At 65.4% G+C, this 56,785-nt stretch carries 51 protein-coding genes, 1 tRNA gene and 2 pseudogenes (2 of these 54 only partly in view); 29 read left to right on the top strand and 25 right to left on the bottom strand.

From position 1 onward, the window contains the following. Both ACTU6V_RS10285 and ACTU6V_RS10280 read right to left on the bottom strand, forming a co-directional pair. On the bottom strand, nucleotides 1-555 hold the 5' portion of the coding sequence (locus ACTU6V_RS10285; RefSeq protein ID WP_443475540.1) for a type IV toxin-antitoxin system AbiEi family antitoxin. The gene continues 387 nt to the left of window position 1, outside the view; the window shows 555 of its 942 coding nt (coding positions 1-555); its start codon is at nucleotides 553-555; its stop codon lies beyond the left edge, outside the window. Between the two features lie 163 nt (nucleotides 556-718). Next, a complete protein-coding gene (locus ACTU6V_RS10280) occupies nucleotides 719-1,468 on the bottom strand; it encodes a CPBP family intramembrane glutamic endopeptidase (RefSeq protein ID WP_443467174.1) in 750 nt (249 codons plus the stop codon). A 102-nt stretch (nucleotides 1,469-1,570) separates the two neighbouring features. Between ACTU6V_RS10280 and typA the strand changes: the two genes are divergently transcribed. The 7 genes from typA (at nucleotide 1,571) to ACTU6V_RS10245 (ending at nucleotide 8,050) form a co-directional block, all read left to right on the top strand. Beyond that, a complete protein-coding gene (gene typA / locus ACTU6V_RS10275) occupies nucleotides 1,571-3,484 on the top strand; it encodes a translational GTPase TypA (RefSeq protein ID WP_443467173.1) in 1,914 nt (637 codons plus the stop codon). 132 nt (nucleotides 3,485-3,616) lie between these two features. Then, a complete protein-coding gene (locus tag ACTU6V_RS10270; RefSeq protein ID WP_443475539.1) occupies nucleotides 3,617-4,354 on the top strand; it encodes an AzlC family ABC transporter permease in 738 nt (245 codons plus the stop codon). Continuing rightward, entirely contained in the window at nucleotides 4,351-4,665 is a 315-nt protein-coding gene (locus ACTU6V_RS10265) for an AzlD domain-containing protein (protein ID WP_443467171.1), read from the top strand. The genes ACTU6V_RS10270 and ACTU6V_RS10265 overlap by 4 nt, the downstream gene beginning before the upstream one ends. Before the next feature lie 38 nt (nucleotides 4,666-4,703). Next, entirely contained in the window at nucleotides 4,704-5,123 is a 420-nt protein-coding gene (locus tag ACTU6V_RS10260) for an MFS transporter (RefSeq protein ID WP_443467170.1), read from the top strand. A 9-nt stretch (nucleotides 5,124-5,132) separates the two neighbouring features. Continuing rightward, complete coding sequence (fdxA, locus tag ACTU6V_RS10255) at nucleotides 5,133-5,453, top strand: ferredoxin (protein ID WP_443467169.1); 321 nt, start codon at nucleotides 5,133-5,135, stop codon at nucleotides 5,451-5,453. Nucleotides 5,454-5,456: 3 nt separating this feature from the next. Beyond that, nucleotides 5,457-6,569, top strand: coding sequence for a succinyldiaminopimelate transaminase (gene dapC, locus ACTU6V_RS10250; RefSeq protein WP_443475538.1), 1,113 nt, complete (start codon nucleotides 5,457-5,459; stop codon nucleotides 6,567-6,569). Between the two features lie 185 nt (nucleotides 6,570-6,754). Continuing rightward, nucleotides 6,755-8,050: a citrate synthase gene (locus tag ACTU6V_RS10245; protein ID WP_417508250.1), complete on the top strand. Its 1,296-nt coding sequence runs from the start codon at nucleotides 6,755-6,757 to the stop codon at nucleotides 8,048-8,050. A gap of 91 nt (nucleotides 8,051-8,141) precedes the next feature. On the opposite strand, the gene ACTU6V_RS10240 is transcribed toward ACTU6V_RS10245, so the two are convergent. Together ACTU6V_RS10240 and dapD are read right to left on the bottom strand one after the other, a co-directional pair. Further along, on the bottom strand, nucleotides 8,142-9,599 hold the full coding sequence (locus tag ACTU6V_RS10240; RefSeq protein ID WP_443475537.1) for a DEAD/DEAH box helicase: 1,458 nt from the start codon (nucleotides 9,597-9,599) through the stop codon (nucleotides 8,142-8,144). Nucleotides 9,600-9,826: 227 nt separating this feature from the next. After that, nucleotides 9,827-10,768, bottom strand: a complete 942-nt coding sequence (dapD, locus tag ACTU6V_RS10235; RefSeq protein WP_443467166.1) for a 2,3,4,5-tetrahydropyridine-2,6-dicarboxylate N-succinyltransferase — start codon at nucleotides 10,766-10,768, stop codon at nucleotides 9,827-9,829. 51 nt (nucleotides 10,769-10,819) lie between these two features. Between dapD and dapE the strand changes: the two genes are divergently transcribed. From dapE to ACTU6V_RS10220, 3 genes are all read left to right on the top strand, one after another. Continuing rightward, entirely contained in the window at nucleotides 10,820-11,890 is a 1,071-nt protein-coding gene (gene dapE / locus ACTU6V_RS10230) for a succinyl-diaminopimelate desuccinylase (protein WP_443467165.1), read from the top strand. Nucleotides 11,891-11,931: 41 nt separating this feature from the next. Then, on the top strand, nucleotides 11,932-13,101 hold the full coding sequence (locus ACTU6V_RS10225; protein WP_443467883.1) for a hypothetical protein: 1,170 nt from the start codon (nucleotides 11,932-11,934) through the stop codon (nucleotides 13,099-13,101). A gap of 113 nt (nucleotides 13,102-13,214) precedes the next feature. Continuing rightward, a complete protein-coding gene (locus ACTU6V_RS10220; protein ID WP_084595462.1) occupies nucleotides 13,215-13,382 on the top strand; it encodes a DUF3117 domain-containing protein in 168 nt (55 codons plus the stop codon). A gap of 63 nt (nucleotides 13,383-13,445) precedes the next feature. Here the strand turns inward: ACTU6V_RS10220 and ACTU6V_RS10215 are convergent, their stop codons facing one another. Then, nucleotides 13,446-14,081, bottom strand: a complete 636-nt coding sequence (locus ACTU6V_RS10215) for an O-methyltransferase (protein ID WP_443467164.1) — start codon at nucleotides 14,079-14,081, stop codon at nucleotides 13,446-13,448. A gap of 80 nt (nucleotides 14,082-14,161) precedes the next feature. Here ACTU6V_RS10215 and ACTU6V_RS10210 point away from each other — a divergent pair, with 80 nt between their 5' ends. Next, nucleotides 14,162-14,569, top strand: a complete 408-nt coding sequence (locus ACTU6V_RS10210) for a twin-arginine translocase TatA/TatE family subunit (protein WP_443467163.1) — start codon at nucleotides 14,162-14,164, stop codon at nucleotides 14,567-14,569. 1 nt (nucleotide 14,570) lies between these two features. Here ACTU6V_RS10210 and ACTU6V_RS10205 read toward each other — a convergent pair whose 3' ends face one another. Genes ACTU6V_RS10205 through ACTU6V_RS10190 form a run of 4 tightly spaced genes read right to left on the bottom strand, consistent with a single transcriptional unit; the run spans nucleotide 14,571 to nucleotide 18,066 of the window. Continuing rightward, a complete protein-coding gene (locus ACTU6V_RS10205) occupies nucleotides 14,571-15,074 on the bottom strand; it encodes a YcxB family protein (protein WP_443467162.1) in 504 nt (167 codons plus the stop codon). 12 nt (nucleotides 15,075-15,086) lie between these two features. Further along, the gene (locus ACTU6V_RS10200; protein WP_443475536.1) at nucleotides 15,087-16,235 is read right to left on the bottom strand and encodes an Mrp/NBP35 family ATP-binding protein; all 1,149 of its coding nucleotides are present in this window, start codon (nucleotides 16,233-16,235) and stop codon (nucleotides 15,087-15,089) included. After that, a complete protein-coding gene (locus ACTU6V_RS10195; RefSeq protein ID WP_443467160.1) occupies nucleotides 16,235-16,795 on the bottom strand; it encodes a DUF1003 domain-containing protein in 561 nt (186 codons plus the stop codon). The genes ACTU6V_RS10200 and ACTU6V_RS10195 overlap by 1 nt, the downstream gene beginning before the upstream one ends. Continuing rightward, the gene (locus ACTU6V_RS10190; protein ID WP_443467159.1) at nucleotides 16,795-18,066 is read right to left on the bottom strand and encodes a magnesium transporter MgtE N-terminal domain-containing protein; all 1,272 of its coding nucleotides are present in this window, start codon (nucleotides 18,064-18,066) and stop codon (nucleotides 16,795-16,797) included. The genes ACTU6V_RS10195 and ACTU6V_RS10190 overlap by 1 nt, the downstream gene beginning before the upstream one ends. A gap of 67 nt (nucleotides 18,067-18,133) precedes the next feature. Here ACTU6V_RS10190 and ACTU6V_RS10185 point away from each other — a divergent pair, with 67 nt between their 5' ends. Continuing rightward, nucleotides 18,134-18,754 (top strand): YflT domain-containing protein, encoded by a 621-nt coding sequence (locus ACTU6V_RS10185; RefSeq protein ID WP_443467158.1) that lies wholly within the window; start codon nucleotides 18,134-18,136, stop codon nucleotides 18,752-18,754. Between the two features lie 2 nt (nucleotides 18,755-18,756). Then, nucleotides 18,757-19,404, top strand: a complete 648-nt coding sequence (locus ACTU6V_RS10180) for an alpha/beta hydrolase family protein (protein ID WP_443475535.1) — start codon at nucleotides 18,757-18,759, stop codon at nucleotides 19,402-19,404. On the opposite strand, the gene ACTU6V_RS10175 is transcribed toward ACTU6V_RS10180, so the two are convergent. Then, nucleotides 19,401-20,012 (bottom strand): YdcF family protein, encoded by a 612-nt coding sequence (locus ACTU6V_RS10175; protein WP_443467156.1) that lies wholly within the window; start codon nucleotides 20,010-20,012, stop codon nucleotides 19,401-19,403. The two genes, ACTU6V_RS10180 and ACTU6V_RS10175, sit on opposite strands and share 4 nt — an antisense overlap. Then, nucleotides 20,009-21,409 carry an aminopeptidase P family protein gene (locus tag ACTU6V_RS10170; protein ID WP_443475534.1) on the bottom strand — a complete coding sequence of 467 codons (1,401 nt, stop codon included), beginning with the start codon at nucleotides 21,407-21,409 and terminating at the stop codon, nucleotides 20,009-20,011. The genes ACTU6V_RS10175 and ACTU6V_RS10170 overlap by 4 nt, the downstream gene beginning before the upstream one ends. Nucleotides 21,410-21,444: 35 nt before the next feature. Between ACTU6V_RS10170 and ACTU6V_RS10165 the strand changes: the two genes are divergently transcribed. Beyond that, nucleotides 21,445-21,840, top strand: a complete 396-nt coding sequence (locus tag ACTU6V_RS10165) for a DUF3054 domain-containing protein (protein WP_443467154.1) — start codon at nucleotides 21,445-21,447, stop codon at nucleotides 21,838-21,840. Here the strand turns inward: ACTU6V_RS10165 and ACTU6V_RS10160 are convergent. After that, nucleotides 21,776-22,792 carry an endonuclease/exonuclease/phosphatase family protein gene (locus ACTU6V_RS10160; RefSeq protein WP_443467153.1) on the bottom strand — a complete coding sequence of 339 codons (1,017 nt, stop codon included), beginning with the start codon at nucleotides 22,790-22,792 and terminating at the stop codon, nucleotides 21,776-21,778. The genes ACTU6V_RS10165 and ACTU6V_RS10160 overlap by 65 nt on opposite strands. An 88-nt stretch (nucleotides 22,793-22,880) precedes the next feature. On the opposite strand from ACTU6V_RS10160, the gene ACTU6V_RS10155 reads away from it, so the two are divergent. Then, on the top strand, nucleotides 22,881-23,747 hold the full coding sequence (locus tag ACTU6V_RS10155) for a PHP domain-containing protein (protein ID WP_443467152.1): 867 nt from the start codon (nucleotides 22,881-22,883) through the stop codon (nucleotides 23,745-23,747). 109 nt (nucleotides 23,748-23,856) lie between these two features. Here ACTU6V_RS10155 and ACTU6V_RS10150 read toward each other — a convergent pair whose 3' ends face one another. Next, the gene (locus ACTU6V_RS10150) at nucleotides 23,857-25,377 is read right to left on the bottom strand and encodes a DEAD/DEAH box helicase (protein ID WP_443467151.1); all 1,521 of its coding nucleotides are present in this window, start codon (nucleotides 25,375-25,377) and stop codon (nucleotides 23,857-23,859) included. A gap of 172 nt (nucleotides 25,378-25,549) precedes the next feature. On the opposite strand from ACTU6V_RS10150, the gene ACTU6V_RS10145 reads away from it, so the two are divergent. Continuing rightward, entirely contained in the window at nucleotides 25,550-26,260 is a 711-nt protein-coding gene (locus tag ACTU6V_RS10145) for a ferritin-like fold-containing protein (protein ID WP_443467150.1), read from the top strand. Between the two features lie 28 nt (nucleotides 26,261-26,288). Here ACTU6V_RS10145 and ACTU6V_RS10140 read toward each other — a convergent pair whose 3' ends face one another. Beyond that, a complete protein-coding gene (locus ACTU6V_RS10140; protein WP_443475533.1) occupies nucleotides 26,289-26,576 on the bottom strand; it encodes a hypothetical protein in 288 nt (95 codons plus the stop codon). Between the two features lie 5 nt (nucleotides 26,577-26,581). Next, complete coding sequence (locus ACTU6V_RS10135; RefSeq protein WP_443467148.1) at nucleotides 26,582-26,806, bottom strand: DUF3107 domain-containing protein; 225 nt, start codon at nucleotides 26,804-26,806, stop codon at nucleotides 26,582-26,584. 91 nt (nucleotides 26,807-26,897) lie between these two features. Here ACTU6V_RS10135 and ACTU6V_RS10130 point away from each other — a divergent pair, with 91 nt between their 5' ends. Both ACTU6V_RS10130 and ACTU6V_RS10125 read left to right on the top strand, forming a co-directional pair. Continuing rightward, the gene (locus ACTU6V_RS10130) at nucleotides 26,898-30,131 is read left to right on the top strand and encodes an ATP-dependent helicase (RefSeq protein ID WP_443475532.1); all 3,234 of its coding nucleotides are present in this window, start codon (nucleotides 26,898-26,900) and stop codon (nucleotides 30,129-30,131) included. Continuing rightward, the gene (locus tag ACTU6V_RS10125) at nucleotides 30,128-33,556 is read left to right on the top strand and encodes an ATP-dependent helicase (protein WP_443475531.1); all 3,429 of its coding nucleotides are present in this window, start codon (nucleotides 30,128-30,130) and stop codon (nucleotides 33,554-33,556) included. Before ACTU6V_RS10130 ends, ACTU6V_RS10125 begins: the two co-directional genes overlap by 4 nt. Here ACTU6V_RS10125 and ACTU6V_RS10120 read toward each other — a convergent pair. Beyond that, nucleotides 33,502-34,761, bottom strand: coding sequence for a phosphotransferase (locus ACTU6V_RS10120; protein WP_443467145.1), 1,260 nt, complete (start codon nucleotides 34,759-34,761; stop codon nucleotides 33,502-33,504). The two genes, ACTU6V_RS10125 and ACTU6V_RS10120, sit on opposite strands and share 55 nt — an antisense overlap. Before the next feature lie 64 nt (nucleotides 34,762-34,825). Between ACTU6V_RS10120 and nudC the strand changes: the two genes are divergently transcribed. Both nudC and ACTU6V_RS10110 read left to right on the top strand, forming a co-directional pair. Then, on the top strand, nucleotides 34,826-35,743 hold the full coding sequence (gene nudC, locus ACTU6V_RS10115) for an NAD(+) diphosphatase (protein WP_443467144.1): 918 nt from the start codon (nucleotides 34,826-34,828) through the stop codon (nucleotides 35,741-35,743). Continuing rightward, the gene (locus tag ACTU6V_RS10110; RefSeq protein WP_443467143.1) at nucleotides 35,740-37,461 is read left to right on the top strand and encodes an ATP-dependent helicase; all 1,722 of its coding nucleotides are present in this window, start codon (nucleotides 35,740-35,742) and stop codon (nucleotides 37,459-37,461) included. Before nudC ends, ACTU6V_RS10110 begins: the two co-directional genes overlap by 4 nt. An 810-nt stretch (nucleotides 37,462-38,271) precedes the next feature. On the opposite strand, the gene ACTU6V_RS10105 is transcribed toward ACTU6V_RS10110, so the two are convergent. Beyond that, nucleotides 38,272-39,675 (bottom strand): zinc-dependent metalloprotease, encoded by a 1,404-nt coding sequence (locus ACTU6V_RS10105; protein ID WP_443467142.1) that lies wholly within the window; start codon nucleotides 39,673-39,675, stop codon nucleotides 38,272-38,274. A 117-nt stretch (nucleotides 39,676-39,792) separates the two neighbouring features. Here ACTU6V_RS10105 and ACTU6V_RS10100 point away from each other — a divergent pair, with 117 nt between their 5' ends. Next, nucleotides 39,793-40,884 (top strand): YlbL family protein, encoded by a 1,092-nt coding sequence (locus ACTU6V_RS10100; protein WP_443467141.1) that lies wholly within the window; start codon nucleotides 39,793-39,795, stop codon nucleotides 40,882-40,884. Between the two features lie 41 nt (nucleotides 40,885-40,925). Then, complete coding sequence (locus tag ACTU6V_RS10095; RefSeq protein ID WP_443467140.1) at nucleotides 40,926-43,859, top strand: UPF0182 family membrane protein; 2,934 nt, start codon at nucleotides 40,926-40,928, stop codon at nucleotides 43,857-43,859. 106 nt (nucleotides 43,860-43,965) lie between these two features. Here ACTU6V_RS10095 and ACTU6V_RS10090 read toward each other — a convergent pair whose 3' ends face one another. Next, nucleotides 43,966-44,253 (bottom strand): DUF2188 domain-containing protein, encoded by a 288-nt coding sequence (locus ACTU6V_RS10090; RefSeq protein ID WP_443467139.1) that lies wholly within the window; start codon nucleotides 44,251-44,253, stop codon nucleotides 43,966-43,968. Between the two features lie 1,055 nt (nucleotides 44,254-45,308). Here ACTU6V_RS10090 and ACTU6V_RS10085 point away from each other — a divergent pair. From ACTU6V_RS10085 to ACTU6V_RS10075, 3 genes and pseudogenes are all read left to right on the top strand, one after another. Continuing rightward, nucleotides 45,309-45,608, top strand: a complete 300-nt coding sequence (locus ACTU6V_RS10085; RefSeq protein ID WP_443475530.1) for a transposase — start codon at nucleotides 45,309-45,311, stop codon at nucleotides 45,606-45,608. Beyond that, nucleotides 45,587-46,468: an IS3 family transposase gene (locus ACTU6V_RS10080; protein ID WP_443475529.1), complete on the top strand. Its 882-nt coding sequence runs from the start codon at nucleotides 45,587-45,589 to the stop codon at nucleotides 46,466-46,468. The genes ACTU6V_RS10085 and ACTU6V_RS10080 overlap by 22 nt, the downstream gene beginning before the upstream one ends. A 29-nt stretch (nucleotides 46,469-46,497) precedes the next feature. Continuing rightward, nucleotides 46,498-46,887 (top strand): annotated as a pseudogene (locus tag ACTU6V_RS10075) (transposase); the annotation flags it as partial. Between the two features lie 383 nt (nucleotides 46,888-47,270). On the opposite strand, the gene ACTU6V_RS10070 reads toward ACTU6V_RS10075, so the two are convergent. The 5 genes and pseudogenes from ACTU6V_RS10070 to ACTU6V_RS10050 all read right to left on the bottom strand — a co-directional run bounded on the left by ACTU6V_RS10070 (nucleotide 47,271) and on the right by ACTU6V_RS10050 (nucleotide 50,037). Then, complete coding sequence (locus ACTU6V_RS10070; protein ID WP_443475528.1) at nucleotides 47,271-47,963, bottom strand: SMI1/KNR4 family protein; 693 nt, start codon at nucleotides 47,961-47,963, stop codon at nucleotides 47,271-47,273. A 59-nt stretch (nucleotides 47,964-48,022) separates the two neighbouring features. After that, nucleotides 48,023-48,157 (bottom strand): annotated as a pseudogene (locus ACTU6V_RS10065) (zinc finger domain-containing protein); the annotation flags it as partial. Between the two features lie 77 nt (nucleotides 48,158-48,234). Next, nucleotides 48,235-48,411 (bottom strand): hypothetical protein, encoded by a 177-nt coding sequence (locus ACTU6V_RS10060; RefSeq protein ID WP_443475527.1) that lies wholly within the window; start codon nucleotides 48,409-48,411, stop codon nucleotides 48,235-48,237. A 268-nt stretch (nucleotides 48,412-48,679) separates the two neighbouring features. Then, nucleotides 48,680-49,123 (bottom strand): ankyrin repeat domain-containing protein, encoded by a 444-nt coding sequence (locus tag ACTU6V_RS10055; protein WP_443475526.1) that lies wholly within the window; start codon nucleotides 49,121-49,123, stop codon nucleotides 48,680-48,682. 840 nt (nucleotides 49,124-49,963) lie between these two features. Next, nucleotides 49,964-50,037: transfer RNA gene (locus tag ACTU6V_RS10050), tRNA-Met, on the bottom strand. Between the two features lie 70 nt (nucleotides 50,038-50,107). Between ACTU6V_RS10050 and ACTU6V_RS10045 the strand changes: the two genes are divergently transcribed. Further along, nucleotides 50,108-50,902, top strand: a complete 795-nt coding sequence (locus ACTU6V_RS10045) for a carbon-nitrogen hydrolase family protein (protein WP_443475525.1) — start codon at nucleotides 50,108-50,110, stop codon at nucleotides 50,900-50,902. 105 nt (nucleotides 50,903-51,007) lie between these two features. Here the strand turns inward: ACTU6V_RS10045 and ACTU6V_RS10040 are convergent, their stop codons facing one another. Continuing rightward, entirely contained in the window at nucleotides 51,008-52,210 is a 1,203-nt protein-coding gene (locus tag ACTU6V_RS10040; RefSeq protein ID WP_443475524.1) for an aminotransferase class I/II-fold pyridoxal phosphate-dependent enzyme, read from the bottom strand. Nucleotides 52,211-52,307: 97 nt separating this feature from the next. Between ACTU6V_RS10040 and ACTU6V_RS10035 the strand changes: the two genes are divergently transcribed. Genes ACTU6V_RS10035 through ACTU6V_RS10025 form a run of 3 tightly spaced genes read left to right on the top strand, consistent with a single transcriptional unit; the run spans nucleotide 52,308 to nucleotide 56,514 of the window. Then, nucleotides 52,308-53,777, top strand: a complete 1,470-nt coding sequence (locus ACTU6V_RS10035) for a S1C family serine protease (protein WP_443475523.1) — start codon at nucleotides 52,308-52,310, stop codon at nucleotides 53,775-53,777. Between the two features lie 50 nt (nucleotides 53,778-53,827). Next, complete coding sequence (locus tag ACTU6V_RS10030; RefSeq protein WP_443467135.1) at nucleotides 53,828-55,081, top strand: CDP-glycerol glycerophosphotransferase family protein; 1,254 nt, start codon at nucleotides 53,828-53,830, stop codon at nucleotides 55,079-55,081. Then, entirely contained in the window at nucleotides 55,078-56,514 is a 1,437-nt protein-coding gene (locus tag ACTU6V_RS10025; protein ID WP_443467134.1) for a CDP-glycerol glycerophosphotransferase family protein, read from the top strand. The genes ACTU6V_RS10030 and ACTU6V_RS10025 overlap by 4 nt, the downstream gene beginning before the upstream one ends. A gap of 134 nt (nucleotides 56,515-56,648) precedes the next feature. Here ACTU6V_RS10025 and ACTU6V_RS10020 read toward each other — a convergent pair whose 3' ends face one another. Next, nucleotides 56,649-56,785 carry the 3' end of a glycosyltransferase family 2 protein gene (locus tag ACTU6V_RS10020; protein ID WP_511198795.1) on the bottom strand. The gene runs 937 nt beyond the window's last position, so the window shows 137 of its 1,074 coding nt (coding positions 938-1,074); its start codon lies beyond the right edge, outside the window; it ends in the stop codon at nucleotides 56,649-56,651.

The following is a 56,785-nucleotide window of genomic DNA, read 5'->3' as shown; positions in this document are numbered from 1 at the left end:
AGTCGCGTGCTCCAGTGCCCAACAAGCCTGGCGCCGTCCGCGCCCGGAGGCGAGTGCCTCGTTGAGGGCGCCGAGTGATTCGGGGATGGTCGTGGAATCGATGCGCAACAGTGCATCGGCATACGCCAGCGCCTCGGCGGGTGGACGGGTACGGGCAATGTCAACGGCCGTCGCGGAGGGCGATGTGAGACGGATGCCATCGATGCTGATGATTTCGCGCGCTTCGACGAATACGTGCGTGCGGACACCACGGTACTCCCGTGACGAACCTTCGCCAGCGAGCACATGCACGGGGCGGCTGGGGTAAGCGATCAATACACCCAGCAGCGCCGCCGCCGATTCGTGGCAGATCACTCGACGAGGGTCAACCGCGATTACCGAGTGAACCCGGACGAGATACTTCTCCCACGGAGGAAGCGCTCTCCACGGTTCAGTCTCGACATACACGCCGCGCGCGAGACGCGTCAGCGTGCCTGCGCGCCATCCGCGTTCCGTATGGCTGACGCCTTGGTCGCGAGAGAGGACGAGAGGCAGGGGGCTGGGCAGGATCTGCATCTGGCCAAGTTCTCACATAGGCCAGCCGCTTCTGTGCTGTCCACAGCTGCACAGGGTGTTCCTCACCTGTGCAGGACGAGTGGTGCCCGCACTGAACCTGCAAAACCACGCCGAGACGCGCGCGATCCGCCGCGGTCTCGGCGTGGTTCTGCAGGTTTGCGCGCTAGGGGAGAAGCGGCGCGACGAGCGGGTAGCCGACGAACGCCGCGGCGTCGATCAGGAAGTGCGCGACCAGGAACGGCAGCAGGCGCCCCGTCCGGGCGAACAGCCAGCCGAACAGCAGGCCCATCGCGAGGTTTCCGATGAAGGCGCCTGGCCCCTGATACAGGTGATAGCTCGCTCGCAGCACGCTGGTCGCGATGATGATCGGCCAGATGCTCCAGCCGAGCTGACGCAGCCGTAAGAACAGGTAGCCGAGAACGACGAACTCCTCCATGATCGAGGCGCGTGCGGCCGACAGGATCAGGATCGGAACGGTCCACCAGTGCTGGTCGAGCCCACCCGGATCGACGAGGACGAAGAGCCCCAGCATCCGGCCGGCGACATAGAGGGCGATGCCAGGGATGCCGATGGCGAGAACGAGCAGCGCACCGCGCCCGATGTCGTGCCCGACGCGCGTGCCGTCGAGTCCGAGACTCCCCAGGTGCGGTCGGGTGTTCTGCCACACCAGGAAGCAGACCAGCAGCACCGGCACGATCGAGAACCCGATCCCCAGCACCTGATAGATGAGGTCGAAGACCTCACGGTCGCTGCGGGAGGGGTTCAGCGTCGTCGTCTGATCGGCCAGAGGCGTCGCATCCGTCAGTCGATATGTAAGCTGCACGATCGCGTAGATCGCCGATTCGCCGAGCCCGAGCGCGAGCACGATGGCGATCTCCCACCAGGTGCGCACGCGCGAGGCTTCAGGGGTCACAACCCGATGTTACGGGAGCGGTCGGCGAGCGTTCAGCGAGCATGCGATATCCTGGACCGTCGGCATCCCGGCGCATCCCAAAACCCCTTTTAGGAAACTTGCATGGCGCACGCCCTTCGCTCTGACCTCCGCAATGTCGCTATCGTCGCGCACGTCGACCACGGCAAGACCACTCTCGTCGACGCGATGCTCCGTCAGACGGGCTCCTTCGGCGAGCACGCTCACGTCGATGAGCGCGCCATGGATTCGAACGACCTCGAGCGCGAAAAGGGCATCACGATCCTCGCGAAGAACACGGCGATCACCTACAAGGGTGAGCACGCCGGTGGCGAGGAGATCACGATCAACGTGATCGACACCCCCGGCCACGCCGACTTCGGCGGTGAGGTCGAGCGCGGCCTGTCCATGGTCGATGGTGTTGTTCTTCTCGTCGACTCCTCCGAGGGTCCGCTGCCGCAGACCCGCTTCGTGCTGCGCAAGGCACTCGAGGCCAAGCTGCCGGTCATCCTCCTCGTGAACAAGACCGACCGCGCCGACGCACGTATCGTCGAGGTCGAGGCCGAAGCGCAGGACCTGCTTCTGGGCCTGGCATCCGACCTCATGGAGGACGTGCCCGACCTCGACGTCGACGCACTGCTCGACGTCCCCGTCGTCTACGCGTCCGGCCGTGCAGGCGCTGCCAGCCTCAACCGTCCCGAGAACGGCACCCTGCCCGACAACGACGACCTCGAGCCGCTCTTCGGTGCGATCCTCGAGCACATCCCGGCTCCGTCCTACGACGACGAGGCGCCTCTGCAGGCCTGGGTCACCAACCTCGACTCCAGCCCGTTCCTCGGCCGCCTGGCGCTCCTGCGCGTCTTCAACGGCACGCTCCAGAAGGGCCAGACCGTGGCCTGGGTGCGTGCTGACGGCACTCACCAGAACGCGCGCATCACCGAGCTGCTCAAGACGCGTGCGCTCGAGCGTTACCCGGCAGAGTCCGCAGCCCCCGGCGACATCGTCGCTATCGCGGGCTTCGAAGACATCACCATCGGCGAGACGATCGCCGACCCCGAAGATGTCCGTCCGCTCCCGCAGATCGAGATCGATGATCCGGCGATCTCGATGACGATCGGTACCAACACCTCGCCGCTCATGGGCAAGGTCAAGGGGCACAAGCTCACCGCACGCATGGTCAAGGACCGCCTCGACCGCGAGCTCATCGGTAACGTCTCGCTGAAGGTCGTCGACATCGGACGCCCGGATGCCTGGGAAGTCCAGGGCCGTGGCGAGCTCGCGCTCTCGATTCTCGTCGAGAACATGCGCCGCGAAGGCTTCGAGCTCACCGTCGGTAAGCCGCAGGTGGTCACGAAGCAGGTCGACGGCAAGGTTCACGAGCCGTACGAGCACCTGACCATTGACACACCGGAAGAGCACCTCGGCGCGATCACGCAGCTCCTCGCGAACCGCAAGGGCCGCATGGACAACATGATCAACAACGGCACCGGCTGGGTGCGCATGGAGTTCATCGTTCCGGCGCGCGGTCTGATCGGCTTCCGCAGCGAGTTCATGACGACGACTCGCGGTACCGGTATCGCCAACGCGATCTCGCACGGCTACGACGCATGGGCAGGTCAGATCACGACGCGCCAGAACGGCTCGATCGTGGCTGACCGCATGGGTGTCGTCACCCCGTTCGCGATGATCGCTCTGCAGGAGCGCATGTCGTTCTTCGTGCAGCCGACGCAGGAAGTCTACGAAGGCATGGTCATCGGCGAGAACTCTCGTGCCGACGACATGGACGTCAACATCACGAAGGAGAAGAAGCTCACGAACATGCGTGCCGCGAGCTCGGACTCCTTCGAGTCGATGACGCCGCCGCGCCAGCTGACGCTGGAGGAGAGCCTTGAGTTCGCTCGCGACGACGAATGCGTCGAGGTGACCCCCGAGGCGATTCGCATTCGCAAGGTCATTCTCGACCAGACCGTTCGCGGTCGCGAGACTTCGCGCATGAAGCGTCAGGACGCCAACGCGTAACCTGCACTCGTCGAGGCCCCCACTTGTCGTCGACGCCCCCAGCAGCAGACGTTGCTAGGAGGGGGCGTGGATGCTAGGTGGGGGCCTCGACGCGTTACAGGAGATGCGCCGGGAGCGGGCAGAATGATCACCATGCGATCATCGAAGCGGCCTGCCGAAGCGGTACTGGGCCGTCGCGAGGTGTGGCGCGAAGGGCTGGGCGTTGCGATAGCGACGAGCGCCTATGGGGTCTCGTTCGGGGCTCTGGCGGTAGCATCCGGTCTCGATGTCTGGCAGACGTGCGTACTGAGCCTGCTGATGTTCACCGGGGGATCGCAGTTCGCCTTCATCGGCGTCTTCGGCGCAGGGGGCATCTCGGCGCTCCCGTCTGCGATCGCTTCGGCCGCACTGCTCGGAGTGCGCAACGTGGCCTACGGCATGCGGATGTCGCCGACCATCGGCCCCGGCTTCTTCCGGCGGATGGCGGCAGCGCAGGTCACGATCGATGAATCCACCGCTGTTGCGATCTCGCAGAACACCCCGCCGCTGCGACGGCTGGGCTTCTGGATCACCGGCGTCGGCGTCTTCATCGGCTGGAACATCACCACTCTCGTGGGCGCGCTGCTCGGCGATGTGCTCGGCGACCCGAAATCGTGGGGCCTGGATGCTGCGGCCGCCGCAGCGTTCCTCGCTCTGCTGTGGCCACGGCTCAAACAGCGCCAGGCGATCGCGGTCGGCGTCGCGGCGGCAGTGATCGCCGCTGCGCTCACACCTTTCCTGATGCCTGGGCTGCCGGTGCTGGTGGCCGCAGTCGTTGCCATCGTCGTCGGCTGGTTCAACTGGCTGGGCCGCGATGAGAAGCCGTCGGTCAGCGCGGAGGCGAGCGCATGAGTGTGTGGAGCGCGGTGCTGCTCGCCGCCTGCGTCTGTGCGGCGCTGAAGGCCTTCGGCTACCTGATCCCGGCGCATCTGCTGGAGGCGCCGCGCCCCGCGCGCATCTCTGACCTGCTGACGGTCGCGCTGCTGGCGGCTCTCGTCGCCGTGCAGACTCTCGGTGCAGGCCAGCACATCGTGGTGGATGCTCGGGTTCCCGCTGTGCTCGTCGCCGCGGGCCTGCTGTACCTGCGGCAGTCGTTTCTCGTCGTGGTCATCGCTGCGGCGGCCGTCGCGGCGGGGCTGCGGTTGATCGGCTGGGCAGTCTGAGCCACGGCGCACACGCGCGGGACGCGTAAGATCGGTGCGTGCCCAACTGGTTGTCTCGTACCCTCTCCTGGATCGCCGCCGCGCTCGTCGGCGCTGTCTACGGGACGGCAGGGACCATCGCGCACAGCCTGATGTGGGGTGTTGTGCCCGTCGGCCTCATCGTCGGCGGGATCGCGTGTGCGGCGCTCCTCGTCGCGGTGCGCACCCTCACGCATGATCGCGGAGCAGCAGTGGCGACAGCGATCGGAATGATCGGAATGCTGCTGATCATCTCGGGCCCGGGTCCTGGTGGGTCGGTCATCGTCCCGAACACTCCCGTCGGACTGATCTGGATCTTCCTCATCTGCGGCATCGCGCTGCTCGTGATCGCCTGGCCGAGCCTTGATCGGCTTCCTTCCCGAGTGCAGACCCCGGCAGCGGCGCCGACACTGACGCCCGCCGAGCGAAACGAGTCGTAGACTGAAGGGGTGACGTATGTGATCGCCCTTCCGTGCGTCGATGTCAAGGATCGCGCCTGCATCGACGAGTGCCCCGTTGACTGCATCTACGAGGGAGAGCGCTCGCTCTACATTCACCCCGACGAATGCGTCGACTGCGGTGCCTGCGAGCCGGTCTGCCCCGTCGAGGCGATCTATTACGAAGATGACCTGCCCGAAGAGTGGGCCGACTACTACAAGGCGAACGTCGAGTTCTTCGACGAGATCGGCTCCCCAGGCGGCGCCGCCAAGATCGGTGTCATCAAGTACGATCACCCGATCGTCGCAGCGCTTCCTCCCCAGGGCGAGTAGTCCGTGGGGGTCAAGGATCTCGCCGACTATCCCTGGGATGCGGTGGTCCCATTCCGGGAGCGTGCGGTGCGGCATCCCCAGGGCCTCGTCGACCTGTCCATCGGCTCGCCGATCGACCCGACCCCGGATGTGATCCGCGCAGCTCTCGCCGAAGCCACTGACGCGCACTCCTATCCGCAGAACATCGGCACTCCCGCTCTGCGAGAGGCGATCGCCGATTGGTACGCGCGGCGCAGGGGAGTGCCCGGTCTCACACCTGAGAACGTGTTGCCGACCGTGGGCTCGAAAGAGCTCGTCGCACTCCTGCCGACGCTCCTCGGGCTCGGCGCCGGCGACATCGTCGTCTTCCCCCGGGTGGCATATCCGACCTACGAGGTCGGTGCGCGCATCGTCGGTGCGACACCGGTCGCCGAGGACGATCCCGCTTTGTGGCCAGAGGGCACCAGACTCATCTGGATCAACACCCCGGGAAACCCGGATGGGCGCACGTGGACCGTCGATGAGCTCGCAGCCGCCGTCAGCCGCGCGCGCGAACTCGGAGCGGTGCTTGCCAGCGATGAGTGCTACGCCGAGCTCGGCTGGGACGGCCAGTGGGCGACTGAGCCGGTGCCATCTGTCCTTGACCCTCGGGTTACCGGTGGTTCGCGCCGCAACCTGCTGAGCGTCTACTCGCTGAGCAAGCAGTCGAATCTCGCCGGCTACCGTGCGGCTTTCGTCGCGGGGTGTGCGCGGGTGATCGCCGAGATCCTCACGCCGCGCAAGCACCTCGGCCTCATGATGCCGCTTCCCGTGCAGCACGCGATGATCGCGGCTCTGAGCGATGACGAGCATGTCGCCGTGCAGAAAGAGCTGTATCGCGAACGCCGTGACCTGTTGCGTCCTGCTCTCGAGGACGCGGGTTTCCGAATCGATGGCTCCGAGGCAGGCCTGTATCTCTGGGTCACCGAAGGACGAGACGCCTGGGAATCGATGGGCAGGCTCGCCGACCTCGGCATCCTCGCGGGGCCTGGGCCTTTCTACGGGGCGGATGCTTCGCAGCATGTGCGCTTGTCTCTCACTGCTCCGCTGGAGCGCATCGCCGAAGGCGCACGGCGCCTGCGGGGCGAAGCTCTGTAGGTTCCCACCGTGGATTGTAGGCATCCCTTGGTCGATGTCACAGTAGGCCGATCTGGCGACTAGGCTGTAAAGGCGATTCGGTCGGTCCCCGGCCAGGTGCTCGGCGCCGTGCATCGCCCTCGATCAAATGCGACCGACTGGAAGATTCAAGCCAGCGGTTCGCGGACACGTACAAGGAGGACCGCGTGAGTGCAGCGGGAGACCAGCAGGCCAAGGCGACTCTCACAATCGGTGAGACCAAGGCAGAATTCCCCCTCCTGCGCAGCACGGCGGGTGCAGACAGCATCGACTTCTCGACGCTGACCAAGCAGACCGGCTACACCGGACTCGACTACGGATTCGTCAACACCGCATCCACCAAGTCCGACATCACATTCATCGACGGTGACCAGGGCATCCTGCGCTACCGCGGCTACCCGATCGAGCAGATCGCTAAGAACTGCACGTACCTCGAGGTCGCCTGGCTGCTCATCTACGGTGAACTGCCCTCTGCCGATGAGCTGGCGAACTTCGACGACCGCATTCGTCGTCACACCCTTCTTCACGAAGATCTCAAGCACTTCTTCTCCGCGCTGCCGCACACGGCCCACCCCATGTCGGTGCTGTCGTCGGCCGTCGCTGCCCTCTCGACCTACTACGAGGGCCAGACCGACCCGAATAACCCCGAGCACGTCGAGCTGAACATGGTTCGCATGCTCGCCAAGCTTCCGGTGATCGCGGCGTACGCGCACAAGAAGAGCACCGGTCAGGCGTTCCTGTACCCCGACAACTCGCTGAGCTTCGTCGACAACTTCCTCAAGCTCAACTTCGGTGTGCACTCCGAGCCCTACGAGATCAACCCGGTCATGTCGAAGGCGCTCGAGCTGCTGCTGATCCTGCACGAAGACCACGAGCAGAACGCGTCGACCTCGACGGTGCGTCTGGTGGGCTCCACCGGTGCGAACCAGTTCGCATCGATCTCTGCGGGCATTCAGGCCCTTTCCGGCCCGCTGCACGGCGGTGCCAACGAAGCAGTGCTGAGCATGCTCGCCGAGATCCGCGACTCGGGTCAGGGCGTGGCGCGCTTCGTCGAGCGGGTCAAGAACAAAGAAGAGGGCGTCAAGCTCATGGGCTTCGGCCACCGGGTCTACAAGAACTACGACCCGCGCGCCAAGCTCGTCAAGGAAGCCGCCGACGAGGTGCTGCGCGAGCTCGGTGTCACCGACCCGCTGCTCGACCTGGCCAAGGAGCTCGAAGAGATCGCTCTCGCAGACGACTACTTCAAGGAGCGTCGCCTGTACCCGAACGTCGACTTCTACACCGGCGTGATCTACAAGGCCATGGGCTTCCCGACTCGCATGTTCACCGTGCTGTTCGCGATCGGACGCCTCCCTGGCTGGCTCGCGCAGTGGCGCGAGCTGAACCTCGACCCGCAGACCAAGATCGGTCGCCCGCAGCAGCTGTACACGGGATCCCCGGAGCGCCAGTTCCCGACCCGCTGATCACCGGTCGCCATCCACGGGATGCGCGGCGAATGACGAAAAGCCCCGGATCGCTTCCTGAAGGAAGAGATCCGGGGCTTTCGCGTGGGGCTCAGCGTCCCTGAGAACTGCCGCCCTGCGCGCGTCGCGGACGACGGTTGTCGACGCGCTGTCCGACCTGGATGCCGGGGCGCTGGCCGCCGGAGCGCTGGGATGCGCCTGCGCGCTGCCCCTGACCTGCAGGCTGCCCCTGGCCGCCCTGCCCCTGACCGCCCTGGCCCTGCGGGCGACGACGGCGTTGTGCGGGCGATCCGGATGCCGGAGCGCCACCCTGCTGAGGCTGGCGAGGCTTCTTCGGCTGCTGGCGCTGCTGCGGCTGCACCGGAGCGGGCTTGACGTGCGCTGCACGCTCGCCGACGAGCTCATCGACGATGGTGGAGTTTGCCTGCTCGAGCTCGGCTACGATCTGCGCCTTGCGCAGCAGATCCTTCACGTCGCGCCGCTGCTCGGGAAGAACAACGGTGACGACGGTGCCGGCAGCACCCGCGCGAGCCGTGCGGCCCGAGCGGTGCAGGTACGCCTTGTGCTCCATGGGCGGGTCGACGTGAACGACGAGGTCGACGTTGTCGACGTGCACGCCGCGGGCTGCGACGTCGGTCGCAACGAGCACGCGCACGCCGCCGTCTGCGGGATCAGCCGAGAACGCGCTGAGGTTGCGCTCACGGGCGTTCTGCGACAGGTTGCCGTGCAGGTCGACGGCGGGAATTCCCGCTGCGGTGAGCACCTTGGCGAGCTTCTTCGCCTGGTGCTTGGTGCGAGTGAACATGATTCGGCGGCCAGTGCCGGAGGCAAGCTCCCGCACGAGCACCGTCTTGTGCTCAGTGCTGGTGGTGACGAGCACGCGGTGGGTCATCTCGCCGACCGGAACACTGGACTCGTCGACCTCGTGGCTGATCGGGTTCGAGAGGAAGCGCTTGGCGAGCGAGTCGATGCCGCGATCCAGCGTTGCGCTGAAGAGCAGACGCTGTCCGCCGGAGGGCGTGGCGGTGAGAATGCGGGTGACGCCGGGCAGGAAGCCGAGGTCGGCCATGTGGTCGGCTTCATCCAGAATGGCAACCTCGACCGAGTCGAGCGAGACGACCTTCTGCTTCATGAGGTCTTCCAGGCGGCCGGGGCACGCCACGACGATGTCGACGCCGCTGCGCAGCGCCTGCTCCTGCGGGCGCTGGCTGACACCGCCGAACACGGTGGTCACGCGAAGACCGACGGCCTCGGCGAGAGGGGCGACGACTGCGGCGATCTGGGTGGCGAGCTCACGGGTCGGCGCGAGGATGAGGCCGCGCGGGTGGCCGGGGCGGCTCTTGCGACCCGAATCAGTCAGGCGTGCGACGAGGGGGATGGCGAATGCGATGGTCTTGCCACTGCCGGTGCGGCCGCGGCCGAGCAGGTCGCGACCTGCAAGGGAGTCGGGAAGCGTGTCGCGCTGAATCGCGAAGGCCTCAGTCTTGCCGTCGGCGGCGAGAACGTCTGCCAGGCGTGCGGGCACGCCGAGGTCGAGGAAAGTAGTCATAGGGATACTCCGTGAACGCGTGACAATTCACGCGTGAATAGTGGGGTGGGCGACCGCGCACAGGAAGTGCGCAGAGGTTCGCCGTTCGAAACGCCAACTGGTGGGGAGCAGTTCTGCTCGCTGTGGTCCGGGAGGACCCCGTGTCGACGACGCAGTCACCCGATGCCGGGCAACCGCACAAGCCTAGCAGAGTGAAGCTGAGAGCGGTTCGTGCGCCGGCAGAAGGGTCAGGCGTGCAGGGTCTCGTTCAACGTGACGCCCACTCCGCGGCGCTGCTTCGCCTCGATCGCACCGGTGAGGGAGTTGCGCCAGAACAGGAGGCCGTTGCGTCCGGAGAGCTCGGCGGCTTTCACGACGGTCTTGCCGCCATCGGCGGAGGCCGGACCGTCAGCGAGTACGACCTTCGAGCCGGCTGTGATGTAGACGCCCGCTTCGAGGATGCAGTCATCGCCGAGAGCGATGCCGAGACCTGCGTTCGCGCCGAGTAGGGTGCGCTGACCGATCGAGACCCGCACGGTGCCGCCTCCTGAAAGGGTGCCCATGATGGATGCTCCGCCGCCGATGTCGCTGCCTTCACCGACGACGACGCCCTGCGAGATGCGCCCCTCGACCATGGATGCGCCCAGCGTTCCGGCGTTGAAGTTCACGAAGCCTTCGTGCATCACTGTCGTGCCGGGGGAGAGGTGCGCGCCGAGGCGCACGCGCGAGGCATCCGCGATCCGCACGCCTGTCGGCAGCACGTAGTCGGTGAGCCGGGGGAACTTGTCGAGCCCCTGCACCTGGATGCCGTGACGGCGCAGCTGCGCCTGCAGGCGTGCTGCATCGTCCGGATGCATGGGGCCGGCGTTCGTCCAGGCCACGTTGGGGAGGTGTCCGAAGATGCCGTCGAGGTTCAGCTCGTTCGGGCGCACGAGAAGGTGCGAGAGCGCGTGCAGACGCAGATAGGCATCAGCCGTGGAAGAGGGAGACGCGTCGAGGTCGATCTGCAGCTGGACGACCTCAGTCCGCACGTTCCTGCGCTCATCGTGGCCTGCTTGTGCTTCGAGATCGGTGAGGTCGATCGTGGGGAGCTCGCCACTACCCACGTGCGGGTACCAGGCGTCGAGAACCGTGTCGTCACCGGCGATCGTGGTCAGGCCGATACCCCATGCAGTGCGCGCGTCGCTCATACGTCAACGCTACCGGTCACCGGTGGGGCGCCTGCGCCGTAGGGTGGAGGAATGCTGCTCGATCTGACTGCGTCCTCTGTCGATCTCACCCGTGCGATCTGCGACATCCCCAGTGTGTCAGGGGACGAAGTCGCGCTCGCCGACGCGATCGAAGCCGCCGTCACGCCACTGGACCATCTCGAGATCCTTCGTCACGGAAACACGGTCGTCGCGCGCACGAACCTCGGCCGCGCGCAGCGCGTCGTGATCGCCGGGCACATCGATACCGTGCCGATCAACGAGAACGTGCCCACGCGCGTCGTTGACGTCGATGGCGAACCGCACCTGTGGGGTCGCGGAACCGTCGACATGAAGGGTGGCGTTGCGGTGCAGCTGAAGCTGGCGGCAGAGCTCACCGCGCCCGTGGTCGACATCACCTGGATGTGGTACGACAACGAAGAGGTCGCCGCAGCCCTCAACGGACTGGGCCTGCTCTCGGCCGACCACCCAGATCTGTTCCAGGCGGACTTCGCCATTCTCGGCGAACCGTCGAACGGGCAGGTCGAAGGCGGATGCAACGGAACCCTGCGCGCGATCGTCCGCACGAAGGGCGTGCGTGCGCACAGCGCCAGAGCATGGATCGGCGAGAACGCGATCCATGCCGCAGCCCCGATCCTCGCGCGCCTGGCGGAGTACCGTGCGAAAGAGGTGCAGGTCGAGGGCCTCACCTACCGCGAGAGTCTGAGCGCCGTGCGCATCACCGGAGGCGTTGCCGGAAACGTCATCCCCGATCTCTGCGAGGTCGAGGTCAATTACCGTTTCGCCCCGAGCAAGAGCGCAGCAGATGCCGAGGCGCATCTGCGGGGCGTGCTCGAAGGCTTCGAAATCGAGATCACGGATACCGCAGACGGAGCCCGTCCAGGGCTCGATGCGCCGATCGCTCAGGAGTTCGTCGCCGCCGTCGGCGCGCAGCCCCGACCGAAATATGGCTGGACTGATGTGGCGCGGTTCAGTGCGATGGGCATCCCCGCGGTGAACTACGGTCCCGGCGACCCGCACCTGGCTCACCACGACGAGGAGCAGGTGCCGCTCGCCCAGATCGACGCTGTCGAGCGGGGCTTGCGGGCCTGGCTCACCGCATAGTGGCTCCTGCGGCGCTCGCTGTGGCGCGATGGTGGGCGAAGATGCCGATCATCGCTCGCATCGCGGTCATCTACGTGGCAGGGCGCCTCGTGACCTTCGGCTTCCTTGCGTTGGCGGCGTCGCTGTCAGGGCCCGCTTCACGCTTCGGCGCGGATGCGAGCATCGGCAGCTTCATCGTTGGCTGGGATGCCCAGTGGTACTGGCTGGTCGCTTGGGAGGGATATCCGCAGACACTGCCCCTCAACGAGGCAGGGCAGGTCGCTGAGAACGCCTGGGCCTTCATGCCCGTGTACGCCTACGCCGCACAGGTCATCGGCACACCGTTCGGGTCGTGGGGCGCCGGTGCGCTGCTGATCTCACTGGTCGCCGGCTTCTTCGCTTGCGTCATGCTGCACCGCCTGCTGCGAGGACGCATCGGTTCATCGGCTGCACTGTGGTCGGTGGCATTCTTCGCCTGGGGGCCGCTCGCGGCGCTGTTCCAGGTCGGCTACGCCGAGACGCTGTTCGTCCTGCTGCTGCTGATCTGTCTTGACCTCGTGGCGAGGCGTCGCTTCGGCTGGCTCTACCTTGTGATCCCCGTGATGGCCTTCACCCGCCCGGGGATACTCGCATTCTCGCTGTACTTGGCGCTCTACGGCATCCTGCGCTGGGTGAACCGGCGACGTGACCCGCTTCCCACCCGCGAGATCGTGCACATTGTCGCGCTCGGCCTGCTCGCCGCCGCCACCGGATTCTTGTGGCAGGTCATCGCCGGCGTCGTCACCGGCGACCCTGGGGCGTACCTGGCCACCGAACTTTCCTGGCGACGCAACTGGGGGATCGGCGAGAGCGCCTTCATCCCATTCGACGGGTGGGTGCAGGCGGCGCAATTCTGGTTCTCGCAGTGGGGTATGCCGGGGTGGCTCGGAATCGTCGCCCTCGTGCTGATCGTCGTGGCGATGGTGCTCGCGCTGTTCACTGCGCAGGTGCGGCGACTCGGCGCCGATCTGCGTCTGTGGAGTGCGAGCTACCTTCTGTACCTGCTAGCCGTCTTCTTCCCGCAATCGAGCACGTTCCGGCTGCTGCTGCCGCTCACGCCTCTCGTGGGAGCGCTCGCTGTACCGCGATCACGGCTGTACCGACTGGCGGTTCTCGCGGCGTGTCTGCTGGGGCAGTGGGTGTGGATATTCCACATGTACGCCCTGGGGAATACGTACTGGCAGGTTCCCTAGAGCCGGCGGACGTCGACGATACGCATCGTTCATGACGCTTTCTTCCCGTGCGAATGCCGAGGCGGGAGTCTACCGATAAACTTGATGCATACCAGCGAGGAAAGGAAGCCACGATGGCAGCGATGAAGCCGAGAACCGGTGACGGACCAATGGAGGCCGTGAAGGAGGGACGACTGATCATCGTGCGAGTACCCCTCGAGGGCGGCGGCCGACTGGTCGTCTCCGTGAACGATGCCGAGGCGAAGGAGCTGCATGACGTCCTCGCGGGCGTCGTGAGCTGAGCGCCTGAGCAACAAAGGGGTGGTGGATCGATGATCCACCACCCCTTTTGTGTTCGCGCGACGCTACGCGGTGCGGATGCTGACCAGTTGCAGCAGTCCTTCGCCGACTGTGGAGATGGCCGCGAGCACGGCGGGTGACTCCTGCGTCTCCTGCACCAGAGAGCGGTAAGCGCTGGTGACGGCGTCGCGCTGCACAGGATCGGCAGCCTTTCCGCCGGCGAGCACACGGGGCACGACGACGATGCCGCCGACGCGCGCGAGCCGCAGCCCGTGCTCGACGTACTCGATGACGTTCTCGGGGTCGGCGTCGACAAGCACGATGTCGTAGGAGGCCTCGTTCATACGGGGAAGCACATCGGCTGCGCGTCCGGTGATGAAGCGTGCCTTGGTCGAGGGGACCTTCGCCTCGGTGAAGCTGCGTCGGGCGGCCGCGAGGTGCTCTGGCTCGTTGTCGATCGACGTGAGCACAGCCTGGGGCGCTCCGCGCAGCATCCACAGCCCGGAAACTCCGGCTCCGGTGCCGATCTCGACGATCGATCGAGCGTTCGTCGCAGCGGCGAGCACGGCGAGCTGGGCGCCGACGGCCGCGCTGATCGACGCGACACCGAGTTCTCGTGCGTGCGTGCGTGCTCGCGCGATGTGCGCGGGTTCGACTATCGCCTCGCGGATGTAGCGTGCGTTGGCGTCGTTCTCGCTCATGGGTTTCTCCTCGGGTGCTACTTCCAGGGTATTCGCCCGTGGTGTTCATCGCCCGCAGGCGCGGCGGGTAGCCTGTGTACATGGAATTCGGGCTCACGTTCGAGAAGATTCTTCTCATCGGGGTGATCGCTGCCGTCATCATCGGTCCTGAGCGACTCCCGAAGGCCGCTGAGGCGTTCGCGAAGTTCGTCCGCAAGGCCGGTGAGTACCTGCGAGACACGAAGTCGCGGATGCGCGACGAGCTCGGTCCTGAGATCGACGAAGTCGACTGGCGCAAGCTCGATCCGCGTCAGTACGATCCGCGCCGCATCATCCGCGATGCGCTTCTCGAGGAGAGCCCGGCACCGGCGGCAGCCGTATCAGTCGCCACTGCGCCAGCCGTGCAGGCCGATGCGCCGGCCACGAGTGCAGTCGCCTCTCGAGCGCCGCGGGTCAGACCGGACTTCACTCGCGATTCGCCGCCGCCGTTCGACGCTGAAGCGACCTGAGTCAGATCTTCGACTTGAGCTGCGCGACACCCGTCTCGCTCAGCAGAACGCGCGGCACTGCGGTGACGACGGACGTTCCGCGCAGGAGCAGCAGTACGGCGTGACGTCCGACCCGCACCGTGCGGAACGTCGTGAACGGCATGTCCGAGACGCCCCGTTTCGATGCCACCACGATCGACTCCTCGCGGACTTCGGCGCGCACGGACGAGCCAGAGGGCATCGCCGTGCTGATCGCTCGACGGTTCGATGCTCTCGTGAAGATGATCGACGCCACGATCAGCGCGGCGATCGCCACCAGCGTCAGCGTCAGGCTCGTGCGCTGCTCTTCGTCTGCGGGACTGATCATTCCCAGCACGGCGGCATTCACGATGAACGCGGCGATCAGCGCGGTGTAGGCGATGATCGCGAGAGGCCGGGTGAGCGTGAAGATCGTGGCATCCCTGGTCATGCCGCGCAGCAGCTCCGCATCGATGACAACGGAGCGAGAGGTGGAATCGGCAGTCACCTCACGAGTCTTTCACGACTCGGATGCGGCGGTTCGCGAGAGCGAGATCGGCAGGGACCGCCCTGAGAGCCCCCGGGTGCGGTGCGAGAGACGATCTGCCAGCTGAATGATCGACTGCGCCGCGGCATCCTCAGGGTCGCTCAGGACGATCGGGACTCCCGCGTCTCCTCCGACGCGCAGCGCGGCACTCAGCGGTACAGACGCAAGCAGGGGGACCTCATCGCCCTCGTCTGGCTGCGACAGGGCTGCGGCGACTTCTGCGCCGCCGCCCGACCCGAAGAGATCGACCACGGTGCCGTCGGGGAGCGTGAAGGCGGCCATGTTCTCGACGACGCCGATCACGTGCTGACCGGTCTGCCGCGCAACGAGCCCGCTGCGGATCGCGACATCGGATGCCGCCCCTTGCGGAGTGGTCACCACGATGACCTCGGCGTGCGGCAGGATCTGACCGACCGAGATCGCGATATCGCCGGTGCCGGGCGGCATATCGATGAGGAGCAGGTCCAGATCGCCGAAGAAGACGTCAGTGAGGAACTGCTGCACAGTGCGGTGCAGCATCGGGCCGCGCCAGGCCACAACGGCCTCGCCGTCGCGGAGGAACATGCCGATCGAGATCGTCTTCACGCCGTGCGCGACGGGCGGCAGCATGAGGTCGTCGATGCGGGTCGGCTGGGTGCCGGTCGGAATACCGAGGAGCCCTGGAATGGAGAAGCCGTGCACATCGGCGTCGATGAGACCGACGGCAAGGCCCTTGGCGGCGAGAGCGGCGGCGAGGTTCGCGGTGATCGTGGACTTGCCGACCCCGCCCTTGCCGCTCGAGACCAGGATGACTCTCGTGAGCGAGTCAGCGCCGAACGGCATCTGGCGCGGTGGGCGTCCGTCACGCAGCTTCTCGGTGAGCGCTTTGCGCTCGGCCGGAGTCATGACCCCGACCTCGACCGTGACGTCGGTGATCTCTGGGACGGATGCCGCGGCGCGACGGACATCGGATTCGATGTGCGCAGCCGCGGGGCATCCGACGATCGTCAGCACGATTCCGACGTGGGCATGACCATCGCCGACGCTGATGTCGCGCACCATGTCGAGGTCGCCGATCGGCCTGCGAAGCTCGGGGTCCGTCACCGCGGCTACCGCCTGGCGCACACGATCTGAGAGGCTCATCAGCGTGCCCGATGGTTTCTGGTCGAGAGGGGACCGGTGCGCGGGCTGGTGTCGTCAGCGCCATGCTCTTCATCGAGGTCTGCAAGAAGCGCACGCAGCTCCTGACGCAGTACGTCGCGCGTCACCGCCTGCGAATTGCGCTCCTCGAGCGACATGCGCAGCGCCACGATCTCGCGAGCGAGGTACTCGGTGTCGGCGAGGTTGCGCTCGGAGCGCTGCCGATCCTGCTCGATCTGCACGCGGTCGCGGTCGTCCTGGCGATTCTGCGCGAGCAGGATCAGCGGTGCGGCATAGGACGCCTGCAGCGAAAGGATCAGCGTCAGAGCGGTGAACCCAAGGGCCGCCGAATCGAAGCGCCACCAGCCGTTCGCCTCCGCAGTCACCGTGTAGACCATCCACAGGAGGCAGAACAGCGTCAGCAGAAGGAGGAAGGTCGGCGTGCCCATGGCGCGTGCCACCCACTCCGTGAACCGTCCGAAGCGGTCGCGGTCGGTGGTCTTCTGCCGGGCCGTGCCGCGTCCGAGGGGAGCATCGAGGCCGGAACGGTCGCTCTTGGCCATCATCGCGAACCTTCCGTCGTCACAGCGCCCGTATCGCCGGCATCGTGCGTGCGCCAGTCATCGGGCAGAAGGTAATCGAGCACGTCGTCGATGCTGACCACGCCGACGAGCCGACTGGCGGCATCCACGACGGGCAGCGACACCAGGTCGTAACTGGCGAGCAGGCGTGCCGTTTCGGCAGCGGATGCCGTCACCGAGATCGGTTCCATCGTCTCGTCGACGATCGCGCCGAGACGCTCGTGGGGCGGGTAGCGCAGCATCCGCTGGAAGTGCACGACGCCGAGCAGGCGCCCCGTCGGCGTCTCGAACGGAGGCAGGGTCACGAATACCGCCGCTGCCAGGGCCGGGTGCAGTTCGTGGCGGCGGATCAGCGCGAGGGCCTCGGCGACGGTGGCGTCGGCGGAGAGGATGATCGGCTCGGTCGTCATGAGGCCACCGGCGGTGTCTGGACCATAGCTGAGCAGGGTGCGGACGTCCTCCGCCTCTTCGGGCTCCATCAGGTCGAGAAGCTGTTCGAGGCGCTTCTTGGGAAGCTGCGCGAGCAGGTCCGCCGCGTCGTCCGGCTCCATGTGATCGAGGATGTCGGCGGCCCGTTCGTCGCCGAGCCCGTCGAGGATGTGCACCTGCTCGTCCTCTGGCATCTCCTCAAGCGCGTCGGCAAGCCGGTCATCGGGGAGCTCTTCGGCGACTTCGATCATGCGTCGCTGCGGCAGATCGAGGAGTGTCGTCGCGAGGTCAGCGGCGTGCAGCTCGGAGTACGAGGCGACCAGCTGTTCGGCGGACTGCGACTCCCCGGGTGCGCGCTTCTCTGCGACCTCGTTCCACGCAGCGAACGTCGTCGGGCCCTTCGCGAACGGAGAAGCGCTCGTCTTGGGCTTGCGCAGGAAGAGCTGGCTGACGCTCCACTCGCCCAGGCGGTTGGGTTCGATCGCGGCATCTTCGATCACGGCGCTGCCGCTGCCGTCGGTGAGCTCGACTCGGCGTCCGAGCAGTTCGGCGAGCACGCGCACCTCACCGGGGCGCGGCTGGAACCGGCGCACATTGATGAGGCCGGTGGTGAGCACCTGCCCCGCGCGGATCGACGTCACCCTGCCGATCGACATGAAGACGTGGCGGCGACCGGGAATCTCGATGACCAGGCCGATCACTCGCGGGGCGACGGTACTTCGATACACGATGACGACATCTCGGACCTTGCCGAGCCGGTCGCCCACGGGGTCGAAGACGGCGCAGCCTGCCAGGCGCGCGACGAAAACCCGTTGTGTGCTCACGCGTCCAGCGTAGTCCGCGCACCGCTGAACTCGGGCTGGTCGGGGCCTCTCATGGAACAATGGGGGCATGAGCATGTTGAACCGTCCGGCGAGCAGTACGACCGTCGGCGAGCCCGTGACTTCGGTCCGCGAGTACGAAGCCGCGCAGAAGGCGGTGTCGACGTTGATCGCGGGTGAGGTTCCTGCGCGCGATATCGCGATCGTCGGTCAGGGGGTGCGCACGATCGAGCGCGTCACCGGCAAGCTCGGCTACGCGACCGCGGCCCGCTCCGGTGCCGTCAACGGCGTGCTCATCGGCCTGCTGCTCTCAGCGATTCTCGTGATCGGCAACCCGGATGCTCCGATCCAGCTGTTCGTCGGCTTCGTGTTCATCGGGGTGGCCATCGGCATGATCATGAGCCTCGTCACCTTCGCGATCGTGCGACGTCGTCGTGATTTCGCGAGCGTCACACAGATGGCGGCAGACCACTACGAGGTGACCGTTCTCCCGGACTCGCTCGCCAAAGCGCGTGAGGTGCTGGGCACGGGAACGCGCACGCAGGTCGTCCGGCCTCCGGTGGATCTGGACGAACCTCCTCGCTACGGTGAGCGGATCGCACCCGGAGAGCAGACCTCTGAGCCCACGGAGGCAGCACCGCAGCCTGCGGCCGAGGAACCTGCGAAGAAGAGCGACGACAGCGAGAGCTGAAGATGTCCTTCGACGTCGAGTTCCCGAAGGGTGCGGTGTCGATCTCGACAGAGTGGGCTGAAGGTGCCGGTCGCGGCACGGTGCTCGTGGCACACGGCGCAGGCGCAGGGATGGAGCATCCGTTCCTCGTCGGATTCACCGACGCCCTGAACGACCTCGGGTTCTCCACCCTCCGATTCAACTTTCCCTACCGTGAGCAGGGCAGGCGGATGCCGGGGCCCGCAGCTCACGCGATCGCGACCTGGCTCGCTGCCGTGGAGTGTGCGCGCGCACTTGCGCCGGAGCATCCGATCTGGGCAGCCGGGAAGTCCTATGGCGGACGGATGGCCTCGATGGCGGCGGCCGAGGGGCTTGAGGTCGACGGGCTGATCTATCTCGGGTACCCGTTGCATCCGCCAGGGCGCCCCGATAAGCCGCGCGTGGAGCATCTTCCGGTGATCGCTGCGCCGCAGCTGTTCATCGAAGGGACGAACGATCCCTTCGTTCAGCCAGTTGTACAGCTCGAGGACGCTGTGGCGGCGTGCCAGAACGCCCGCATCGCATGGATCGATGGGGGAGGGCACTCCTTCGAAGTGAAGGGGCACAAGCGCTCAGCGCACGAGATCGGTGCCTCGCTCGCCCCGCTCGTCGAGGAGTTCGCCGCGAGCTAGCGGTGCTGCCAGCGGAAGAGCAGCAAACGCAAGGAAGCGCCGATCTTCATCGGCACGATCTCTCCGAAGCGGTGCTCGTCCGCGCGGACGAGCCGCTCAGCGAGATCTGGCCGCTGCTGCCAGAGGTATTCGCGGGCGACTTCTGCGTGTGGAGAGTTCGAGACGATCTTGATCGCATCCGCCTGCTCGATCATCGGAATCACGTTCTCAATGTTCTCCCACGTCGAACGGCTCTCCGTTTCGAGCAGGATGCGTCCGGTGTACCCGAGTTCCTCGCGGGCGAATCTCTCCATCACGACGGCCTCAGGGGTGTCGCCCTCGACCGTCCCGCCGGAGAAGATGAGTGTGCTGTCGGCAGTGCGGTTCAGCGAGCGGATGCCGGCACGCACGCGGTAGCGATTGATGAAGTTCGCACGCTCTTCATGATTGCCGTAGCCGAGCACGACGACAGCCTCGGTGCCTGCGGCGAGACTCCTATCGAGAGCATGCGGCCCCAGCATCAGATAGCTCGAACGCCAGTGCACGAGCTCTGCCCAGGTGGCGAACGCCGCGTACGCCGCGAAACCCGCCCAGAACAACCGGCGGGTGACGCGACGGGAACCGCTCAAACCGTACGGCCCTTGGCGATCCAGGCCTCGACATCCTCTGCGGTGCGAGGGATGTCGGCCGAGAGGTTCACCGGACCCTCTTCGGTCATCAGGATGTCGTCCTCGATGCGCACGCCGATTCCGCGGAGCTCTTCGGGAACGGTGAGATCGTCGATCTGGAAGTACAGACCAGGCTCGATCGTGAAGACCATGCCTGCCTCCAGGATGCCGTCGTAGTACATCTCGCGACGAGCCTGCGCACAGTCGTGCACATCGATGCCGAGGTGGTGCGAGGTTCCGTGCACCATGTACCGGCGGTGCTGGCCACCGGCGCCCTCGTCCAGAGCCTCTTCAGCGGTGACCGGAAGCACACCCCATTGGGCGGTCCGCTTCGCGATGACGGCCATCGCCGCCTCGTGCACTTCGCGGAAGCGCACACCGGGGCGGGCCGCGGCGAACGCGGCATCCGCGGCCTCGAGAACCGTGTTGTACACGCGACGCTGTACGTCGGAGAACGTTCCGTTCACCGGGAGCGTGCGGGTGATGTCGGCGGTGTACAGGCTGTCGGCCTCGACGCCGGCATCGACGAGGATGAGGTCGCCGGGGACCACCGAGCCGTCATTGCGCGTCCAGTGCAGGTAGCAGGCGTGCGGGCCGGAGGCCGCGATCGTGTCGTAGCCCTCACCGTTGCCGTCCTCACGGGCGCGGCGGTGGAAGACGCCCTCGACGACGCGCTCGCCGCGCGAGTGCTGGGCGGCATCCGGCAGAGCCTGGATGATGTCGTCGAAGCCGCGTGCGGTGACCTCGACGGCCCTGCGCATCTCGGCGATCTCATACTCGTCCTTGATCAGGCGGAGCTCTGAGACGAAGCGCTCGAGTTCGGTGTCGGCCAGCGTCACGTCCTCATCGGTCGCAGCGAATACCGCGAGATGGTCGGCGGCGATCGCGAGATCTGCGGCGACGCCGGCGATTGACGGACGCGGTCCGATCCAGAACTCGCCCACTGTGGCATCCGCGTAGAACTCGGTCGTGGTGCGGTCGGCGCGCTCGCGGAAGTAGAGGGTGACGTCGTGACCGGCATCAGTCGGCTCGAACACGAGCACGGAATCCGGCTCGGAGTCCGCAGCCCAGCCCGTCAGGTGGGCGAATGCCGAGTGCGCGCGGAAGGGATAGTCGGTGTCATTGCTGCGCTGCTTGAGAGAGCCGGCCTCGATGACGAGGCGCTTGCCGGGAAATGCCTCGGAGACCTTTGCGCGACGGGCCGCCGCGAACGCCGCCTGTGCGCGTGCGGCAGGGAGGGACTCGGGGCGCTCAGCCCACCCGGTCGAGATCGTGTCGAGGAAGCCACGAGGGAACGGCTGCTTGCGGTTCGTCGTCACGGGCGCCTCTTCGATCGTTTCGTTCTCTGCAGTGCTCATACCCCCAGTCTCTCACTCCTGCGTAGGCTGGGCATGTGGCGATTCTCATAGATCTCGTGCTTGTCGTGGTGTTCTGCGTGATCGGGCGTCTCTCTCACGCCGAAGGGATCTTCAGCGACCTGCCGGGATTCCTGAACACGACCTGGCCGTTCGTGCTGGCACTGGTGCTCGCACACGGTGTGCTGCTGCTGCGCAAGGCGCAACCCGACCGGATGCTGCCCGGCGTCATGGTCTGGTTCTTGACCGTGGTCATCGGCCTGCTGCTGCGATCGTTCAGCGGACAGGGGACGGCCGTGCCGTTCATCATCGTCGCGACGCTCACCCTCGCGCTCTTCCTGCTCGGCTGGCGTGCGATCTGGGCGGGGATCAGCCCGCGGGCTCGAGCTGAACGACGAGCGCGCGGTGGTCCGACCCCGCCGCGTCGAGGATGAGCGAGCCGGTCGGATTCCAGTTCTGACTGGCCATGACATGGTCGATCGGTGCGCCGACGAGCTCGGGGTACTTCGCAGGCCAAGTTCCGGTTGCTCCGGTGCCGGTGCGTGAGGCGGCATCGCGGCAGTAGCCCATGTCGCCGCCGCCCGTGCCCAGGGCCGCCATGTGGTCGATCGTCGCATTGAAGTCTCCGGCGAGGATGAAGTCACCCTCAGGGCACTGATCTGCGATCCAGTCGAGGTCGGACTGCCAGCCGGCCATGTCTTCGATGCGCGGTGCGACCGCGTGTACGGCGACGATCGTGGGGCCTACGCCGCTGACGGGCATCACGACCGCGCTCGGGACAGAACCGGTGTTGCTGCTGCCATCTTCCGAGGACGCGATCACGGAGTAGTCGCCGAGCGCGGGGGAGATGAGAATCGTGGTCTCCCACGCTTGAGGGCCGTTGTCGACGTTGCCGAACTGCACGTGATGGACCCACATCGGATGCCCCTGCTCGCGGAGCATGACCGCGATGCGCTCGCCGACCGATTCCGCGGTCTCGGGCAGGGTCACGACGTCGACCTGCTGGGTCAGGATCGCATCGGCGATCGTCTCGGCGGAGACCGCTTCACCCGCAGTGTTCCAGGTCAGAACGCGCACGCTCTCGGCGGTCTTCTCTGGCAGCGCGCCCGTGCCGAAACCGCGCACTGCGCCGATCGCACCGGTTGCGGCAGCTCCGAGCAGCGCGACGATGAGGATGGATGCCGCGAACCCGCGCAGCGGGCGGGCGAACAGCAGAAGCAGCGATACGACGGACACTGCGAGCAGACCGACCAGGACGAGCCCCCGGACGGCAACGAGCTGTGCGAACGGGAACGTCTGCTCGAGGTGGAAGAACTGCGGCCACACCACGATCGCCGTCGCGATCGCAAACAGCACGGTGACGAGGATCCCCAACAGACGAAACATCATCACGAGCGTAGAGGGAGACGCTGTGAATCACCTGCCGCGGCACGGTCTCAGTCGAGGTCCTTGAGACAGCAGTAATGTCAGGGATATGACCGATGTGCAGATTTTCGCGGGACCGAGCGATCTGCACCTGCACTCGAACCACTCCGACGGCACGGAAAGCCCAGAAGACGTGGTGCGGCAGGCACGCGGGTATGGACTGCGCACGCTGGCGCTCACCGACCATGACCGCACGACCGGGTGGGGCGAAGCGGCGGAGGCCGCGGCATCCCTCGGCATGACGTTCATCCCCGGCATGGAGCTGTCTGCGAAGCAGCAGTGGCGCAGCGTGCACGTCCTGGCCTACCTGTTCGACCCGGCCGATCCGGCGCTGCGCGCCGAGACGGATCGCATCCGCGATGACCGGCTGGGTCGGGCAGAGCGCATCGTCGGGAACATCAGCCGCGACTACGACCTCACCTGGAACGACGTGCTCGAACGCACGACGGCGGATGCCACGGTGGGCCGGCCGCACATCGCCGATGCGCTCATCGCGCGCGGCATTGTCCGTGACCGGACAGAGGCGTTCGAGGGGATCCTCCATCCGCGTGAGGGGTATTACGAGCCGCACTACGCGCCGGATCCGATCACCGCCGTGCGCCTGATCACGGATGCTGGGGGAGTGGCGATCATCGCCCACCCCGCCACGTCAGGACGCGAACAGATGCCGCTGCCGTACATCGAGCAGCTGATCGACGCAGGCCTCGGCGGCTTCGAGATCGATCACCGCGAGAATACCGAGCCGGGCAAGCGCATGCTGCGCGAGCTCGCTGTGAAGCATGATCTCATCGCGACGGGGTCGAGCGACTACCACGGCACGGGCAAGCCGAACCGGCCAGGCGAGAACACCACCGCCGACGCGATGGTCGAGCGGATCATCGCGCAGGCGAGTGGATCAACTCCCCGCTACCCCTGACGTTCGCGCGGCTGTTCTCTGAGTCGCGCGACTCATTCCGGTTCGCGCTGCAGAAATAACAGCAGCGCCAACAGGAAACGGCCGCGCGAGACGGGTCGCGCTGCGAATCTCAGGCGCCGGTGGGCGCTGCGCCTCCGGAGCGGCGACGACGGCGACGGCGCTGCGGTGCGGACTTTCCATCGCGGTGCTCGTTCGTCGCATCGCCATCGTGTGTTCCGGCGCCCTCAGCGTCGCGATCTGCGGCGGGTGCGGGAGCGGAGCCTGCCGACGAGGCGGGTGCAGCGTCCTCAGTGAAGGTCGAACCGACCTGCTCGGCGCTCGAACCGCGGCGGCGGCGGCGACGGCGACGCGTCGTGCCTTCGTCCGTGCCCTCAGCGGCAGCATCTGCGGCCTTCTGCGGCGGGCGCTGGCGACGCTCTGATGCCGGCTTCTCGGCCTTCGGCGCTGTAGTCAGTCTTCCCTTGGTGCCGGCGGGGATGTTGAGCTCTTCGAACAGGTGCGGGCTCGACGAGTAGGTCTCGACGGGATCGGGCTGGCCGAACTCGAGGGCGCGGTTGATGAGGGCCCACTTGTGCAGGTCCTCCCAGTCGACGAAGGTCACTGCGATCCCGGTCTTGCCAGCACGGCCGGTGCGGCCGGCGCGGTGCAGGTACGTCTTGTCCTCGTCGGGGATCGTGTGGTTGATGACGTGAGTGACGTCATCCACGTCGATGCCGCGGGCGGCGACATCGGTCGCGACAAGCACGTCGCGCTTGCCGGCCTTGAACGCGGCCATCGACCGCTCTCGCTGCTCCTGGCCCATGTCGCCGTGCACACCGCCGACGTTGAAGCCGCGGTCGCCGAGCTCGTCCACGAGCTTCTGAGCCGCACGCTTGGTGCGGGTGAAGATCACGGTCTTGCCGCGGCCCTCGGCCTGCAGGATGCGGGCAATGATCTCGTCCTTGTCCATCGAGTGAGCACGGTAGACGAGGTGCTTGATGTTCGCCTGCGTCAGTCCCTCATCGGGGTCGTTCGCGCGGATGTGGATCGGGTTCGACATGAAGCGGCGTGCAAGGGCCACGATCGGGCCGGGCATCGTCGCCGAGAACAGCTGGGTGTGGCGCACCGCCGGCACCTTCTGGAAGATCTTCTCGATGTCGGCGAGGAAGCCGAGGTCGAGCATCTTGTCGGCCTCGTCGAGGACGACCTCGACCGCACCCGAGAGGTCGAGCAGACGCTGGCCGGCGAGGTCGATCAGGCGACCGGGGGTTCCGACGACGATCTGCGCGCCAGCCTTGAGCTGGTCGATCTGTCCTTCGTACGCCTTGCCGCCGTAGATGGCGACGACGCTGGTGGAGCGGTTGCTGGTGAGCAGATCGATGTCTTCATAGACCTGCACCGCGAGCTCGCGGGTCGGCACGACGATGAGGGCCTTGACGCCGGGCTCGGGGTTCAGACCCAGGCGCTGCACCACAGGGATGCCGAAGCCGAAGGTCTTGCCGGTACCGGTCTTGGCCTGGCCGATGATGTCCTGACCGGGAAGACCGAGCGGGATGGTCTGCTCCTGAATGGGGAACGCGTCGATGATGCCTTTGGCAGTGAGTGCCTCGACGATGTCCTGATCGATGCCGAGATCAGTGAAAGTAGTCAATTTTTTGTGTGCCTGTCCGGCGGAGTTCTTGAAGAAGAGGCCGCCACGTAACGGATCCACGCCGTCTCTTGTGCCACAGGCGCGGCGCCCTGCTCCTACGGCAGGACTCGTCCAGCCTACCCCGAGGGGCGTCTAGCGCCGAGGAATGGGCCTGCGCGGGTAGTCTGATTGCGTGGTGAAGTGGTTCTGGCAGCGAGACAAGCCCCGACGTGCTCTTGCCCTGCGCGGTCGTGGGGAGCACAGCGGTACGACGCGTGTCGACTTCGCCGAGCTCGCTCCCGAGCTCGATCGCTTCCTCGGCCAAGCCGCCTATCTGCAGCTCGGATACTTCGAGACGCTCACACGTCTCATCCGCGCGACGCCCGAGCTCGATGAGAAGGCCGCGCTGACGCGCGCCGCAGGCGCAGCGCTCAGCAAGCACCGCGGAATCGTCGAGGTCATCACCGCTCAGGGCGAGGACCCAACTGAGATCATGCTGCCGTTCCAGGAGCCGCTCGACGCGTTCCGCCGGAAGACGATCGGCGTCCGCCCGCGGGAGACGCTGCTCGCGGTCTACATCACGGCAGCGATGCTGGACGACTTCTACCTCGCGCTTGCCTCCAGCTACGGCGAGACCGGCGCACGGGTCGCCGAGATCCTCAGCGAGGACGATGACACCGGAGAGGTCGTCTCGATCCTCAAGAAGACGATCGAGAGCGATGGCGAGTGGCGCTCGCTCCTGTCGATGTGGGCGCGCCGACTCGTCGGCGACACCCTTCTCGTTGCACGTCAGGCCCTGCGCAGCGAGCGTCTCGCGGTAGAAGAAGAGCGCGTCGAACCGGTCTACACCGAGCTCATGGGCGCGCACGCACGCCGCATGGACGCGATGGGACTCGCCGCGTAGCTGTTCCTGCGTCGCTCAGACGCGTCGCTCAGATTCCGAGCGCGGCCTTCTTGGCAGCATCCGATGTGCGCCGGTTCTGCGTCAGCAGCGCGCCGGCGACAGCGGCGATCAGGAGTGCGCCGACGATGCTCGCCAGCCACAGCCATCCGTTGCCGTCGCTGATGCCGGCCCACTGCATGACCGTGTAGATCACTGCGGAGGACGCCGTCGCGATCGCCGGCACGAGCGCAACACCGCGCAGCGAGCGGTGCGGCAACAGGTAGTGAACACCGATGCCGCACGCGCACGCTGCGATGAGCGCGAGAAGGATGTACATCCGGGTCAGGCGACGAAGCCGACGCGACGGGACTCTTCGGTGCCGAGCTCGACGAAGGCGAGGTTCGCCGTGGGGATGATGTAGGAGTTGCCCTTGACATCGATGAAGCTCACGTGAGCGGCGTTCTGCTCGAGAGCGGAGGCCACCTGGGTGCGGACCTCGTCCGCAGAGGTGGAGGTCTCGAAGTTCAGTTCGCGGCCGGTGTTGATGATGCCGATGCGGATTTCCACGCGTGCTCCTTGAAGATTCGGGGACTGAGACGACTCTACCCCGCGGGCAGGTGTCGCGGCGCTGTCTGCGGCTGCCGATAGCGTGGATGACATGACAGAGGATGCCGGACAGCGCGTGGTCGTGAACGCCCCCGTCGAGGCATCCGCTGTGATCATCGGTGCACCGGGCACGGGCAAGACGCAGACGCTGATCGAGCGTGTCGTGCACCTGCTCGAAGAGCGGGCACTCGCCCCCGAAGAGGTTCTTGCGCTGACAGCGAATCGACAGGCGGCGACCGTGCTGCGCGACCGGATCGGTGTGCGAGTCGGGCAGGCGACCCCCGGTCCTCTCGCGAGGTCTTTGGGGTCGCTGGCCTTCCAAATCGTGCGGGGGGCGATGGTTCGCGCCGGTGAAGATCCTCCGGCACTCCTGACCGGCGCAGATCAGGATCGCATCATCGCCGACCTGCTCGCGGGGGACGCAGAAGACGAGGCAGCGGGAGAAGCGAGCAGGTGGCCGGAGACGTTGAGCCCCGCCGTTCGCGCGTCCAAGAGCTTCCGTTCCGAACTGCGCGCCTTTCTCGCGGAATGTACCGAGCTCCGAGTGACTCCTGCAGAGCTGCAGTCCTCAGATCGCGCGGTGTGGCGCGTCGCGGGTGATTTCCTCGACGAGTACCGAGCAGTGCTCGCGCGCATGCGCACCTCATATCGCGATGCCGCCGATCTGATCAGCGAAGCCTCCGCGATTCTCTTCGAGGCGGATGCTGCGACCCTGGGTCCTCTCGCGCCGCTGCGCGTCGTGCTGATCGATGATGCGCAGGAGATCACACGTGGCGGCATCACGCTCGTGCAGGCATTGCGCTCGCGGGGGATCGCCGTGCTGGCATTCGGTGATCCCGATATCTCCTCGGGGGCGTTCCGCGGTGCGAGCCCGCAGCTGTTCCACGACCTGGCCGGAATGCTCGGCCAGGTGTTCGTGCTCGATATGCCGCACAGGCAAGTGCCGGCCCTGATCGATCTGACGCGCACCGTGACTCAGGCGATCGGTGTGGCCGGACGAGTGGAGCATCGCCGGCCGCCAGGGCCCGCGCCGGAGCATCCGGACCCGGCGGTGCAGACGTTCCTCGCCTCCTCTCCGTACGAAGAGATCGATCGGATCGCGGGAACGCTGCGCGAGTGGCATCTCACCGAGGGCATCGCGTGGAGCGACATGGCGGTCATCGCGCACGACACCCGTCAGGTGACGGCCCTCGAGACCGAGCTCGCAGCCCGCGAAGTTCCCACCCGGGCCGCGGGCGTGCAGCGGCCGCTCGGCAGCGAGAGCGTCGTGCGCGACATCGTCGGCATCGTGCGACTCGCGCTGACGCCGCTCGAGCAGCGAGAGACCGAGGCGCTCATCGAGGCACTGCGCTCGCCGTTCGGTGGGATGGATGCCGTCGGTCTCCGGCGCCTGCGCGCGCGAATGCGCCACAACGAGCTCGCCGATGGCGGCTCGACCCCCGCGGGAGAGCTGCTGCGCGAGGCGATGAGCCATCCGGCGGCGTTCACCTTCATCGATGCTCCCGAGGCTCGCGTCGCTGCCCGCTTCGCCAAGACGCTTGCTGAGATGACGGCGGCGGCCGAGGCCGGAGAGACGATCCACGAACTGCTCTGGCGCATCTGGGATAATGCGCGCGCGCTGGACGGCTCTAAGCTGCAGAAGTCCTGGCGCGAGAGTGCCGAGCAGCACGGCGGTGGCGAGATCGCTCGTGCGCTGGATGCGCTGGTTGCGCTTTTCGATGCGGCCAAGCGCTTCGTGGAGCGGACACCCGAAGAGCAGCCGGATACCTTCGTGCGCGACATCCTCGACAGCGAGGTGCCCGAAGACACCCTCTCGACGCCGGATCGCCCAGGCCTGGTGACGCTGCTCACGCCCGCGACGGCATTGGGCACGCAGTTCGATGCGGTGATCGTCTCCGGTGTGCAGGACGGCGTCTGGCCCAACACGCGTCTCCGCGGCGGCCTGCTCGAGACATGGCGCCTGGCGGATGCCGTAGTCGCAGCGCGCACTGGCGCACAACAGGCGCCGCAGGGGGTCCTTGATCGCCGTCGCGACGCACTGCACGATGAACTGCGCTTGTTCGTGCGCGCTGTATCCCGGGCGCGCACGCGCATTCTGGTCACCGCGGTCGATGACGACACCACCGGTCCCAGCGCCTTCTTCTCGTTCCTTCCTGCACCCCCGCCGTCTTCGCAGCATCCTGCCGCCGAGCATCCGCTCACTCTGCGCGGACTGGTTGCGAAGCACCGGCGCACGCTCACCAGTACGACGAATCCTGCGGAGCGCGTGGCTGCTGCCCAGCAGTTGCGTCTGCTCGCTGAAGCCGAGGTGTCAGGCGCTGCCCCCGCCGAGTGGTACGGCATTGCCGAGCCTTCGACGACGGCGCCCCTGCACGATCTCCAGGTCGAGGCCGCACGCGTCTCTCCGTCGAAGATGGAGGCGTTCGAAGAGTGCGAGCTCAACTGGGTGATCGCATCCCTCGGAGGCGACACCGTGCTGCCGCCGTCGGCGGGGATCGGAACGATCATCCACTCGGCGATGGAGACGGTCCCCGATGGCGAGCTCGAGAAGATGCGTGAGGTCGTCGCCGCCCTCTGGCCGGAACTGGAGTTCGAGACCGAATGGATCGGCCGGAAGGAACGGCGCCGAGCAGAGCTCTACATCGACCGTCTGCACTCGTACCTCGGGAACGTCGTCACCGAGCGCGGGCGCGTTCTGGCCAGCGAGGTCGAGTTCCGCTTCGCCGTCGAGGTGGGCGACGAGGTGGCAGAAAACGCACCTGAGGTCTACGTCGGCGACGAGGTCTACGGGCCCCACCGCGCTCTCGTGCACGGGTTCATCGACCGTGTCGAGGCCTATCCGCGCGGCGGAGGCGAGCACGCGGCGGCTCGGGGCAAGAACTTCGCAGCCATGGGAACGAACATCGAGGGGGAGCGCGTCGTGGTGGTCGATCTCAAGACCGGCAAGTACGAGTCGGAGTCCGATGCCAAGGTCATAGACCATGCACAGCTCGCCGCGTATCAGATCGCAGTTGAGCAGGGGCTCGTCACCGATGCCGACGCGCAGGCGCTCGCCGGTGCCAGATTGGTGCTGGTGGCGAAGACACTGTCTGGCAGTGACTATCGGGTCGCGCATCAGCACACTCTTGTCGGCGAGGACCGCACGCGTTTTCTGGGCCGACTTGCGGATGCCGCCAAGGGAATGTCGGCGAACACGTTCACTGCGCACGTCGAAGCACACTGCGCTGATGTGCAGTGGCGGGTGCAGCCGTGCCGCATCCACACCGTTCCCGCGGTGAGTGCATGAGCGCGTGGGGTGATGGCCTGGGGCTGTCGGCACTCGATGTCGCGGCGGCGCTGGGTCAGTTCCCTCCCACCGAGGCGCAACAGCGCGTGATCGAGGCACCGCCGACCCCCGCTCTGGTGGTCGCGGGCGCGGGCAGCGGCAAGACCGAGACGATGTCGGGGCGAGTGGTCTGGCTGGTCGCCAACGGACACGTGCGCCGCGACGAGATCCTCGGCCTTACCTTCACCCGCAAGGCAGCCGGCGAGCTGGCGGAGCGCATCGGGGCCCGGCTCGCGGTCATCGACGAGTTCGGCAGGCGCGGGCTGCTTGCGCATGTGCCTGAAATCGTGGCATCCGGTGCTCTTGCGCGCGTGAACGCAGCCACGACGTCGGCGCAGAAGGCTCTCGTGCGCAACCATGTCCTCGATGAGCTCGCAGTGAACTACGGCACCGGCTGGAATCCTGCGGCGGCACGCACTGCGGACGATCTGCTGGTGCAGCCGCGAGTGTCGACCTACAACGCCTTCGCCGATTCGATCGTCAGGGAGCACGCCGCGCGGATCGGCCGAGATTCGGATGCCGCGATGCTCACTCAAGCGGCCTCGTGGATGCTCGCCCGTGAGGTGGTGCTTCGCGCTGACCTGCCACAGCTCGAAGACATCGAGCTGTCGGTCGCGACCATCGTCGACGCCGTGCAGCGTCTTGCCGGCGATGCGCTCGATCATCGGGCCGACCTCGGCCGGGCTGAGCGCATCGCAGTAGAGCAGGCGCGGGCGTTCGAGCCTTATCGCAGCAGTGACCCGATCGCGAAGATCGCCGACAACCTGCTCTCGCTGCCCACGCTGACCGCACTCGTCCGCGAGTACAACACCGAGAAGCAGCGTCGTGGCGTCCTTGATTTCGCCGACCAGGTCAGCGGCGCGTTCGACATCGTCGAGACCGCTCCTGACGTGCGCGAAGATCTGCGGGAACAGCATCGGGTCGTGCTCCTTGATGAATATCAGGACACGTCGGTCATCCAGACCCGGTTCCTGGCGGCGCTCTTCCGGGATCAGGCGGTGATGGCGGTCGGCGACCCCCATCAGTCGATCTACGGCTGGCGCGGTGCCAGTGCAGACAATCTCTACGCGTTCGCCGCCACTTTCGCCGCCGAACAGCCCGCGCACAGCTACAGCCTGATGACGAGCTGGCGCAATGACAGCACGATCCTCGATATCGCCAACGAGGTCTTGAAGCCGCTGCGACGGGCAGAGCTCGACGTGCCGCCGCTCGAAGCGCGCCCCGGCGCCGGCGCGGGAACCGTCGGCGTGCGCTTTCCGCTCACTGTGCACGATGAGGCCGCACAGGTTGCGGAATGGTTCGCCGAGCGCCGGGCAGCTCACAGTGACAGCGCGAATCCGCACACCGGTGCGATCCTGTTCCGCTCCAAGCGGCATATGCAGACCTTCGCTGAAGCACTTGCCGTACGCGGCATTCCGCATCGAATCCTGGGGCTGGGCGGATTGCTGGCCACTCCCGAGGTCGTCGATGTGCTCTCGGCCCTCCGCGTCATCCACGATCCGAACGCCGGCTCGCCGCTGATCCGCCTGCTGGTCGGCCCGCGCTTCGGCGTCGGGGTCGCTGATATGGGGGCGCTGTACGCGCTGGCCGGGGAGCTGTCCCGGCGCGACAGCGGTCTGCTGCCGCTGCCGGAAGAGCTGCGATCACGCATCAGGGCCTCGCGCGGTGCCGATGAAGCGGTCTCCATCGTGGACGCGGTCGATGTCGTGCGAGGGCTGCGCGATGACTACCGTCTGCTGGAGGGAATCTCGTCGGAGGGCAGAGCGCGCATCCGCGCAGCGGGGGAGATGTTCGAGCGACTGCGCCGCGCATCGGGTCAGCCAATCCCCGAGCTCATCAGGCTCATCGAGCTCGAGCTGCGCCTCGATATCGAACTGGCGGCGAACGAGTCGCGCGGACCTGCGCGGGTCGCCGCCACGCAGCTTCGTACGTTCGCGGATGAGGTGCGTGCGTTTCTCGCCGCTGACGATCGAGGGACGATCGGCAGCCTGCTGGCCTGGCTCGATAAGGCCGAGAGCACCGATGAACTCATGCCGCGTCCCGAACCGCCAGAGCCCGGAGTCGTGCAGCTGTTGACCATCCACGGCTCCAAGGGCCTCGAGTGGGATGCGGTCGCGGTGGTTCGCATGGTCGACGGCGAGCTGCCATCGCGCCCGAGCGACACCTCGGGCTGGTTCGGGTTCGGCGTGCTGCCCTTCGCACTGCGCGGCGACCGTGCGGCCCTCCCGACGTTCAACTGGCTGCCCCCGACCGAGGAAGAACTCGACCCCGCCAAACGGCTCAAAGCGGGAATCGCGTCGCTGACCAGCGCGAGCAAGTCGACTCCCGGCGCGATCACGGTATTCAAAGACGCCTATCGCGACTACCAGCAGCAGGAGGAGCGCCGGCTGGGCTACGTCGCCGTCACCCGTGCGCGCACAGACCTCCTGCTCAGCGGCTCGCACTGGGCAGGACAGAAGAAGCCGCGAAAGCCAGGGCCCTACCTGCTCGAGGCCTTCGACGTCATCGGCATCGATCCGGTGACCGAGATCGACGAGGACGAGAACCCTTACGAGGGTGAGGGCAAGACCAGCATCTGGCCCCTCGACCCGCTCGGAACCAGACGCGCAAGGGTCGAGGAGGCAGCGGACGCCGTGCGTGACGAGTTCCAGAACGATGCAGCCGCGCCGAGCGACATGCTCCGCAGGCTCCTCGCCGAGCGCGCAGAACGCCAGCGCGGCGTCACTGCCGAGGCGCCGACTCGAGTGCCGGCCTCACGGTTCAAGGACTACATCACCGATTACGCAGGCACCGTCCACAGCCTCACCAGACCCATGCCAGAGCGCCCCTATCGGCAGACCAGGCTCGGAACCCTGTTCCACGCGTGGGTCGAGCATCGTTCGGGACTCGTCGGCACGGCGCCGAGCCCGCAGAGTGCACTGTGGGAGATCGACGACGAGGCGCCCGAAGCGTGGAACGCCTCAGCGACCGATATCGAAGACTTGGAGCAGCTGCGCGCGATCTTCGAACGCAGCGAGTGGGCCGAGCTACGCCCGATCGCGGTGGAGATCGAGATCGACTTCGTCCTCGCGGCAGATGAAACAGGTCACGGGCACATCGTCATCTGCAAGCTCGACGCCGTCTATCGCCGCGCGGATCGCGGTGGACGCATCGAGATCGTCGACTGGAAGACAGGCAAGGCACCCCGAACGGCGGCGGAGAAGGACGAGCGGATGCTGCAGCTCGCGCTGTATCGACTCGCCTACCACCGTCGGTTCGGCGTTCCGCTCGATGAGATCGATGTCGCCCTCTACTACGTGGCCGATGACCTCGTGATCAGAGGCGAACGGGTCTATTCGGAGGAAGAATTGGTCCAGCGGTGGAGCGCCGCGCGCGCTGCGCGCTGAGCCTCATCGGCGGGTTCGGCCTGCGACAGGGGCTCATCTGAGGGGATGAGTCCGGACTCAGCGACGTCTGAGAGGTCTTCTGTCGCGTCAGCATCCTTCACACGGGCGACCGCGACATCGCCGGTGCCTGTGGAGAGCGACTCCTCCGGAAGGAGATCACCGGGGCTGTAGGCATCGGTCTGCATCGAGGTGTTGATGCCGGTCGATGCCGTCGCGGGGACATGATCAAGAGCGTCCAGCGCGGAATCGACGCCCTCGCCGCGGGCAGCGATCACCGTCAGATCGTTCTCGCGCAGACCCTCGGCGAGCGCATCCAGCAGCGCAGCCGCATCATCGACGATGTCTTCGCGATGCATCGCATCGCCGTGCACCAGCCAGCGGGCGAACTCGAGTTCGGCCAGCATCCGTGCGCGTACGGCGAGTGCGGCATCGGGTGCACGATTGGAGGATTCTGCATAGGTCGCGTGCACGTCGCCGGCAGCATCCGGTGCAGAGGAGAGCCACGCGAGGTCGACCGCAGGATCGCCGAGCGACAGACCATGCCAGTCGAGGAGCCCTGTGACCTCTGGCCCGCGCTCTGGGTCGTCTTCGAACAGGAAGGAGGTCGCCTTCACACCGCCGAGCGTCACGGCTGATTCGAAACGCCACAGGTCATCGTCTTGGACGGCTTCGCGCCAGCGCACGGTGAGCCTGGCAGGGACCCGGCCGGTTGCGGCCGCGCCGTCGACCAGCCGGCCGATCTCGGCGCGTACCTCCTCAGCGCTGCGCGCGCTGAGGCCGGCGCTGCGCACGACCGAGGCAGGGAGGGCATGCACGGCAGCGATCGCGGCGCCCATGGATGCCGCAGCACCCCGCCCACTCGGCACGTGAGTCGCTTCGATCTGGAACCCGGGCAGCAGCTCGGTCACCAGCGCACGTCCGTCTGCGAGTCGGGTTTCACCCAGGTACTCGGGCACGCGGAAGGGCAGGATCGCACGGGCTCCCGTCGTCAGCGCTCGCAGCGCGATCGACTCGGAAGCGAGCTCTCGTGAGGTCTCGTCGTCGTCACCGACGCGGATCGCGAGCTCTCGTCCATCGGCGAGGGTGACGACGGCGGAGTCGAATCGTCCATCGCCGTCGGCCGTGAGAGATCGTGCTCCCACGACCTCCGCCCCGGGCAGAGCGGCGGTGACCGCCGCCGCTAGAGTAAAGGGAGACCGTGCCATGACCCCAAGGTTAGGTGTGCTCGGGTGCGGTTCCGCCTACGCCACGCCTGCGAAAGAGGAGTCGATGAACGTTTCACGCGCCGTGTTCGACCGCGCTGGCTTCCTTCGCGATGAACCGGGCATCCTCGATGCGCTGCGTTCATCGGCGGATGCTCTGGTGATCGTCGTCCGCGAAGGGCGTGCGCGCGTTGCGGATGATGCTCTTGTGACTGTCTCGCCGTCGGAGGTCGGCGAGGGTGCGGAGTGGGGCTTGCTCGGCCGTGACGGCCAGGGCCGCACGATCCTGATCGCCGCGGTGGAGCCCGAACACGACTCGATCGACGCCGCGCCCGCCGAGACCTGGCTGGGGGTGCGTGACACCGGTGGGATGCTCGACGCGGAGAACACCGAGACGCTCGTCGCCGCCGTCACTGTCGCCTCCTGGTTGCGCGATGCGCGATTCTGTCAGAAGTGCGGCGCCGAGACCGTGCTGCGTCAGGGCGGTTGGTCCCGGCGCTGCGAGACCTGTGAGGTCGACATCTTCCCCCGCACTGATCCGGCGGTGATCGTCGCCGTCGAGAGCGCGGACGGAGAGCGGCTGCTGCTCGGGGCGAACGCGAACTGGCGAGGACGGATGTACTCGTGCTTCGCCGGGTTCGTCGAGGCGGGCGAATCGCTCGAGACCACGGTGCATCGTGAGATCGAAGAGGAGGCCAGCGTCCACCTCGACGATATCCGCTACATCTCTTCGCAGCCGTGGCCGTACCCGCGCTCGCTCATGATCGGCTTCCGGGCGACGGCATCGGACGCACGGGAGGCACGGCCCGACGGTGAAGAGATCATCGACGTGCGCTGGTGCACGCGCGAGGAGATCGGTTCCGCGCTGAACGGCGACGGCCCGATCGGGCTTCCTGGCCCCGCATCCATCGCCCGCGCGCTCATCATCGACTGGTACGAAGACCGGAATCCTACTGCCCGGATCACGGACGCTGGGCCCCAGTGAGCGCACTCGACGCGCTCGATGAACGGCAGAGGGAAGCAGCAACGGTACTGCGCGGACCCGTCGCAGTTCTCGCTGGAGCCGGTACGGGAAAAACTCGCGTCATCACGCACCGGATCGCGCACGGCGTCGACACCGGTGCCTACTCGCCGAGCCGAGTGATGGCTGTCACCTTCACCTCGAAGGCCGCGGGGGAGCTTCGCGGTCGACTGCGCGCGCTCGGTATCGAGGGCGTCTCAGCGCGCACCTTCCACGCGGCAGCCCTCGCGCAGTTGAACTTCTTCTGGCCGACACTGGCTGGTTCTCCCGCCCCGAAGATCGTCGACAACAAGGTGCGTGTTCTCGGCCAGGCCGCAGAGCAGCTGCGTCTGCGGCTCGATACCGCCACGCTGCGTGACGTTGCGAGTGAGATCGAATGGCGCAAGGTCTCGATGCTGACGATCGATCAGCATGCGGCACTCGGCAAATCGGTCGGTCGGGTGAACACCGACCAGCTCGCCGAACTGCAGCGCGGGTACGAAGTGCTCAAAGATGATCGTCATCAGCTCGACTTCGAGGACGTGCTGTTGGCATGTGCGGGAATGCTGGAGGCCGAAACCCGTGTCGCCGCATCGGTGCACGAGCAGTACCGGCATTTCACGGTCGATGAGTTTCAGGACGTCTCACCACTGCAGAACCGTCTGCTGGAGCTGTGGCTCGGTGAACGCCGCGACATCTGCGTGGTCGGTGACGCGAGCCAGACGATCTATTCCTTCGCGGGTGCCGACCAGCGCTACCTGCTGGAGTTCGGCCGCACGTACCCTGATGCCACGGTCGTGCGTCTCGAGACGAACTATCGTTCGCAGCCCCCGATTCTCGACGCAGCCAATGCGCTGATGAAGGGGCGCCCCGGCGCGCTTGAGCTCGTCGCAGCCCGCGAAGCGCCGACGGCTGATGCGCCGACCGTAACCGCATACGACAGTGACGCGGAGGAAGCTGCTGGCATCGCCACTGGCATCGTCGCGCGGATCAAGGCTGGTGCCCAACCGTCCGAGATCGCCATCCTCTACCGGGCGCACGCGCAATCCGCCCCGATCCAGCAGGCGCTCGCCGAAGCAGGGATCCCCTCGACGGTGCTCGGCGGCAAGCGATTCTTCGACATGCCAGAGGTTCGTCAAGCGGTGCTCGCTCTTCGTGGAGCATCCGTCGCGCCGACAGAGCGCGGGTTCCTGCCGAATGTGCGCAGGGTGCTGCGCGAAATGGGTCTCACCGACGAGCCGCCGGCCGCGGGCGGCGCACAGCGCGATGGGTGGGAGGCCCGGCGTGCCATCCTGCGCCTCGCGGAGGAGGCGAGCGATGACACGACGCTGCGTTCATTCAGTGAGACTCTCATGGCCCGGGCGAAGGACCAGCACGAGCCGACGATGCAGACGGTGACGATGTCGACTCTGCACGCAGCCAAAGGCTTGGAATGGCCGCACGTGTTCCTGGCCGGCTGCGCTGAGGGTGCGTTGCCGATCTCGTACGCGACAGGCTTCGACGCCATCGATGAGGAACGGCGCCTTGCCTACGTCGGCATCACGCGCGCCGCACGAACGCTGGCGCTGTCGTGGTCGCGTTCGTCTGGGCGAGGGGATCGGCGCCCTTCGCGGTTCCTTGAGGAGATCGGGACGTCTGCTCGCGGCACAGGCAATCTGCGTGAAATTTCGCCTCGCTCCACAGGCGCCGCCCGTCGCCGCTGATCCGGACGGACTGGGTGAGTTTCGCGTCGTCGATCTCGCCGAGCATGCGCGCGACAAGGGCAGCCGCTTCGATCGTGCGCACGGAAGCGATGTCGACCGACGTCGCACCGACGAGCTGGGCGTGCATGCTGGGCCACGCGGGATCCCGGTCGCGCTCGTGGGCGTCGCGGCACGACAGGCACGGAGTGTGGCCAGGCACGATCATCGGACCGATGGTCGTGCCGCCGGGTTCGAACGCCACCGGAAGATGGGGGAGATCGTCGCGGAGGTAACCTGCCAGCTGATGCGCGGATGCGGCGCCGTGCACGAGCACGATGCCGACAGCATCATGCGCGCCACGATCGACCGTCGCGAAGCCCTCGTCGACGAGCGCGTGCTCGACCCGCGCCTGAATGCGTGAGTCACTGAGGTTGACACTCTCGACCCAGATCTGCGGCAGTGGCCGGCGATCGGGACGCAGCACAGGTTCGAGCGCTCGCAGCAGCTCACGGGCTGGGCCTCGCGGCGCGCCGAGCCCGTGCGCGATCACGTCGAACGATGCGCGCCGGAAGCCGTTGCGCATGGCCTGGAGGAGCGGCTCGACCCACGGAGCCGAAAGCGGTACGACAACCTCGGCCTCCAGCCCGAACTGCACCGTGTCGACGTCACGCCAGAGCAGGGGAAAGGCCGGGTCGATTCTGGTCAGCGTCGTCGGAGAAAGGGGAGGCATTCCCCGAGTCTGACCAGCGATTACGCCCCGAAGGGCGCAATTCGATGATCAGTGGACAACTTCCCCGAATTCGGCGAAGTGCAGAGCGAGTGGTGCTCCGATCACACCGGCTTCTCGCCGTCAGCAGGCCCGCTGTCAGCGTCATTGTCGGCATCGCTGTCGGCGTCAGTGTCAGCCGAGAAGTCGTCGCCATCCAGCAGGCGGGCGAGAGCTTCGTCGAACTCATCGGCGACTGGTTCCTCGCCGCGCGCGCGGGCCTGGAGCCGTTCGATGAGCGCCGTCGGGTCGTCGATATCCGCTGCCGAAGGCAGCAGATCCGGGTAGTCCCAGAGCGAGTCGCGCGCGCTGATGCCGACAGCATCCGTCACCTTGCGCCACATCGCGGATGCTTCGCGCATGCGTCGTGGGCGCAACTTCAGACCGACCAATGCACCCAGGGCGTCCTCTGCAGGACCACCGACCGCACGGCGGCGGCGGGCCGCTTCAGCCAGTCGTGCGCCATCGGGAAGGCGGGAGGTGGCCTCGCTGGTGACGACATCCACCCAGCCATCGATCATCGCGATGATGTTCTCGAGTCGTGCGAGAGCCTCGCGCTGTGCCTCGGTCTGCGTCGGCAGCAGTGCTCCGCCTTCGATCGCCGCGCGGAGCTCTTCGGGGTTCGAAGGATCCAGGCGGCTGGCGACATCTTCGAGCGCATCGACATCGACAGTCACACCGCGAGCGAAGTCGGTGATCTGCGACATGACCTGTAGGTGCAGCCACTTCGCGTGCCGGTACAGGCGGGCGTAGGCGAGCTCACGCGTCGCGAGATAGAGGGTGATCTGGTCTTCGGGAATCTCCAGACCCTCACCGAACGCGGTGAGGTTCTGGGGGATGACGGCAGCCGTGCCCGCAGGAAGCACCGGGATGCCGACGTCTCCGCCGGAGACGACCTCGAGCGAGAGGTTGCCGAGCACCTGAGCGAACTGTGCCGCGAACACCGAGGATCCGAGGCCGCGCATGAGCTTGCCCGCCCCCTGGATCGCGTCGCGCATGTCTTCGGGAACCTGCGAGTCGAGCGCACTGGTGAGAGCGTCGGCGATGCTGGTCGAGACCGGCTCGGCGATCTCCCGCCACACCGGCAGGGTCTTCTCGACCCATTCGCCGCGCGTCATGGCCTGAGGGCTCTCGGACAGCTCGGCGATCGTGGTCGCCTCGCCGAGCCAGAGGTTCGCGAGGCCGAAGGCGTCGACCAGAGAATGACGAGATCCGTCAGTGATGCCCTGGCCCTCCTTGTTCGCGATGTGCAGGGCCTGCCGCAGGGTGTTCTCCCACGGGTCGCCGCCGAACACATTCTGCAGCTGCTGGGAGAGCGCGGCCATCATCGCTGGATCGAATTGGATGCCGCCTTCACCGCCGAGCGCGTTCTGCAGCGCACTGAGATCGAAGTCTCCACCGCCCGCGCCGGACATCATTTTTCGCAGGAACTCCTGGAAGTCTTCCGGGTTCGGATCGTTGTCTGCCATTTCGTCGCCTCTCAGCACGTCGCTAGCCGTGCCATCTACGCTAGTCACAGGTTTCTGCGCGCACCCCCGGCGCGAGCAGATCGCTGTACGCCGGTCGCGAACGACGGAGGAAATCACGTGGCACGAACTCGTCCTGCCCGCATCGGGCTCGGAGTGTGGGCGCTGATCGTCGCACTTGCGGCTCTGGTCGCCCTGACCTTCCTGCCGACGCCCTACGTCATTCAGCGTCCGGGCCCGGTGTACGACACGCTCGGGACCGCGGCAAGTGCTGATGGCGAGCAGGTGCCGCTCATCGAGATCGAGGGCACTAAGACCTTCGAGACGAGTGGAAGCCTGAACCTGACCACCGTGCAGGTCGTCGGCAACCGTGAGCGCACGCCGTCGTGGTTCGAGCTCGCGCTGGCGTGGATGGATTCGTCCCGCGCAGTCGTGCCCCTGGATTCGGTGTTCCCCGTAGGTGTGACCAGCGAGCAGCGCGACGAGCAGAACGCTCTGCTGATGGTCGATTCGCAGCATGAGGCGACAGCGGCTGCATTGCATCAGCTTGGCTATGACACCGGCGCCGAAGTCGAGGTCGTATCGATCGTCGAAGACTCGGCGGCAGACGGACTGCTCGAGGAGGGCGACCGCGTCGAGGCCGTCGACGGCGAACCGCTCTCGAGCGCCAGCGCGCTGCGGGCCGCGGTGCAGGACTCGACGGGCGAACCTCTCGAGCTGACAGTGCTGCGCGATGGCGAGGAACAGCAGATCGAAGTCACCCCGAAGCAGGAACAGGTCAGCGGCATCGATACCTGGTTGATCGGCATCTCGTTCACAACCGAGTACGACTTTCCGTTTGATGTCGCCATCCAGCTCGACAACGTCGGGGGGCCGAGCGCCGGCATGATGTTCGCGTTGGGAATCGTCGACGAGCTCACGCCGGGCACGCTCACCGGCGGCAAAGACATCGCTGGAACCGGCACGATCGACGCTACTGGCGCCGTGGGGCCGATCGGCGGCATCCGTCAGAAGTTGTACGGCGCGCGTGATGCGGGGGCTGACTACTTCCTCGCGCCGTCCACGAACTGCGGTGAAGTAGTCGGTCACATCCCGGACGGGCTGAGGGTCATCAGCACCTCGACGCTGCAGGAATCACTCGATGCGCTCGAGGTGATCGCAGACGGCGGTGACGTCGACGCGTTGCCTGCCTGCGCCGCCGCGGCCGGCTGACACGCGGCGCGCGCACAGCTAGCGGTGCATAAGATGGACGGGTGACCACGACCTCGGCGCCGAACCCGGCCACGCCTCGTACATCCCGACGAATTCTGACCATATCTCTGGTCATCATCGCCGCACTTGTCGCGGCGTTCTTCGTCTTTGCCTCCCTCTACACCGACTTCCTCTGGTTCGACCAGCTCGGATTCGCGAATGTCCTGACGACCCAGTGGCTCGCAGCCGCATCGATGTTCGCCATCGGGTTCCTCGGCATGGCGGTGCCGCTGTTCGTCGTGATCCAGCTCGCCTACCGGCTGCGTCCGGTGTACGTGCGACTGAGCTCGCAGCTCGACCGGTACCAGGAGGTCATCGAACCTCTCCGGCGCCTGGCGATGTGGGGCATGCCGATCTTCTTCGGCGTCTTCGCCGGCTTCGCTGCCGCAGGCAACTGGGAGACCGTCTGGCTGTGGTTCACGGGCGGCGCCACCGGCGTCACCGACCCCGAGTTCGGCATGGACACCGGGTTCTACCTCTTCGCGATGTCGTTCTACTCGATCCTGCTCGCCTTCGTCTCGGCCGTGATCCTGCTTTGCCTGATCGTGACGGCTCTGGTTTCCTACCTGTACGGTTCGGTCCGCATCGGCCAGGGCGAGCTGCGCATCTCGAAGCCGGCACGCATCCAGCTCGCGATCCTCGCCGGCCTCTACCTGCTCGTGCAGGCGGCCAGCCTCTGGCTCGACCGGTACAAGACCCTCGTCGCTGAAGAGGACCGCATCACCGGTGCTGCCTACACGGGAGTGCACGCGACGATTCCCGGAATGGCGATCCTCGCGATCCTCGCGGCGCTCGTCGCGATCCTCTTCTTCGTCACAGCGATCATCGGACGCTGGCGCTTCCCGCTCGCGGCGACCGCGCTGCTGATCGTTGCATCGCTCGTCGTCGGCGTGGGCTACCCGTGGGTCGTCACGACCTTCCAGGTGCGTCCGAACCAGAACAGCTTCCAGGCGCAGTACTACGAGCGCAACATCGAGGGCACCAAGGACGCGTACGATATCGCCGACCTCGAGGTCACGCCGTTTAAGGCCGTCACCGATGCTGAGGCCGGTCAGCTGCGCGAAGATGCCGAGACCACGGCATCCATCCGCATCCTCGACCCGAGCATCATCAGCCCGACCGTGCAGCAGCTCGAGCAGTTCCGCGGGTACTACCAGTTCCAGGACGTGCTCGACGTCGATCGCTACGAGATCGACGGGGAGTCGCAGGACACTGTCGTCGCCGTCCGTGAACTCGACGTGAACCGTCTGGGCGACAGCAACAACTGGAACAACCGCACGGCGGTCTACACCCACGGTTACGGACTCGTCGTCGCCGCCGGCAACCAGCGCACGAGCGAGGGTGAGCCGGTGTTCCTCGAACGAGGCATCCCCTCGTCAGGATTCTTGACCGAGACTGAGAAGTTCGAGCCACGTGTCTACTTCGGCGAAGACTCCCCGCCTTACTCGATCGTCGGGGCGCCTGAGGGCACCGAGCCCGTCGAGATCGACTATCCGCGTGGTGAAGATGGTGCCAGCGAGACGAAGACGACCTTCGAGGGCGACGGCGGACCGCACATCGGGAACACCCTCAACAAGCTGCTGTTCGCGCTGAAGTTCCAGGAAGCGGAGATCCTGTTCTCTGATCTGGTCAACAACGACTCGCAGATCCTGTACGACCGCGATCCCAAGCAGCGCGTGCAGAAGGTCGCCCCGTACCTCACGCTCGACAGCGACCCGTACCCCAGCGTCGTCGACGGCGAGATCGTCTGGATCATCGACGGCTACACGACCAGCTCGACGTACCCCTACTCGACGAGCGTGAGCCTCTCCGATGCGATCGCCGACTCCAACACGGCCGCGCCGAACTTCGCGATCGACGACATCAACTACATTCGCAACTCTGTCAAGGCGACAGTGAACGCCTATGACGGCTCGGTGACGCTGTATGCGTGGGATGCTGAGGACCCGCTGCTGAAGGCATGGCAGAAGGTCTACCCGACTACGATCGAGCCGATCAGTGAGATGTCGGCAGATCTGATGAGTCACGTGCGCTACCCGACTGACCTGTTCAAGGTGCAGCGCGAAATTCTCGAGGTCTACCACGTCGACACGCCAAGCTCGTTCGCCCAGCAGGACAACCGCTGGCAGACGCCGAACGACCCGCGCAACGAGAACCAGCTGCAGCCCCCGTACTACCTGTCGATGCAGATGCCGGGGCAGGATTCGCCGCGGTTCTCGATGTTCTCGACGTTCATTCCGGCATCCGCTCAGGGAACGACGAGCCGCAACGTGCTGATGGGCTACCTCGCGGTGGACTCGGATGCCGGATCCACGGCCGGAAAGAAGGCCGAGGGGTACGGGCAGTTGAGAATGCTCGAGATCGACGCCGATACGACGGTGCCCGGCCCCGGCCAGGTGCAGAACACGTTCGACTCGGATACGACGATCGCCGACAAGCTCAACGTTCTGACGCTCGGCAAGTCCGAGGTGCTCTACGGAAACCTGCTCACCCTCCCGGTCGGTGGCGGTCTGCTCTACGTGCAGCCCGTGTACATCCAGTCCTCCGAGGGAACGCAGCTGCCGCTGCTGCAGAAGGTGCTGGTTACTTTCGGCGACAGCGTCGCGTTCGAAGACACCCTCACGGGTGCCCTCGATGTGATCTTCGGCGGCGACTCGGGAGCGAGCGGCGGCGATGAGCAAGTGGAGCCCACCGATCCAGGCGAAGGCGGCACCACTCCGCCCGACGAGGGCACGACCGAGCCCGGAACGACGGATCCGGGTACGAGCACGGATTCTGACGCGTATGCTGCTGCGCTCGCCGCGGCGCAGAAGGCGATGACCGACCGTGACACCGCGCTGAAGTCCGGCGACCTGACCGCGTTCGCCGAAGCAGACAAGCGACTGACGGCTGCCGTCACCGAGCTGCTCTCGCTGGAGGCGTCCAGCGGCAAGTAGTCAGATCGGGCCGGCCCCACCGGCGTGAAAGATGGGTTGTGTTGGTTCTGAGCTTTCAGAACCAACACAACCCATCTGGCGTCGTGCTGAGTTTCAGGTCGAGGCCCTACCGTTCGGTGGCCTCATCGTCTCGCTGGCCCTGTCCGTAATCATTGCGCTCGGAGATATGCCCGTCTTTGTCTTTGATGATGTGCTCGGCCTGGCGACTGACAGCGATCTGGCGGCCTTCTTCAGCGGCACCAGCTTGTGTGTGGTAGGTGTCTCCGACCGGGCTGGGCTCACCGACTACCTGGTTGCGCCACTTACCGTCGTGCTGCAGAGTCTCGACATCTCCGTTGGACATGTCTGTTTCGTCGGCCGCACGGCTGCCGCGCGTATTCTGCGGATCGCTCATCGCACCTCCTCTAATCGTTCCCTGACCATATGGCACAGTCGAGGGGGCAATCAGGGGATTGACCCCTTGCCGACCGTGCGAGGAAACTGATATTCGACGTATGCATCCTCACAGTCGCGGTCTCTGGCGTTCAAGAACCAGCAGCGAGGGATGCGGACCTTCGACGTGAACGAGTCAGGCCAATGCGTGAGAGCGACAGTGCTGACGTGGGGACACAAAGCAGAAGGCCCGGAATCCGTTGAGATTCCGGGCCTTCTGTGTGTCGCATTGGTTGCGGGGGCAGGATTTGAACCTACGACCTCCGGGCTATGAGGCCAGCGACCTACTGAGCTGCGCCACCCCGAGGCAAGTCCGTGGTTTAAACCGACAAGGTTTAATTAACTTATCGCTGCTACGACGGCGTATTTACCTCTCCTTCCCTTTGTTTGCAAAGGATCCAGCTCGGGCTGTTTGCTGGCAGGCTGAGCTCAATCTGCCGCGGATAACTCCTCAAACCGATGCCTCCGTCACACCCAACTTCGCATCTATGGGTAAGGCTGGAGCCACAAAGAGAAAAGTTTGTGTCCACTTTTGTGTCCAACTTTTTGTGTCCACATTTACCCAAAAACCGCTGTCTAGCCGCGCTCAAACTGTCTCGTTGAAGAGTTGCGTGCACCCTCTCGAGTCAGAACTTGATGCAAGTCGGCTGTACGTGTCGTGTCGTGTCGTGTCACGTCGTGGTGCGGTCTAATGGTGACGCCAGAGCTGACATGTAGTGAAGTGCTTTCGTGACGTTGGGGACTGTTTAGTTCATGTCCTCGACAGGCTATTACTGATGCGGCATGATTCAGAGAGAAAAATACGGAAGCCCACCTGCCAATCGGCGGGTAGGTTTCTTTTTGTTGAGATTGATCGCTGAGTCTGCAGTCGAACGTCAGATACTACTTTCCGAATTCGGCCCTCAAATGCAGGATGAAGCGCCCTGGGTTTTGACGGAGGCTCTGATGTGCCCTGGCTTTAAAGGAGTCGACCTGTTGGAATCTTGGTAACAGCGCAACCGAGAAAAGAGGTAAACCATGACTCGCTACCTGGAACCCTTCCGGCGCAAAGCCCTAGATCTCATCGCTGAGAGCAAGCCCGTGAAACATGTCGCCGAAGATCTGGGCATCAGCCAGCAAACGATCTATAACTGGCGCAGACAGCAGCTCATCGATACAAGCGCTCACCCAGGAATCACCAGCGCCGAGAACGCTGAACTTGCCAGTGCAAAGCGTCGCATTCGTGAGCTTGAAGAAGAAGTACGAATCCTGGTTCGTGCACGTGAACTTTTGAAGGAACCCCACACCCCAAAAGAATGTACGCGGCCATCGCAGTGATGGCCGCGGAAAGCTTGCCTGTACAGAAGTCATGCAGACTCCTCGGGGTATCTGAATCTGGATATTACGCCTGGAAGACTCGTGTCCCATCGAACCGGCAGATCCGCCATGCGTGGCTTCTCGAACAGATTCAGGCTGTTCATGAAGCGGCACGTGGCGTGTATGGTGCTCGCAGAGTATGGGCCGAACTCACCATGGGGTTAGGGCTACAGGTCGGACGATCCCAAGTGGAACTGGTGATGTCACGCGCCGGGCTGCCGGGTATTCCTGGCCCCAGACACTCTCGGCAATCCCGCAGTAACGCCCCACTTCCGGGGGATCTCGTACGGCGCGAGTTCGGTCAAGATCACCCCAATATGTTGTGGGTCACCGACCTCACAGAACACCGCACGCGCGAAGGGAAGATCTACTGCGCGGTCGTACTGGATACGTTCAGCCGAAAAGTCGTGGGCTGGGCGATTGACAGTTCCCCGGATGCAGCTCTCATGACGAATGCACTGCATATGGCGATCGAGACTCGAAAACCCCAACCAGGGACGGTAATACACTCGGACCACGGCACCGTTTTCCGGAGCTGGGTATTTACCCAGCGGGTTCAGACGGCAGGGCTGTTGCCGTCGATGGGTGCGATTGGATCGTGTTACGACAACAGCATGATCGAATCGTTCTGGGGGCGTATGCAAACGGAGCTGCTGGACCGTCAGGTGTGGCAGACCAGGCTCGAGCTTGCAAACGCGATCTTCGAGTATCTCGAAATGTTCCATAACCGGAAACGGCGTCATTCCCGACTCGGGATGCGGTCACCCGTCGAGTACGAGAAACTGTATGAACAAGCAAAGATGCTGCGGTCAGGAATCTAACTGCACGACTCCATGCAACCCAGGGCACATCAATCGAGATGGCCCGCTGGTCACGCGGCAATCATCTTCCAGACCTGCGTTGTCACAGCGATGCGGGCAGTCAGTTCACGTCGATCCGTTATGGGGAGCGTCTTGCCGAGATCGGGGCGACGCCCTCGATCGGGACCGTTGGCGACAGTTTTGACAATGCCCTCGCTGAGACGGTGAACGGCTATTGCAAGGCCGAACTCGTGCGCGGGCCAGCGAAGACCGGGCCGTGGAAAACGGTCGATGATCTCGAGCTCGCGACGCTGGGGTGGGTGCACTGGCACAACACGAAACGACTCCATGGCTACCTCGGTGATGTGCCTCCAGCGGAGTTCGAGGAGTCGTTCTATGCTGGGGATACCAGCGCCAAAGAACTGGTTGAAATCAAATGAGCTGAGTCTCCACTAAACCCAGGGCGCTTCAGGCGCATTCGCCCCAAAATGTTGGGTCGAATGCGCCAGTTGCACTGCGCAGCAACCATCACGCCGTTTGCCGGGACCGTTGGCGGCGGTAAACGTATGCAGGCTGGCGTGCTCGGACGTGCTTCGGTGATCATCCGCAGGGCACGCCAACGGAATTCAGCCTCGTAATTCTTAGTCATGGTGTTCCTATCCTGTTAAAGATCGGAACTTTAGCCAGGCCAAATCAACCCTCGGCTACCGCAGTTTGTCACGCTGATCCACTGCGAGCGACCTCTCTTGTCTGCAACACGTCCCGCCGCGCACCATGTCGCTCAATCGACGAGCTATTCATAGCGACGATTGACACTCGTCGGCTACTCCTCGCCCCAAGCAACAAACTCGTCGCCCCGCTTGGGGAAGGGAGCAACGTGCTTCACTAGCTCTTCAGCATCAGCATGTTCGATAATGCTCATAGTTCTATCAGCATCGACTGCCACAGATCGCTCGTATAGCAATTCCAACGCGCTGATCTGATCGACTCTCAAATACGGACGGTGGGAGTGCAACCACAAACTCGCGTTGGCATGCGGGTCACCGTCTCCTAGGAACTGATCGCTATCAAACTCAACGAAGCTCATGATCATCTCCGTAGCAATGAAGTCCTGAAGGCTCGAGGCCAGATACTCGCCCATCTCGTCATCATGAAGAATCAGAACAACGGGTCCTACGCGATCGCCGGCTGCTTCTCGTTCAAAACAATATAGATCTCCGCCTGGCGTGCGCCCAAAGGGCAAGTACCCTTGCGCGGGATCGATCTTCCGATAATCTTCGGGATCGCACATCGCATCAAGCTCTTCACGGATGCCGTCACATGTGAGTGGCTCAAAATCACAGTCGAAGAAGAGAATCGGCACCCGTTCTCGCAGCAGCGGCGCTTGAGTCGAAGCCCAGTCTGGGCCGAAGGTACCCCAGTCGAGCATCCCATCGTCTGCAAGCCGCAAATATAGCTCAGGCCACGCAAGACCATATTCAGCAGCAAGCTCTATCAGGGCATTCGATCCGGGCATTCTCGAAATCCTACCACCGGAGGATGCGTTCCATACGCGTTTGGTGACGCGACACCGACTTAGCGTGCCCGCTGACTCCTCGGACAGAAGTGAGAGCCGCGGTTCATGAAGCTCTCGCGCACGATCGGCGTGCCGCAACGGTCGCACGGTGTGCCTTGCCGCCCATAAACGTGAAGGGATCGGGAAAAGTAACCCGGCTACCGCAGTTAGCTACGCTGTCGCGCGGAACATGTCCGGAGAAGTCCGATCTCCCAACGTTACCCGCAGGAGATCAGTCGGCTGCATCCTCGGCGTTGAAAGTCTCCTCCCGCACTGTGAGCACCGAGGGCGGCATGCCCTCATCCCACCCTGCCTCGTCCGCATACGCGTCGATATCGACGGACTTACCCGAGACTGGCAGGAAGAATTGCGGGGGAATCAGCCATGCCGGGCCGTCTGCCTCCGTCAAGGCTTCGGCGGTCCATTCATACCAGGGCGCAGTAGGATCACCGAGGGGAGTCGGGTCGTTCGCAGGATCATAGAAGACACCCGATCTCTCGATGCTCCCTGAAGTGACGGGTCTGCTGAAGGTGCCTCAGATACGTCATGCATTCAGTCCCGTAAGCCGGCCCTACAGCGGCCCCACGGCTGGCCTTGTCGGCCAAAAACGTGAAGAGATCGGGAAAAGTAGCCATGATCGCTCTTGGCGTTCTTCGAAACGTGAAGGGCTGGAAATACTACGCGAGCAATTCTCGTGGGGATACGCCGTGAAGGTTCTGAGCGTCGAGGTCTGCACCGGCAGAGACTAAGGCGCGTACCGAGGCCTCTTCGCTGTCCGACGCCACCATTGCAGCGCGCCACAGCGACGTATTGCCCCATTTGTCACGAGTGTCAACAGCTACACCGTGCTTCAGAAGTAGATTGATGATCTCTCGACGTTCGTTTATGACTGCTAGATGAAGAGCCGTGAACCCTTGCCGGTCCTGTAGTTCAGCATCGCAACCAAGCAGGATGAGGGACTCGACGAGCTCTGGCGGCGCATCGACGGCAGCAATCATCAAGAATGTGCGCCCTTCTTGATCCGCGACGTCAAGCCCCGATGCATTGAGAAACGCCGAAATTTCTTCGACATCCTGCCGGGCAAGCAGCTGATAAACCTTCTTTGCATCCAATGATGTCATGCTGCCAATGCTAGCCACCCACATAGGCGACCTGTGAAGTAAGCGCCACTTTCTAGTCCCAGGTCGCCTGCTGCCTGCGTCATCGTCGCAAGGCCTGGGGCTGACGCAGATTCCTGCAGACCAAATTCTCCAAACGCCATGCGCGTGCGAATATTGAACGCCGTCTCGGCACGCGTCGCGTGCACACCTTCAGGTAGCGGCGCTGCTACCTGAAGGTCAACAAGGTCTGGGAAACCCAACCTCTGGTCAGCTGTCGCTGTGTTCTTTGTGCGCCCATACGTCGCAGCTAGTGGGGCAGAAAGCCCGTCAAGAAACGCGCGAACCGGTGAATCGTCCACGTTGATGATCGTCTGCGAGAAGCCTGGACATATCCAGCATTGTCCGAACCCGCACTTGCATCCGTGGAGCCGTGTCAATATCGGCGAATGAAATCTCTCGGGCGTGTAGTTGAGTCACCCACCGTATACTTGCGCCGCGATAATTAGAGGTTCCGAGGTTAAAATAACCGCTCGTTCTGTGCGCAACTATCTGAGCCGGACATTGCACCTAATGCGTGCACTTCACGCTACGTTTCTTCGCGACAACGATTCGCATAAAGTCGAGTAATAGTGTGTAACTGTGAGGAACGAGGGCTCTGGCTTATCGGGTTCGAGTGCCTTTGGCCGTTAGCTTGATGAGTCGTTCGTTGTTATTCTCGCTCAGCGACCGCTGTCGTCGGGACGCGGCCTGGAGCTGGAGAGCGAAAAGTTTGTGTCCACTTTTGTGTCCGTGCCGACCAATCGTACTGGACAAAGCAAAAGGCCCCTGACCAGAAAATACCTGATCAGGGGCCAATCTCAGTTGCGGGGGCAGGATTTGAACCTACGACCTCCGGGTTATGAGCCCGGCGAGCTACCGAACTGCTCCACCCCGCGGCACGTCTTATAGCTTAGCACGCGTCTGAGGTACCGGACGCCACCGGCTGGGATGAGTGATGATGGGAGCATGTCCGATCTCGCTGTCGCCGTCTGTCAGTTCCGCCCGAGCGCTTCGCGCGCGGACAATCGAGCCCGCGTCGCCGAATTCACCGCGAAGGCCGCGGCCAGGGGTGCGCGCCTCGTCGTCTTCCCGGAGTACACCAGCTATTTCGTGGATCCGATGGATGCCACCCTCGCCGAGAACTCCGAGACGATCGAGGGCGAATTCGTCGCAGCGCTGCAGGACGCGGCATCCGCTCACGACGTCACCATCATCGCGGGCCTGGTCGAGAGCGCGGGGGAGCGCGTGCGCAACGCGCTCGTCGCCGTGGATGCTGCGGGGCTCCGCGCCGTCTACCGCAAACAACACCTCTATGACGCGTTCGGGCAGACGGAGTCGGATTGGATCGAAGCCGGTGAGCTCGACGAACCGCAGACGCTCGCCATCGACGGCCTGCGGATCGCCATGATGACCTGTTACGACCTGCGCTTCCCGGAGGTCGCACGCACCCTCGCCGATGCCGGAGCCGATGTCATCGTCGTGCCGGCGGAATGGGTGCGCGGACCGCTCAAGGAACACCACTGGACGACGCTGCTCGCGGCGCGTGCCATCGAGAACACCACGTACGTTGTCGCGGCAGATCACCCGACTCCGATCGGCGTCGGACACTCTCAGATCATCGATCCGCAGGGCGTCGTCATCGCCGGTGCCGGCACGGCAGAGGGCATCGCTGTCGCCGAGCTTTCCACTGCGGCGATCGCCAAGGTGCGCGAGACGAACCCGGTGCTCGAACTGCGCCGCTACCGCGTCGTCCCGCGCTAGCGACTCGACCGGGCGGCGGCGGTGGGCCGTGCGGGGGTCGCGTCTTGTCGCTAAAGCGTAGCCGTAGCGGCGAACTGCGACCCCTCCCGCTGCCGCACCCGGATGCTAGAATCCTGCAACGGCGAGGCGCGCTACGGCATCCTCGATCACTTCCACCCGCTTGCAGGCCGCGAATCGCACCAGGCCCGCATAGTCATTCTGATGCTCGCGGCTCACGAAGGCGCTGAGCGGAATCGCGACGACTCCGGCCGTCTCCGGAAGCGCGCGGCAGAAGGCCGCAGCATCCGCCCCGCCCAAAGCTGTGGCGTCGGCGACCGTGAAGTATCCGCCCCGCGGTGCGATGACCTCGAAGCCGGCCGCGCGCAACCCGTCACCGAGGATCTCGTGCTTGCGGAAGAGTGCGGCGGCGGCATCCGCGAAGAACGCATCCGGCATCCGTAACCCCACCGCGATCGCGGGCTGGAACGCGGATCCGTTCACATAGGTGAGGAACTGCTTCACCGTCAGCACCGCAGTGATGAGGCCAGCCGGGCCGTGGATCCAGCCGATCTTCCACCCGGTTGTGGAGAACGTCTTGCCCGCTGATGAAATGGTCAGCGTCCGCTCTGCGGCGCCAGGCAGCGTCGCCAGCGGCACGTGGGCGGTGCGGAAGGCGAGGTGCTCGTAGACCTCGTCGGTGACGATGACCGCGTCGTGCTTCTCTGCCAGACGCACGACTTCGGCCTTCACCTCACGGCTGAACTGGATGCCGGTGGGGTTGTGCGGATCGTTCACGAGGATGATGCGCGTCCGGTCGGTGACCGTCGCGGCGAGCGCGTCGAGATCCGGCTGGAAATCGCCCCGGCGCAGCGGAACGGTGCGCAGGCGTGCGCCGGCCAGCGCCACGGCAGCGGCATACGAGTCGTAGTACGGCTCGAAGACGACGACTTCGTCATCGGGGGAGTCGATCAGCGCGAGCAGCGTTGCAGACAGAGCCTCCGTCGCTCCGGCGGTGACGATGACCTCGGTCGCGGGATCCACCTCGAGACCGTAGAAGCGCTTCTGGTGCTCACTGATCGCGTCGAGCAGATCCGGGATGCCGCGGCCCGGCGGGTACTGGTTCGCACCGCGCGAGATCGCCTCGCGCGCGGCCTCGAGCACCTCGGTGGGGCCGTCTTCATCGGGGAAGCCCTGACCGAGATTGATCGCTCCGGTTCTCACTGCAGCCGCAGACATCTCTGCGAAGATAGTGGGCGCGACCGCGCCGTCTGCGGAGAGCAGGCCGGCACCGGCCGCAGTGCGCCGCCAGGCGCCAGGAATAGCACTCATGCAAACCAGGCTAAGGCCATAGGGAGCACTCACCTCGCCCATATCGAATGCACAGCTACACGCGGCACTCTGAAATGGCGTTGATGAAGGAGCAGACATGAATCAGAGCAACACCCCCGAGCAGCCCTCGTTCCCCGAGCAGCCTGCGTCGCAGACTCCGGCTGGCACAGGTGCCGGTCACCACGACATGCCCGCTGCGTTCACATCGCACGCGACTCCGCAGCATCCGGTCCAGGGCGCAGCGTTCGGCCTCCCGCAGACGGCCGACCCCCATGCGCAGACAATTCCTCTTCCGCCGTACGACAACCAGTACGAGTCCGCGGAGTACCCGACCCAGGGGCCGATGACCGCGACGAAGACAAAAGAGAAGAAGCCGTTCGGTGCAGGCAAGGTCGCAGCTCTCATCGTTGCGGCAGCCCTTGTCGGCGGCATCGCCGGCTTCGGCGGCAGCTACCTCGGCACCACGATGTGGGCGCAGCCGGTCGGCTCGACCGCGACGGGACCTGGAACCATCACGGTGAACAACCCGGGCTCGGTGAATGAGACCACGGCCGTTGCCACCGAGGTTCTTCCCTCTGTCGTCACGATCCAGGTGGCGGGAGCCCAAGGGTCGGGAAGCGGTTCGGGTGTCGTGCTCAGCGATGACGGATACGTCCTCACCAACACGCACGTCGTGACTCTCGGCGGTGCGGAGGCCAACCCAACCGTTCGTGTTTCCACGTCAGACGGTCACATCTACGACGCGGAGATCGTCGGCACTGATCCGATCTACGACCTCGCCGTGATCAAGCTCGAAGGGGCGAAGGACCTCACCCCGATCGAGTTCGCCGATTCCTCGAATCTCAACGTCGGTGACACCGCTGTCGCGGTCGGCGCTCCTCTGGGGCTGTCGAACTCGGTCACCACCGGTATCGTCAGCGCGCTGAACCGCAGCATCCAGATCGCCTCTGCGGCGCTTCCGGACTCGGCGGGGCAGGACGCACCCGATGACCAGGGCGAGGGCGATCAGGGCGGTAGCCCGTTCCAGTTCGATCTGCCCGGCACGCAGCAGCAGACGCCGAAGTCGTCGATCTCGATTTCGGTGATCCAGACGGATGCCGCCATCAACCCCGGAAACTCCGGTGGGGCGCTCGTCGACAGCGAGGGCAGTCTCATCGGCATCAACGTCGCGATCGCGACGGCCGGTGGCGGACAGGAAGCCGGCTCGATCGGTGTGGGCTTCGCTATCCCGTCGAACATCGCTCAGCGCGTGTCGCAGGAGATCATCGAGAACGGCGCGGCCACGCACGGACTGCTGGGCGCGACGGTGCAAGATGCCTCGTCGGTCGAATCGGCCGACGTCGCTGGTGCAGTCATCGTCGAAGCCACCCCGGGTGGGGCCGCGGACGCTGCCGGGCTCAAGAAGGGCGACATCGTCACCGAGTTCAATGGACTTCCGATCGCTGGAGCCACCGACCTCACCGCGCAGGTCCGTGCGGCAGCGGCCGGCAGCGACGCGACGATCACGTACGTTCGCGACGGCAAGTCGTACGAGACGAAGGCGACCCTCGGAGAATTGAACCTCTGAGCGCACACGCGTTCACAGATTCCGACGCCACCCCGCGATAGGCTCGCGGGGTGGCGTCCTTCTCTTTCGGCTCCGGCAACGCAGCGAAATTGCTGAGGATTCCGTTGTATGCCGCAGGCCGCATCGGAACCGTTCTCGTTCCCCGAGGGCGACGCTGGGTGTTCGGGTGCGGCGCCGGTATCGGCGACGGAGCTCTCGCGCTCTGGCGCATCGCCACCGCACGGGGGCATGACGCCGTGTGGCTGGTTTCTTCGCCTCGCGAGCGAGCGGATGCCGCGGCCCTCGGCATCCCCACGATCAAGAAGTCCTCTCTGCGCGGCTGGTGGGCCACTGCGCGCGCAGGCGTGCTCGTGGTCACGCACGGGCAGGGAGACGTGAACAGATACGCGACCTCTGGTGCGTTTCTCGTGCAGCTGTGGCATGGAATCCCGCTCAAGCGGATCGGTCTCGATTCGGCGGCGACGACCCAGGTGCCGAATGTCCCTGGGGCGCCGGTGCTGCGCCGGCTGATCGAACTTCTGTACCGAGCGACCGCGCAGCGGATCAGGCTGATGCCCGCGGCATCCGATCGCGCGCGCGGACGGCTGGAGTCGGCCTTCGCTCTCGGCGACTCACGCGTGGTCGTCACCGGTGAGCCGCGAGTGGACGTGTTGTCGTCTGGTTCTTCGCAGGAGCGGCGCGCTGCGGCATCCGCACTGCTCGAAGACGTGACGCGCGCACTTCCGAAGGACGCGCGCACGCTGTTGTACGCGCCGACCTGGCGCGACGGCGCCGAAGACCCCGCGATTCCCACGGCTGACGACTGGGTGCGGTTGATCGCTCTGCTCGAAAAACAGAATGCTGTGCTGTTCGTGCGTTCGCATCCGCTGGGCGCCGGCGGGTATCAGCCGCCGTTGCCGAGTGCACGGGTGCGGATGCTGGGCTCTGATCTTCTCGCCGACGTGACGCCGGCGCTGCCCGGCATCGACGTGCTCATCACCGACTACTCCTCGCTGGCCTACGACGTCGGACTGCTCGGGATGCCGGTGCTCTATCTCGCTCCGGATGCCGAAGAATATGCTCGCACGCGGGGATTCTACGGTCGATACGAAGATGTCGCCGGGGCCGACCTCGCACAGGACTGGCAGACCGTGACCAACCAGCTCGACACACTGCTGAGCGATGAGGGTGCGTTCGCCGCGCGTTCTGCGCTGTCCAGTACGCTCAGCGCACAGGTGCACGCGTATCGCGACGGACAGAACTCCGACCGCGTGTACCGCGCAATATGCGCGCGGGCGATCCCCGCGCCGAAGGGAGCACGATGACGACCATCCGCATCGACGACCAGACGGAGAATCTGGTCATCGCGGGTGACGGGGCAGCCCCCGCGCACGGCGTGCTCGAAGGCCCGCGCGCCAGAGTCGAGGCGACGCTCGCGGCCGACGAGGCGACGTGGACGGCGACCTTCCCCCTTCGCGTGTCGCGCTGGGGCGGCGAGGCGCTTCCCTTGCCCTCGGGGGAGTACCGACTGGACCTTGCCGGAGCCGACCTCTCTGACATCGAACTCGGAGCGCGAGTGCTGCAGGGTATGCGGATCGCGGCTCGTGGTGACCGCGTCGAGATCGCTCCTCCGCTGGAGCCCTTCTACGACACACGCGAGGGCCAGGCCGAACTCGAGGCGCAGTACGCGGCCGAAGCAGGCGGCGAAGAGAACGCCGTGTTCTTCGAGAGCTTCTACGGTCAGAGCGCGGGGTGCAATCCGCGGGCGATCGATCGCGAGCTCGCCGTGCGTGCTCCAAATGTCGTGCGCTACTGGAGTGTTGTCGACCTCTCGGTGCCCGTGCCGGACGGTGCGATCGCGGTGGTCGAGGGGAGCCCGCAGTGGTGGCGTGCGCGGGGGCATGCCCGGCTGCTCATCGTCAATGACTGGCTGCGGCGTCGTTTCGTGCGCAAGTCGGGGCAGAAGGTGCTGCAGACCTGGCACGGCACGCCGTTGAAGCGTCTGGCGCTGCATCGCCCCGGCTTCGACCCTCGGCGCATGGCCGCAGTGGTGAAGGAATCGCGACGCTGGGATGTGCTGCTGGCGCAGAACCCCTACTCGGAACGGATCCTCAAGAAGGCGTACGCGTTCTTCGGCAGACCGGTCTGGACGGACGGCTACCCCCGTAACGACATGCTCGTCACCGGCGACGGGTCAGCAACGCGAGCGGCACTGGGGATCGGTGCGGAAGAGCGCGTGCTGCTGTACGCGCCTACGTGGCGTGATGATCGGTCCGAGATGGTCGACTTCATCGACCCGCAGACTCTCGCCGAGCAGACGGACTCCGTGGTCCTCGTGCGCGGTCACTCACGAACCCTCAAACCAGGCAGAGACACGTCGGGTGCGCGCGTGATCGATGTGACCGGCTTTCCGGAGACATCGCAGCTTCTGCTCATCGCGGATGCGCTCATCACCGACTACTCCTCGGTGATGTTCGACTACAGCGTCACTGGTAAGCCGATGTTCTTCCTGGTTCCAGATCTGGATCACTACCGCGGGCAGCTCCGCGGCTTCTATTTCGATCTCGCCGAGCGTGCCCCTGGCCCACTGGTGAAGACGCAGGATGAACTGGTCGCGGCTCTTCTCGACGACTCGGTGCCTGGCCATTTCGCTCCGCGCTACGCGGCGTGGCGTGGCCAGTTCAACTCCCGCGACGACGGGAAGGCCTCCGAGCGGGTGGTCTCCCGCCTTCTCGACCTCGGCTTCCTCGCGCCGTAGAACACCGCAGGCCTGCGGCAGGGTCCATGGCAGGCGCGCGGCCAGGTCCGTGAGAATTGCTTTGTCGCACGAGACTCGTGTTCGCAACGCAATTCTCACGCTGCAAAGCAATTCTCGCGGCCGGAACGCGGCCGCTACGGCAGCGGAGTGTTCTGCGTGCCGAGCCGCGAGGCGTCGACGGTGCCGCGGGCGCCACGCAGCACGCCGACGATGAAGCCGTAGCCCCACGCGAGGTGCATCGTGGGCAGCACGGCGAGGGTCCAGACGCGCT

Origin of the sequence: Microbacterium zouquanmingi, from assembly GCF_052266675.1 — a bacterium.
In the GTDB taxonomy this organism is placed as follows: Bacteria; Actinomycetota; Actinomycetes; order Actinomycetales; family Microbacteriaceae; genus Microbacterium.
The sequence above is the reverse complement of the archived record's forward strand: the minus strand, read 5'-3'. Positions and strand labels throughout refer to the sequence as shown.

Coding starts and splice junctions, on each gene's coding strand:
- typA (WP_443467173.1), top strand. CDS start 1,571: ATGGCGCACGCCCTTCGCTCTGACCTCCGCAATGTCGCTATCGTCGCG.
- ACTU6V_RS10270 (WP_443475539.1), top strand. CDS start 3,617: ATGCGATCATCGAAGCGGCCTGCCGAAGCGGTACTGGGCCGTCGCGAG.
- ACTU6V_RS10265 (WP_443467171.1), top strand. CDS start 4,351: ATGAGTGTGTGGAGCGCGGTGCTGCTCGCCGCCTGCGTCTGTGCGGCG.
- ACTU6V_RS10240 (WP_443475537.1), bottom strand. CDS start 9,599: ATGACTACTTTCCTCGACCTCGGCGTGCCCGCACGCCTGGCAGACGTT.
- dapD (WP_443467166.1), bottom strand. CDS start 10,768: ATGAGCGACGCGCGCACTGCATGGGGTATCGGCCTGACCACGATCGCC.
- dapE (WP_443467165.1), top strand. CDS start 10,820: ATGCTGCTCGATCTGACTGCGTCCTCTGTCGATCTCACCCGTGCGATC.
- ACTU6V_RS10225 (WP_443467883.1), top strand. CDS start 11,932: ATGCCGATCATCGCTCGCATCGCGGTCATCTACGTGGCAGGGCGCCTC.
- ACTU6V_RS10220 (WP_084595462.1), top strand. CDS start 13,215: ATGGCAGCGATGAAGCCGAGAACCGGTGACGGACCAATGGAGGCCGTG.
- ACTU6V_RS10215 (WP_443467164.1), bottom strand. CDS start 14,081: ATGAGCGAGAACGACGCCAACGCACGCTACATCCGCGAGGCGATAGTC.
- ACTU6V_RS10210 (WP_443467163.1), top strand. CDS start 14,162: ATGGAATTCGGGCTCACGTTCGAGAAGATTCTTCTCATCGGGGTGATC.
- ACTU6V_RS10200 (WP_443475536.1), bottom strand. CDS start 16,235: ATGAGCCTCTCAGATCGTGTGCGCCAGGCGGTAGCCGCGGTGACGGAC.
- ACTU6V_RS10195 (WP_443467160.1), bottom strand. CDS start 16,795: ATGGCCAAGAGCGACCGTTCCGGCCTCGATGCTCCCCTCGGACGCGGC.
- ACTU6V_RS10185 (WP_443467158.1), top strand. CDS start 18,134: ATGAGCATGTTGAACCGTCCGGCGAGCAGTACGACCGTCGGCGAGCCC.
- ACTU6V_RS10180 (WP_443475535.1), top strand. CDS start 18,757: ATGTCCTTCGACGTCGAGTTCCCGAAGGGTGCGGTGTCGATCTCGACA.
- ACTU6V_RS10170 (WP_443475534.1), bottom strand. CDS start 21,409: ATGAGCACTGCAGAGAACGAAACGATCGAAGAGGCGCCCGTGACGACG.
- ACTU6V_RS10160 (WP_443467153.1), bottom strand. CDS start 22,792: ATGTTTCGTCTGTTGGGGATCCTCGTCACCGTGCTGTTTGCGATCGCG.
- ACTU6V_RS10155 (WP_443467152.1), top strand. CDS start 22,881: ATGACCGATGTGCAGATTTTCGCGGGACCGAGCGATCTGCACCTGCAC.
- ACTU6V_RS10140 (WP_443475533.1), bottom strand. CDS start 26,576: ATGTACATCCTTCTCGCGCTCATCGCAGCGTGCGCGTGCGGCATCGGT.
- ACTU6V_RS10130 (WP_443475532.1), top strand. CDS start 26,898: ATGACAGAGGATGCCGGACAGCGCGTGGTCGTGAACGCCCCCGTCGAG.
- ACTU6V_RS10125 (WP_443475531.1), top strand. CDS start 30,128: ATGAGCGCGTGGGGTGATGGCCTGGGGCTGTCGGCACTCGATGTCGCG.
- ACTU6V_RS10120 (WP_443467145.1), bottom strand. CDS start 34,761: ATGGCACGGTCTCCCTTTACTCTAGCGGCGGCGGTCACCGCCGCTCTG.
- nudC (WP_443467144.1), top strand. CDS start 34,826: ATGAACGTTTCACGCGCCGTGTTCGACCGCGCTGGCTTCCTTCGCGAT.
- ACTU6V_RS10105 (WP_443467142.1), bottom strand. CDS start 39,675: ATGGCAGACAACGATCCGAACCCGGAAGACTTCCAGGAGTTCCTGCGA.
- ACTU6V_RS10090 (WP_443467139.1), bottom strand. CDS start 44,253: ATGAGCGATCCGCAGAATACGCGCGGCAGCCGTGCGGCCGACGAAACA.
- ACTU6V_RS10085 (WP_443475530.1), top strand. CDS start 45,309: ATGACTCGCTACCTGGAACCCTTCCGGCGCAAAGCCCTAGATCTCATC.
- ACTU6V_RS10080 (WP_443475529.1), top strand. CDS start 45,587: ATGTACGCGGCCATCGCAGTGATGGCCGCGGAAAGCTTGCCTGTACAG.
- ACTU6V_RS10070 (WP_443475528.1), bottom strand. CDS start 47,963: ATGCCCGGATCGAATGCCCTGATAGAGCTTGCTGCTGAATATGGTCTT.
- ACTU6V_RS10055 (WP_443475526.1), bottom strand. CDS start 49,123: ATGACATCATTGGATGCAAAGAAGGTTTATCAGCTGCTTGCCCGGCAG.
- ACTU6V_RS10045 (WP_443475525.1), top strand. CDS start 50,108: ATGTCCGATCTCGCTGTCGCCGTCTGTCAGTTCCGCCCGAGCGCTTCG.
- ACTU6V_RS10040 (WP_443475524.1), bottom strand. CDS start 52,210: ATGAGTGCTATTCCTGGCGCCTGGCGGCGCACTGCGGCCGGTGCCGGC.
- ACTU6V_RS10035 (WP_443475523.1), top strand. CDS start 52,308: ATGAATCAGAGCAACACCCCCGAGCAGCCCTCGTTCCCCGAGCAGCCT.
- ACTU6V_RS10025 (WP_443467134.1), top strand. CDS start 55,078: ATGACGACCATCCGCATCGACGACCAGACGGAGAATCTGGTCATCGCG.